This is a genomic window from Streptococcus sp. FSL R7-0248, assembly GCF_037967965.1.
In the GTDB taxonomy this organism is placed as follows: Bacteria; Bacillota; Bacilli; order Lactobacillales; family Streptococcaceae; genus Streptococcus.
This window is the reverse complement of sequence record NZ_CP150201.1, coordinates 2,033,333-2,091,003: the sequence shown is the minus strand read 5'-3', so window position 1 is coordinate 2,091,003 and position 57,671 is coordinate 2,033,333. Positions and strand designations below refer to the sequence as shown.

Genomic DNA, 57,671 nt, shown 5'->3' with positions numbered 1-57,671 from the left:
GATGCTTCTGAGAATGCAGGTTTTTCAACAGGCACTCCATGGTTGAAAGTCGGTAAATCTTATAAAGACATCAACGTTGAAAATGAAATCGATGGACCAATCTTTAAATTCTATAAAGAATTGATTCGCTTGCGCAAAGAAATACCTATCATTTCAGAAGGAAGCTATCAGCCAGCATTTGAGGATAGTCAACAAGTCTACGCCTTTGAACGCTACTTAGACGTTCAAAAACTCTTGGTACTCAATAATTTCTACGGAAGTGAAGTTGAAGTGGCGATTCCAGCAGAATACCAAGCAGGGCACGTGCTCTTGTCAAACTATGACGATACAGAGCTCGCTGAAAAGATAATTTTGAAACCTTATCAAACCCTAGCAATCTTAGTAAAATAAGCCAAACTTTCCTCAGTAAATGCTTTTGCTGGGGAATTTTGTTATAATGAAAGCACTTTTAATGTTGATGGAGGAAGTGTAATGACACGCTTACAAGATGATTTTTATGAATACGTCAATGGGAAATGGGCTGAGACAGCAGTCATTCCAGATGATAAACCTTCGACTGGTGGCTTTATGGACTTGGATCGAGATATCGAAAACTTGATGTTGGATATTACCGGAAAATGGCAACGGGGAGAAGAATTACCCGAAGATAGCATTCTGCAAAACTTTGTCAAATACCACAAGATGGTAGCTGATTTTGATGCACGAGAAGCAGCTGGTGTGGCACCAGTCATACCCTTGATCAATGAAATCAAGGCTCTGTCTTCTTTTGAAGACTATACCAGCAAGTTGGGCACCTATGAACTAGCTGGCAAACCAAATCTCTTGCCATTTAGCGTGTCGCCAGACTTTAAGAATGCCCAAATGAATGTCTTGTGGGGAGAAGCACCGGCTCTCATCTTGCCAGATACGACCTATTATGAAGAAGGCAACGAAAAAGGCCCAGAATTACTGGCTATCTGGCGTCAAATGATGGAAAAGCTCTTGGCAAAATTTGATTTCTCAGAGGAAGAAATCAAAGATATCCTGGATAAAGTGATTGCAGGGGACGCAGAATTGGCCAAATATGTCTTGTCAAACGAAGAAAAATCAGAGTACAACAAACTCTACCATCCCTATGAGTGGGCGGATTTCAAGGCCTTGGTCCCAGAATTGCCACTCGATGCCTTCTTTACAGAAGTGATCGGACAAACACCAGATAAAATCATCGTGCCAGAAGAGCGTTACTGGAAGGAATTCGCACCAACATTCTATTCAGCATCCAACTGGGAGACCCTTCATGCTGCATTGAAACTCGGAGCAGCTCTTTCTTGGACTCTATTCTTGACCGAAGAAATCCGTGTTTTGGCTGGTGAATATAGTCGTACGATTGCAGGTATTCCAGAACCTCGTCCAAAAGAAAAAGCAGCCTTATCAATAGCAGAAGTACCATATAGCCAAGCGCTTGGACTCTGGTATGCCGGTGAAAAATTCTCACCAGAAGCAAAAGCAGACGTGGAGCATAAAGTAGCGACCATGATTGAGGTCTACAAGGATCGTCTGGAAAAAGCAGATTGGCTCGCCCCTGAGACTCGTGAAAAAGCCATTGTCAAACTCAATGTCATCACACCTCATATCGGTTACCCTGAAAAGTTACCAGAAACTTATGCCAAGAAGGTTATCGACGAGAGCAAAACCTTGGTTGAAAATGCTCAGACTCTCTACGAAATTTCAATTGCTCATAGCTGGAGTAAGTGGAACCAACCAGTTGATCGGAGCGAGTGGCACATGCCAGCAAATATGGTCAATGCCTACTATGATCCGCAACAAAACCAAATCGTCTTCCCAGCAGCGATTTTGCAAGCACCTTTCTATGACCTTCATCAATCGTCATCAGCCAACTACGGCGGAATCGGTGCGGTCATTGCCCATGAAATCTCCCACGCCTTTGACACCAATGGTGCTTCCTTTGACGAGCACGGTAGCTTGAAAGACTGGTGGAAGCCAGAAGATTACGAAGCCTTTACCGCTCGGACTCAAAAGGTCATCGATCAGTTTGAAGGGCAAGACTCTTACGGTGCCAAGATTAACGGGAAATTGACCGTTTCTGAAAACGTGGCAGACCTAGGAGGCATCGCTGCAGCCCTTGAAGCCGCCAAGAAAGAAGCAGACTTCTCAGCAGAAGAATTCTTCACCAACTTTGCTCGCATCTGGCGCATGAAAGCTCGGACAGAATATATGCAACTTCTTGCAAGTGTTGATGTCCACGCACCAGGAAAACTCCGTACCAATGTCCAATTGCCAAACTTTGACGAATTCTTTGAAACCTTTGATGTCAAAGAAGGAGACGGCATGTGGCGTGCCCCAGAAGATCGCGTGATTATTTGGTAATAATGATGAAATCTGTCCAAAAATGGACGGATTTCTTTATTTTTATCGTTGTAAGGGTTTACATAGCGACTAGAAAACGCTATAATATACTTGTGTTAAAGCTTGTGAAGTTTTTAACAAGTATTCAAAGGAGTTTCATATGACTAAACAAACTAAAGATGTTCAAACAGTAATAGATGAATTGGCAACAAAAGGGGTTGAAGCCCTTGATGCTATGGCTAACTTTACGCAGGAGCAAGTGGACCATATTGTTCACCAAGCTGCGATTGCTGCTCTAGATAAACACATGTATTTGGCTAAATTGGCCGTTGATGAAACAGGGCGCGGTATTTACGAAGATAAAGCCATCAAGAACATGTATGCTTCTGAATACATTTGGAATAGTATTAAATATGACAAAACTGTAGGCGTTATTGCTGAAGATAAAGAACAAGGTTTGGTTTCTATCGCTGAGCCGGTTGGTGTTATCTGTGGGGTTACACCAACAACTAACCCAACTTCAACAACCATTTTCAAAGCCCTCATTGCTCTTAAGACACGTAACTCTATCATCTTTGCCTTCCACCCATCAGCTCAGAAATCATCTGCAGAGGCTGCTCGTATTGTTCGTGATGCAGCTATTGAAGCAGGTGCACCTAAGGACTGCATCCAGTGGATTGAAGAGCCATCTATCGAAGCAACTGGTCTTTTGATGAACCATCCTAAGATTGCCACAGTACTTGCGACTGGTGGACCTGGAATGGTTAAGGCTGCTTATTCAACTGGTAAACCAGCGCTTGGTGTAGGAGCCGGAAACGTCCCATCTTATATCGCTGCTGATGCTAAAGTTAAACGTGCGGTCAACGATATCATCGTTTCAAAAACTTTTGATAATGGTATGATTTGTGCATCTGAACAAGCAGCTATCGTTGATGCAGCTATTTATGACGAAGTTAAGGCTGAATTTGAAGCACATCAATGTGTCATCATTTCTAAAAAAGCTGACATTGCTAAATTGGAAAAAGTCGTTCTTAATGAAGCGCGTACAGCTGTAAATGGTGCCATTGTAGGTCACTCAGCTATTGAAATTGCTGAAAAAGCTGGCCTTAAAGTTCCTGCAGGTACAAAAATGCTTTTGGCAGAAATTCCAGATGCAACAATGGAACACCCACTTGCCTTGGAAAAATTGTCTCCAGTACTTGCTCTTATCAAATCTGATGGTGTTGAAGATGGATTCAAAAAAGCAGAAGGCATGCTCAATTTGGGTGGTCTTGGACACACTGCTGTTATCCACACTGAAAATGAAGAGCTCCAACTCCAATATGGTATCCGCATGAAAGCCTGCCGTGTCTTGGTTAATAGCCCATCAGCTGAAGGTGGTATCGGTAATATCTACAATAACATGATTCCATCATTGACTCTTGGTTGTGGTTCACACGGTCATAACTCAGTGTCACACAATGTTAGCTCATTTGATCTCTTGAATGTCAAAACATTGTCAAAGCGTCGCAATAACATGCAATGGTTTCGCGTCCCACCAAAAATCTTCTTCGAAAAAGATTCAATAACTTACTTGCGTCACATTGAAGCTGAGCGCGTGATGTTGGTTTGTGACCCTGGTATGGTTCAGTTTGGTTATGCAGACTTGGTTAAACGCCAATTGGAACTTAACCGCCACAGACCGGCAGTAGATGTTTTCTCAGATGTTGAGCCAAACCCATCTACTAATACCGTTTATAAAGGTCTGGAACGCTTTGTAGATTTCCAACCAGATGTAATCATCGCTCTTGGTGGTGGTTCTGCAATGGACGCTGCTAAGGCTATGTGGATGTTCTTTGAACACCCAGATGTAAGCTTCTTCGGTGCTAAACAAAAATTCTTGGATATCCGTAAACGTACTTACAAGATTCCTTACGCTCAGAAGACACAATTCATCTGTATCCCAACAACTTCAGGGACAGGTTCAGAAGTAACGTCATTTGCGGTTATCACTGATAGTGAAACTCATATCAAGTACCCATTGGCAGATTATGCTTTGACTCCGGACATTGCTATCGTTGACCCTGCTTTGGTTATGAGTGTACCTGCCAGCGTTACAGCAGATACAGGTATGGACGTTTTGACTCACGCCATTGAATCTTATGTATCAGTCATGGCTAGTGACTATACACGTGGGCTTTCACTCCAAGCAATTAAACTTGTTTTTGAAAATCTTGAACATTCTTACCGCTTTGGTGATGAAGAATCACGTGAAAAAATGCATAATGCGTCAACAATGGCTGGTATGGCCTTCGCCAATGCCTTCCTTGGTATCAACCACTCACTAGCTCATAAGGTTGGTCCTATGTTTGACATTCCACACGGACGTACTAATGCGATTTTGATGCCTCACGTTATCCGTTACAACGGTCGTGATCCTCAAAAACACGCTATGTTCCCTAAATATGACTACTTCCGTGCAGACAAAGATTACGCAGATATCGCTCGTTTTATGGGATGGGGTACTGACAAGCAATCAGATGCTGAATTAGTTGAAGTTTTGGCACAAAAAGTATACGAATTGGGTATTGCCGTTGGTATTGCCATGAACTGGAAGGGGCAAGGTGTTACTAAGAAACTTCTTCAAGACACTGCCTATACTTTGGCCGAACATGCTTATGAAGACCAATGTACAACAGCTAATCCGAAAGAACCACTTATTTCAGAATTGAAAGAAATCATCGAAATTGCCTTTGATTATAAAGGATAAGCGATAGACTAAAGTAGCTCTATAAGGGCTACTTTTTTTGCTAGAAACCTTCTATATTAGAGTGTTTATCCAAATTAAAAATAAAGGACTTTCCCGAATAAGATAGAAAAACGCTTTAAGAATTGTTATAATAACCTTACAGCGAGATAAGGAGATTCCTATGACAAAAGAAGAAGGGCTTAGTTTGGGTGAAACAGCACATCCTCTCAAGTCTCGTGAATTGAGGCCACCAGTGGCTTCTGCAGCAGGAAATAGAGCGACTAATAAGTTTAAAGAGTTTAATGCTGATAGGATGGTGAGTGTTCAATTCAATCCTAGTCAACAAGTAAAAGAATCAAAGGAGCCAGTAACCTCAAAGAATATTGTGGGGATGGTATCAGGTGTGATTGCAGCGATACTCACCATACTTTTGATTGTTTGTCTCGTGATGGGATACCGTTATCGAGCCGCAAGCATTGAGGGCGATTGGACAAGCCCAACCTTTAGTGAGAAAATGTTAGCCACTCTGAAAGATACTGCTAATACTAAGAATAAAGTTAGTAATGCTTTACCACAAGGTCAAGATCTTATCACCGATATCAATACAGCAATGAGTATTACTGACAATAAGGCTCACTTAAAAGTGAGCTTTGTTTACAATCGTAAAGGTCTTTATCAGGCTTACCAGAGTAGAGTTACTGAATTGAAAGGTCAGTACGGCGAGGAGTTCTCGGAGGTTTTTGATAGTTATTCATTGTCAGAAAAAGACTACTATAAACAGTTTGATGAGACAGTGAAGAAAGAACTTCCAAAGAGTTATACCTACGATGCCAAAACCGGTCGTGTCACAACAACTGCTTTTACGGGTGATATTAACCGTTGGGAGCAAACAATCACTGTGGATAAGGCTGGAGATTCAGATGCTTTTAAAAAAGGTGATGTATTAGATTATACGACTAACAATGGAGGCTTTACTATTAAGGCACACAGTGAATTTGGTGACATTAGCTTTACAAAAAATAAATAAAAAAGGAAATTAAAGGGGAATATAAATGACAAGAGCAGAATGGTTGGACTATTTTGAAACGGTAAACGGACGCAAGCCGAGTGTTCAGGAAATGGCGGATGCTTTGAAAGCTGGGGAGTTTGTTAATGAAGCACCGGCTAAAACTGAAGATGCAGCTACTACTGAACCTATTAAGGTTGAGGCAGAAATCGTCGAGACAAGTACTAGTCCTCTACCAACTGAAACGGCACCAGTAGTAACAGCAACTGCACCTTCTACGGTTCCTTTTCCAGAAGGACAAGCAGCTATGGCAAATTTGGCTCCTAAAAAACCAATGGATCCCAAAAAGAAAAAACGCATCCTAGTCTCAGTTTTGTCAGCAGTAGTCCTTGTCTTCTTATGTATCGGTGGCTTTATGACTTACCGTTATGTGACAGGTAATATTGATGGCAAATGGTACAGTAGTTCTCTAGGTAGAGAGTATAGCTCAAGCATGTCTGAAAGTTTGACAGACTTGGATAGTAAGGAGCTTGAAAAGTACTTTACAGATACAGCTGTAACCATGAAAGTAAAGGGTAGCAATGCGAAGGTGACTGCTAGCTATACTTTTGACAAGAAAACCTATATCAAGGACTATCGTGAGAGGGTTCAGAAGTCCTTCTCAGCCTTTGGAGATTTATTTAAAGCCTTCTATGGAGATTCCTTTGAAAACTATTATAGTGAGGAAACCATAGAAAAAGAACTTGATGAAGCTCTTGAAAAAGCTGCGAAAGATAATGGTCAAAAGTATGATTCGAAGACAGGCGAAACAACAACAACCCTTTTCAAAGGGAAGGTTAGTCGCTTGGGACATAAGATGACTGTTACTTCTGTCAACAAAGATGTTGATATTGATGGTCTCAATGTGAAAAAAGGTCAAGAGCTAAAAGTGACTAAAAAAGATAAGAAAGTAACGCTTAGTGGTGATGGAAAATCAAAAGATATTACTTTCTCAACTAAGAATGACACCAAAGATAAATTTTAAGATGACATCCGGAATAGTTATTCCGGATTTTTTCATGTCTTTGAGAGGAGAGAATAAGGTGATATCCGGATGATTTTCTCACAAGTCACAATACGTGTAGAAATATTCTGACAATTATGCTACAATAGAGCCACAGACTATCTAAAAAGAGGATTTACCATGACACTTGTATACCAATCAACACGTGACGAAAATAATAAAGTAACAGCTAGTCAAGCTATTCTTCAAGGTTTGGCAACAGATGGTGGCTTGTTCACACCGTTGTCAACGCCTGAGGTTGCTTTGGACTTTGATCAATTGAAAGACGCTTCTTATCAAGAAGTTGCTAAATTGGTCTTGTCAGCTTTCTTGGATGATTTTACGGAAGAGGAATTAGATTACTGTATCACAAATGCTTATGACGACAAGTTTGATACAGCTGCTATTGCACCAGTAGTTAAACTTAAGAACCACTACAACCTTGAACTTTTCCATGGTTCTACTATCGCTTTTAAAGATATGGCCCTTTCAATCTTGCCTTACTTGCTAACAACATCAGCTAAAAAGCAAGGTGTTGATAATAAGATTGTTATTTTGACAGCGACATCAGGTGATACTGGTAAGGCTGCTATGGCTGGTTTTGCAGATGTTCCTGGAACTGAAATTATTGTCTTTTATCCAAAAGACGGTGTTTCAAAAATCCAAGAATTGCAAATGACCACTCAAACAGGAGCTAACACTCACGTTATTGCTATTGATGGTAACTTTGATGATGCTCAAACCGATGTGAAACGTATGTTTAATGATGTTAACTTGCGTGAGAAATTGTTGGCTCATCATACGCAATTCTCATCAGCTAACTCAATGAACGTCGGTCGTTTGGTACCACAAGTGGTTTACTATGTATATGCCTATACGCAGTTGGTTAAGGCAGGTCATATCCAAAACGGAGATAAGGTTAACTTCACAGTACCAACAGGAAACTTTGGTAATATCTTGGCGGCTTATTATGCACGTCAGATTGGTGTTCCGGTTGGCAAATTAATCTGTGCCTCTAATGAAAATAACGTCCTCACAGACTTCTTCGCAACGGGTACTTATGACAAGAAACGTGACTTCAAGGTAACGACAAGTCCTTCTATGGATATCTTGGTATCTTCTAACTTGGAACGCTTGATTTTCCACCTTCTTGGTAATGATGCTGCTAAGACTAAAGAGCTCATGGATGCACTTGTGACTAAGGGCGAGTATACTTTGGCTGGTGCAGATAAAGATATTCTTGATTTGTTTGCAGCAGGTTTTGCAACTGAAGATGAAACAGCTGCTGAAATCAAATGTGTCTATGATGAAAACAAGTATATCGAAGATCCTCATACAGCGGTTGCCTCAGCTGTTTACGAAGCATATGTTCAAAAGACAAATGACCATACCCCTACAGTTATCGCTTCAACAGCTAGTCCATATAAATTCCCACGTGTGGCTATTTCAGCTGTCACTGGTAAAGACAGTGGGGATGATTTCAAAGCAGTAGAAGATTTGCACCAACTTTCAGGTGTAGCTATCCCAGCTGCTGTAGATGGACTTGAACATGCGGAAGTTCGCCATAAAACAGTTGTTGCGGCAGCTGATATGCAAAAAGCAGTTGAAAGCTATCTTGGTGTATAAGAATAAAGAAATAGGAGCTGAGAAATCAGCCCTATTTTTATCAATATAGAAGAGAATATTATGACAGAAACAAAGAAAATTCTAAACATAGCCTTGCCTGCTATGGCCGAAAACCTTCTACAAATGTTGATGGGGGTTGTCGATTCTTACCTAGTGGCTCAGGTTGGTATTGTCGCCATATCAGGGGTTTCCGTAGCCAATAATATAATCACGATTTACCAAGCTATATTCATTGCTCTAGGAGCCTCAAGTGCCAGTGTCATTGCTAGAAGTCTAGGGAAGGGAGATGTTAAAGCGACTAACCGAGACACCTGGGATGCTATTATTATTACCCTTGCTCTTAGTCTCATTCTTGGTTTGCTTTCCATTTTTGGTGGTGGGGCCATTCTTAATCTTTTAGGTACTGAGCAATCTGTGACTCAGGCTGGTAGTCTCTACCTTGCTCTTGTCGGTGGAGGAGTGGTCTTCCTAGCCTTAATGACTACTTTTGGTAACATACTACGGGCTAAGGGACGGCCTCGTATTTCCATGGTCGTCAGTCTTTTGACTAATGTCCTTAATGCTATTTTATCTTCTTTAGCTATCTTTGTGGGACATTGGGGGATTATTGGGGTCGCAACGGCTACGGTTTTTTCTCGTCTGGTTGGGACAGTGATACTGTGGCAAGCGATGAAATTGGATGTGAAGCAGCTTGAAGTTACCAAACCTTTCAACAGGGAGTTGTTGGGGATTGCTCTGCCAGCAGCAGGTGAACGACTGATGATGCGTGCTGGAGATGTGGTCATTGTGGCTATTATTGTTACCTTTGGTACAGCCGTTGTCGGTGGTAACGCCATCGGTGAAAACCTTACTCAGTTTAACTATATGCCTGGTATGGGAGTCGCAACGGCTACGGTTATCTTGGTTGCCAATAGTTTGGGTCGAGGGGATAAGGCTCAGATGAAGCGTATTGTACGAGAGTCTTATTGGATTTCAACCTTTTTGATGGTTCTGGTTTCAGGGAGCATCTTGCTTTTTGGACAAGGCTTATCAGGTCTCTTTACAGATAATAAAGCAGCTATTGCGGCTAGCCAGGTAGTTATTCTTTATTCTTTCCTTGGGAATCCTGTGACCTCGGGGACTCTAGTCTACACAGCAGTTTGGCAAGGTCTTGGTAAGGCTAAGATGCCTTTCTATGCAACAACTATTGGGATGTGGATTATCCGAATTTTCTCAGGATATTTCCTTGGGGTGAGTCTGGGAATGGGTCTTGCTGGTGTCTGGATTGCAACCGTTGTTGATAATGTATGGCGTGCGGTCTTCCTCTATGTGATGTACCGTCGTTATCTCATAAAGAGAAAGTTTTAATGATAAATATTGAGGAGATACTCTTATTCAAAGGGTATCTTCTTCTTATTTTTTACAAGTAAGCTCGAATATGGTAAAATAAGCTGATAAAAACTTTTTGAGGTAGTAATTATGACTGTAAAAATCAATACAAAAGATGGTCAAATCGAATTGTCAGATGATGTCATCGCAACAGTAGTTGGCGGTTCAGCAACAGAAATTTTTGGCGTTGTCGGTATGGCAAGTAAGAGTGCTATCCGAGATAATTTTCAAGCACTTCTTGGAAAGGAAAACTACGCAAAAGGAGTTGTCGTGAAATCTACTGATGCAGGTATCACTGTGGATGTTTACACTGTTATGAGTTACGGTGTTAAGATTAGTGAGGTTTCAAAAAATATTCAAGAACGTGTGAAATTTAATCTTGAGAATCAACTCGGTATCAAGGCTGAAACAGTAAATGTTTACGTTCAAAATATTAAAGTCGTAGGAGAAAACTAGTGTCTAAAATTACAACAAGCTTGCTTCAGGAGATGGTCCAAGCAGCAGCAACACGTCTAGGTAAGCAAGCAGAATATGTGAATTCACTCAATGTCTTCCCAGTACCAGATGGAGATACTGGAACAAACATGGGAATGACTATGGATAACGGAGCTAAAGCTGTCGCAGATCAATCAGCTTCAACAGTTGGTGAAGTTGGTCAGATTTTATCTAAAGGTCTTTTGATGGGTGCCCGTGGTAACTCGGGTGTTATCACGTCACAATTGTTCCGTGGATTTGGTCAAAGTATCAAGGATAAAACGGAACTTGATGGTCAAGATTTAGCTCATGCCTTCCAAGCAGGTGTTGAAGTTGCTTATAAAGCAGTTATGAAACCTGTCGAAGGAACAATCCTTACAGTATCACGTGGTGCAGCTTCAGCAGCGATTAAGAAAGCTGAATCTACAAATGATGCTGTTGAGGTTATGCGTGCAGCTCTCGATGGAGCTAAGGCTGCCTTGGCCAAGACACCAGAGATGCTTCCAGTTTTGAAAGAAGTTGGTGTGGTAGACTCAGGTGGTCAAGGTTTGGTCTTCATTTATGAAGGTTTCTTGTCAGCCCTCACAGGTGAGTATATCGCTTCAGAGGACTTCCAAGCGACACCTGCTACGATGACAGAGATGATCAATGCAGAACACCATAAGTCAGTTGCTGGTCATGTTGCAACAGAAGACATTACCTTCGGTTACTGTACGGAAATCATGATTGGTCTCAAACAAGGTCCGACTTATGTGAAAGACTTTGACTATGAAGAGTTCCAAAATTACTTGAGTAACCTTGGGGATTCTCTTCTTGTGGTTAACGACGATGAAATTGTAAAAGTTCACGTCCATACAGAGGATCCAGGTCTTGTCATGCAAGAAGGTCTTAAATATGGGGCTCTTGTCAAAGTTAAGGTTGACAACATGCGTAACCAACACGATGCACAAGTTCAAAAAGAAGAAGCTATCCAAGCTACACCTTCTGCTCCTAAAGACTTTGCCCTTATTGCAGTTGTTGCCGGAGATGGACTTGCAGATATCTTCAAATCACAAGGTGTTGACTATGTGATTTCAGGTGGTCAAACAATGAACCCATCAACAGAAGATATTGTTAAGGCTATTGAACAGGTCAATGCTAAGAATGTAATCATCTTGCCAAACAATAAAAACATCTTTATGGCAGCGCAATCAGCTGCTGAAGTAGTAGATGTCAATGCGGCTGTTGTTGAAACACGTACAGTTCCACAAGGATTTACAAGTTTGCTTGCTTTCGATCCTAGCCAAAGTATCGAAGCTAATGTTGAAGCTATGACAGCTAGTCTTTCAGATGTAACAAGTGGTAGCGTGACATTGGCGGTACGTGATACAACTATTGATGGTCTTGAGATTCATGAAAATGACATCCTTGGTATGGTGGATGGTAAGATCCTTGTGTCTACACCAGATATGGACCAAGCCCTTCTTGATACCTTTGACAAAATGATTGACGAAGACAGTGAAATTGTTATGATTTACGTCGGCGAAGAAGGTAATCAAGAACAAGCTCAAGCACTTGCGGAAAAATTGGAAGAGGCTCACGAAGATATCGAAGTTGAAATCTTCCAAGGAGACCAACCAGTTTATCCATACCTCTTCAGTGTTGAATAATTTTGAATAATCATTTAGGAAGTCTTAGGGCTTCCTTTTTGTTTTGTCAGTTTTGATATAGCAGGGATATCTTTTCGGAATTACAAAAATATTCTGAAAATTCCTTGACATTACTTTCCAAAGTGGTAACATATGTTGTAAGAAATTTTATAGATTGAAGGTAACATCATGAGAAGTGATATGATCAAAGTTGGTGTTGATAAGGCACCAGCACGCGGACTTTTGTATGCGACTGGGCAAGTTAAATCTGCCAATGACATGCAAAAGCCCTTCATTGCTATTTGTAACTCTTATATTGATATTGTTCCAGGGCATGTTCACTTGCGTGAATTAGCAGATATTGCCAAGGAAGCTATCCGTGAGGCTGGCGGTATTCCTTTTGAGTTTAATACCATTGGTGTGGATGATGGGATTGCCATGGGGCATATTGGGATGCGTTACAGTCTTCCATCTCGTGAATTGATTGCCGATTCTGCAGAAACAGTTATTAATGCCCACTGGTTTGACGGGGTTTTCTACATTCCTAACTGTGATAAGATTACACCAGGGATGATTTTGGCGGCCATGCGTACTAATGTGCCAGCAGTATTTTGTTCTGGTGGCCCTATGAAGGGTGGCGTTGACATGACTGGTCACCAAGCGACGCTATCAAGTTTGTTTGAAGCTGTAGGTACCTATCAGGCTGGAGATATGAGCAAGGAAGAGCTCGATTATTTGGAGAAAAATGCTTGTCCAACTTGTGGTTCATGCTCAGGAATGTTTACCGCTAACTCAATGAACTGTTTGATGGAAGTTTTGGGCCTTGCCCTTCCAGGTAACGGTACTATCCTAGCCGTTTCAGATGAACGCCGTGAATTGGTTCGTCAAGCAGCCACAAAATTGATGGATAACATCAAAAATAATGTTCGCCCACGTGATATTGTGACCAAAGAAGCCATCGATGATGCGTTTGCTCTAGATATGGCCATGGGTGGTTCAACCAATACTGTTCTTCATACGCTTGCTATTGCGCGTGAGGCCGGTATTGACTATGATCTTAAAGACATTAACGAGATTGCCAAGAAGACACCTTATCTCTCTAAAATTGCACCTTCAAGTGTTTACACTATGCATGATGTCCATGAAGCTGGTGGTGTTCCAGCCATTATTAATCAGTTGATTAAAAAAGGAGCCATTAAGGGTGATCGTATTACAGTTACTGGTAAGACTTTGAAAGAAAACGTAGCTGGTGCTGAAATCAAAAATGAAGAAATTATCCATCCAATTGAGCATCCTATCTCACCAGTTGGTGGTTTGTCTATCCTTTACGGAAATATTGCTCAGGATGGAGCGGTTATCAAGGTCGGTGGTGTAGATCCGTCTGTTAAAACTTTCCGTGGTAAAGCTATTTGTTGTGATTCACAAGATCAGGCCCTTGAGTTAATTGATAATGGAACAGTTAAGAAGGGCCATGTCGTTGTCATTCGTTACGAAGGTCCTCAGGGTGGACCTGGTATGCCAGAAATGTTGGCACCAACTTCTAAGATTGTCGGACGCGGTCTTGGTAAGGATGTGGCTCTGATTACGGATGGTCGTTTCTCAGGAGCTACTCGTGGTATTGCTATTGGTCATGTTTCTCCAGAAGCAGCAGAAGGTGGTAATATCGCCCTAATCGAAGATGGGGATGAAATCGTGATTGACCTACCAAATCGTACCCTTGATCTGCTTGTCGATGATGCAACCCTTGAAGAACGCCGCAAACATTTGAAAACTTTCAAATCAAAAATTTCAAGTGGTTGGTTGCGTCGCTATACAGCCTTTGCTAAATCAGCCAATGTTGGCGGAACTTTGATGAGTGACGAAGAATTCGAAGAACGTAAAGCAGAACGTCAAGCACAAGAAAAAAACTAAGAACATTCTTTCCGAAGAGTTTGTGATATTTTTCTCCGAAACCCTTGCAAATTTGGTTAAAAATGTTATCATAGTATACAAGGTTTTGAATTTTTAGACAATTCGAAAAAAACAACTACTAAAGGAGGTCCATGTGAAGAAAATTGAACTTGAAGAAGCACGCTCTGGTGCTGATTTAATTCTAGATACACTTCTTGAACTTGGGATTTCAACTATCTTTGGATATCCTGGCGGAGCGGTTCTTCCTTTGTATGATGCTATTTACAAAAATGACAAGATTAATCATATCTTATCTCGTCATGAGCAAGGAAGTCTGCACGAAGCTGAAGGTTATGCCAAATCAACTGGTAAACTCGGTGTTGCTCTTGTAACGAGTGGTCCTGGTGCCACTAATGCTATTACCGGGATTGCAGATGCTATGAGTGATAGCGTACCTCTCCTAGTCTTTACTGGTCAGGTCGCAACACCAGGTATTGGTAAGGATGCCTTCCAAGAGGCTGACATTGTCGGAATTACCATGCCGATTACCAAATACAATTATCAGATTCGCGATACAGCTGATATTCCTCGTATTATTAGGGAAGCGGTTCATATTGCAACAACTGGCCGACCTGGTCCAGTTGTTGTCGACCTCCCTAAAGATGTCGTGGCTAAGGAAACAGCCTTCATCAACGATCCTGAAATTAATCTTCCAAGTTACCAACCGACGCTAAGACCAAACGAAATGCAAATCAAGAAAATCTTGAAGCAGTTGGGTAAAGCTAAGAAGCCGGTTATTGTAGCTGGAGGTGGGGTGTCTTATTCTGAATCTGCTAAGGAGCTAGTTACTTTTGCAGAACGCTACCAAATCCCAGTTGTTACAAGTCTTTTAGGTCAAGGGACAATTGCTACTAGTCACCCCCTCTTCTTGGGTATGGGTGGTATGCACGGTTCATATGCAGCTAACATTGCTATGACCGATGCTGACTTTATGATTGCCATTGGTTGTCGTTTTGATGACCGTTTGACAGGTAATCCTAAAACATTTGCCAAGAATGCCAAGGTTGTCCATATTGATGTAGATCCAGCTGAGATTGGTAAAATTATTGCAGTGGACCTTCCAGTTGTTGGTGATGCCAAGCAAGCTCTTGAAATGCTCTTAGCAGAACCAGTGGTTAAGAATAACACTGAAAAATGGATTGAAAAAGTTACAAAAGATAAAGAGCGTGTACGTTCTTACGATAAGAAGGAACGTATGGTACAGCCTCAGGCAGTTATCGAGCGTATCGGTGAATTGACTAAGGGTGACGCGGTTGTTGTTACTGACGTTGGTCAACATCAAATGTGGACAGCTCAGTATTATCCATACCAAAATGAGCGTCAATTGGTGACCTCAGGTGGTCTTGGAACAATGGGGTTCGGTGTTCCAGCAGCAATTGGTGCTAAAATTGCTAATCCTGATAAAGAAGTTATCCTCTTTGTTGGTGATGGTGGTTTCCAAATGACGAATCAAGAATTGGCTATCTTAAATGTTTACAAGGTGCCAATCAAGGTTGTTATGTTGAATAACCACTCACTTGGTATGGTACGTCAATGGCAAGAGTCCTTCTACGAAGGGCGTACATCAGAGTCTGTCTTTGATACCCTTCCAGATTTCCAATTGATGGCTCAAGCTTACGGCATTAAGTCTTATAAGTTTGATAATCCAGAGACAATTGATCAGGATTTGGAAGTTATCAAGGAAGACGTGCCAATGTTCATCGAGGTGGATATCTCTCGTAAAGAGCATGTCTTGCCAATCGTTCCGGCTGGTAAGAGTAATCACGAAATGTTGGGGGTGAAGTTCAATGCGTAGAATGTTAACAGCTAAACTTCAGAACCGTTCAGGTGTCCTTAACCGCTTCACAGGTGTTCTTTCACGACGTCAAGTTAACATTGAAAGTATCTCTGTAGGGGCTTCTGAGGATCCTAACGTTTCACGTATTACGATTATTATTGATGTGAATTCTCAAAATGAAGTGGAACAAATCATCAAACAGCTTAATCGTCAGATTGATGTGATTCGCATCCGTGATATCACGGATCAGCCACACTTGGAACGTGAAGTTATCCTAGTTAAGGTATCAGCACCAACCTCTAAACGTGCTGAAATCTTGGCGATTATTCAACCTTTCCGTGCTTCGGTGGTTGATGTGGCACCAAGCTCTATCACTATCCAGATGACTGGTGATGCTGAAAAGAGCGAGGCGCTTCTACGAGTTATTCGTCCTTACGGAATCAAAAATATCGCTCGTACGGGTGCTACTGGATTTACCCGTGATTAAAAAATCCAACTTAAATTTGTTAACCCAGCCTTAAAAAGGCAATAAATTATTTTTTTAGAAAAGAGACATATTACTATGGCAGTTCAAATGGAATATGAAAAAGACGTAAAAGTAGCAGCACTTGACGGTAAAAAAATCGCCGTTATCGGTTACGGTTCACAAGGTCATGCGCATGCACAAAACTTGCGTGATACAGGTCACGATGTGATCATCGGTGTTCGTCCAGGTAAATCATTTGATAAAGCTAAGGAAGATGGTTTTGATACTTACACAGTAGCAGAAGCAACTAAATTGGCTGATGTTATCATGATCTTGGCTCCAGACGAAATCCAACAAGAACTTTACGAAGCAGAAATTGCTCCAAACCTTGAAGCTGGTAATGCTGTTGGTTTCGCACACGGATTTAACATCCACTTCGAATTCATCAAAGTTCCTAAAGATGTTGATGTCTTCATGTGTGCTCCTAAAGGACCTGGTCACTTGGTACGTCGTACATTTGAAGAAGGTTTTGGTGTTCCTGCACTTTACGCAGTATACCAAGATGCTACAGGTAACGCTAAAGACATCGCTATGGACTGGTGTAAAGGTGTTGGTGCAGCACGTGTTGGTCTTCTTGAAACAACATACAAAGAAGAAACTGAAGAAGATTTGTTTGGTGAACAAGCAGTTCTTTGTGGTGGTTTGACTGCCCTTATCGAAGCTGGTTTTGAAGTCTTGACTGAAGCTGGATATGCTCCAGAATTGGCTTACTTTGAAGTGCTTCACGAAATGAAATTGATCGTTGACTTGATCTACGAAGGTGGATTCAAGAAAATGCGTCAATCAATTTCAAACACTGCTGAATTCGGTGACTACGTATCAGGTCCACGTGTTATCACTGAACAAGTGAAAGAAAATATGAAAGCAGTTCTTGCTGACATCCAAAATGGTAAATTCGCTAACGACTTCGTTAACGACTACAAGGCTGGACGTCCAAAACTTACTGCTTACCGTGAAGAAGCTGCTAACCTTGAAATCGAAAAAGTTGGTGCTGAATTGCGTAAAGCAATGCCATTCGTTGGTCAAAACGACGATGACGCATTCAAAATCTATAACTAATGTGATAGTCTCGAAAACCAGCCTAGTGCTGGTTTTTTTGTGTTCTGAAGAGAGTAGTTGGGAATCAATCCTACTGCTCTTTTTTGGTAGATAAATTGTAAAATATAGTGCAACAAAAAAACTCACTCCATTAAGGAGTGAGAATAGCCATAAATTAGTACGTCAAGACAAAGTTTTTCTTCTTACCACGACGGATAACAGTAATTTCATTATCAATTTTATCTGTATCTGAGAGAGTGTAATCCAAGTCTTGTACACGTTCACCGTTGATGTAGATAGCGCCGTTTTGGACATCTTCACGTGCTTGACGTTTAGATGGTGAAATTTTTGCATTGACAAGAAGTTCAACGATGTTCAGATTTTCATCTGCTGAAATTTCATATGTTGGGACACCGTTGAGGGCAACTTTAAGGTCGCGTGCTGAGAGAGCTTTAAGGTTACCAGCGAAGAGTTGTTCAGTGATGTGAACAGCTTGTTCGTAGGCTTCTTTACCGTGAACCAAAGTAACAACTTCACGAGCCAAAACCTTTTGTGCCAAACGTTGGTGACGAGCTTGGTCAAATTCTTTACCGATCTCTTCGATTTCTTCAAGTGACAAGAAAGTGAAAATCTTCAAGAAGCGAACGGCGTCATCATCCATGACGTTGAGCCAGAATTGGTACATTTCGTAAGGGGTTGTTTTAGTAGCATCAAGCCAGACAGCGTTACCTTCTGATTTACCGAATTTTTTACCAGTTGAATCTGTGATAAGTGGTACAGTGATGACGTGTCCAGATTTATCTGCTTTACGACGCAAGAGCTCAGTACCTGCTGTCATGTTACCCCATTGGTCAGAACCACCAATTTGGAGTGTTACGCCGTACTTATCGTTGAGTTCATAGAAATCGTAACCTTGCATGATTTGGTAGGCAAACTCAGTGTAAGAGATACCTGTTTCGATACGTTTCTTAACAGATTCCTTACTCATCATGTAGTTAACTGTGAAGTATTTACCTACGTCACGCAAGAAATCAATGAAGCTGACTGAACCAAACCAGTCATAGTTGTTGACCATAACGGCTTTGTTGTCGCCATTTTCAAAATCAAGGAAACGAGAGAGTTGTCCTTGGATTTTTTCAACCCAACCTTCAACAGTTTCTTTGGTTTGCAGGCTACGTTCAGCATCTTTAAATGATGGGTCACCAATCAAACCTGTTGCACCACCAACGAGGGCGTAAGGTTTGTGTCCAGCCAATTGAAGTCGGCGACTTGTAAGGATAGCGACAAGGTGTCCAAGGTGGAGACTGTCTGCTGTTGGGTCATAACCAGTGTAGTATGAGACTGGTCCCTCTTCAAAGGCTTTTACAAGGGCTTCTTCATCAGTGGTTTGAAAAATCAAGCCACGTGCTTTTAGTTCTTCAAAAATTGTCATGATATTCTCCAGTAAAGTATATTCTGGACCATTATACCAAAAGAAAGCAACCCTATGCAAGCTTTGTCAAAGTTTGTTATAATAGGCTTTGAGGTATTTCTATGAATTTTGAAAAAATAATAAATTATTTTAGGCGACTAGGGCAGACTATTCGTACAAAGTTCGCTGGTTCTAGGTCTAAAAGAGGAGATAAATCTTTTAAAGAAAGGAAAGCTACGACTGGATCTAAGTGGAATCGTAAGCAAGCACGGAAGTCGCCTGAGGATGGGATGACACTCTTAGACATGGGTGATGTTTTCTTAAAAACCTTAAAGCTCTTGTCTGATTTCTTTTATGTGGTTATTATCGTTCTTACCTTATTCGGTGCAGGAATTGGTTTGGGTTATCTGGGGAGTCAAATTGAGTCTGTTCCATCGATTAAGGACAAAACCTTGTTGAATCAGATTAGTGAGGTTAGTTTGGTATCTTCGATGAGCTATTCCGATTCCAAGAAGATTGCGGATATTGATACTGACTTGCTGAGAACACCTATTGAGAGTGATGCGATTTCTAACAATGTCAAAAATGCCATCATTGCGACTGAGGATGAAAATTTTAAAAAGCATAAGGGTGTTGTACCAAAGGCAGTTTTTAGGGCTTTGGTGTCATCAGTTTTGGGGGTTGGCTCTTCAAGTGGTGGTTCGACGCTAACGCAGCAGTTAATCAAGCAACAGGTAACAGGCGATGCGCCAACCTTTAAACGTAAGGCGGCAGAGATTATCTATGCCTTACAATTGGAGCGTCGCGCTTCTAAAAATGAAATTTTAACCGATTATCTGAATGTTTCTCCTTTTGGACGTAACAACAAGGGGAAAAATATTGCTGGTATTGAGGAGGCTGCTCAAGGTATCTTTGGGGTATCTGCAGCGGATTTGACAGTTCCTCAGGCGGCCTATCTGGCAGGTTTGCCACAGAGCCCGATTGTCTACTCACCTTATACAGCTGACGGTCAATTAAAAAATGCAGAGGATCTTTCTTATGGCTTAGCACGTCAGCAAGATGTACTCTACAATCTTTATCGCGGTGGCTATCTAGATAAGTCGCAGTATGAAAGCTATAAGGATTATGATATCACTAAAGATTTCAAGGCTGGTGAGAAGTCTGATGCCGTAAGTCATGACTATTTGTACTATTCTGTCATGTCTGAGGCTCAGGATGTCATGTATGATTATCTAGTTAAACGTGACAAGGTATCGAGTCAAGATTTGAAAAATGATAAGACCAAGGAAAGCTATCGTGAGAGGGCCCTACAAGAGCTACAAACCGGTGGCTACAGCGTTAAGACAACTATTGATAATGCAGTTTATAATGCGATGCAAGATGCTGCGAGTCAATATGGTGGCCTCCTCGACCAAGGTGGAAATAGTGGAGTTGAAGTCGGAAATGTGCTCATGGATAATGCGACTGGAGCAATTCTAGGATTTGTTGGTGGTCGTAGTTACGAAAATAATCAAAATAACCATGCTTTTGATACGGCACGCTCCCCAGGCTCATCTATTAAGCCTATTATTGCTTATGGAATTGCTATTGATCAAGGTTTGATGGGTAGCTCAAGTATCCTTTCTAACTACCCAACTAATTTTACGGGTGGAACGCCTATTCTCCATGATGGTGATAAGGGTACAGCTATGATGAACCTACAAGAGGCACTCAATACCTCGTGGAATATTCCAGCCTTTTGGACATATCAAATGCTTCAACGTCATGATGTTGACGTTGAGGGTTACATGACCAAGATGGGCTATAAGATTGCTAACTACAATATCGAGAGTTTACCTCTTGGCGGGGGAATTGAAACCACGGTTGCCCAGCAAGTAAATGCCTATCAGATGCTTTCAAATGGTGGCGTCTATGAGAAGGGTCATATGATTGATAGTATTACTGACCGGACTGGCGAAGTTATCTATCAGCATAAATCTGAAGGGGTTCAAGTCTTTTCAAGAGCTACGGCTAGCATCATGGATAACCTGCTCAAGGAAGTTGTGGTTAAGGGAGCGACAACTCAATTTCATTCTGAATTGAAAAATGTCAATGGTGCAGCAGCCTCAGCTGACTGGATGGGTAAAACAGGAACGACAGATAACTTTGCGGATGCTTGGTTGATCGTCTCAACGCCTGGTATTACTCTTGGTGGTTGGGCTGGTTATGACAATAATACACCAACCAATTCTAAAACGGGTTACACCTACAATGCGCAATATATGGTTCGTTTAACTTCCGCCATCTACAATGCCAATCCAGGTATTTTTAAAACGGGAGATAAGTTTAATATCGATTCAAGTGCTATTAAGGCAAGTGTGCTCAAATCAACAGGCCTTAAACCAGCAACAGTGTCTGTTAATGGTCGTAATGTTTCTGTAAGTGGTGAAATGGTTGATACTTATTGGGCTAAAAATGGGCCTGGAGATACAACCTACAAATTTGCTATTGGTGGAACTGACAGTGACTATCAAAAAGCCTGGTCTAGCATTCTTGGAGGGCATTAGGAATTCCCAAGAAAACTTGCAAAAAAGCAAAAAATTAGGTATAATATAGACAACTATTTGTCGTCTTACTTGGTTGAAATATTGTCCAATCAAGAGATACAGCAGTTAAATCAACGTTTTTTCGGTCAGATTTAGCTGCTATTTTTGTGCTTATTTTTAGGATTTTCAAGTGTTGTAACTCATATTTAAAGGTTCTAAAAATTCACAAACTAAGTGTTTTGCTTATCCTTGATCAGATAAGTGGATGTTAGTGTTTAATCACTTGTTAATGGGACAAGCGACTGAACAAGGCAGAAGACAAATATTTAAAGTGCACGACTTGCAAAGCAGGTCTCGAATGTAGAAAAGGAGTAGAAGACTTGGCAGGACATGACGTTCAATACGGGAAACATCGTACCCGTCGTAGTTTTTCAAGAATCAAAGAAGTTCTTGATTTACCAAACTTGATTGAAATCCAAACGGATTCATTCAAAGAATTCTTGGATACTGGTCTTAAAGAGGTTTTTGAGGATGTACTTCCTATCTCAAACTTCACAGACACTATGGAATTGGAATTCGTTGGTTACGAATTGAAAGAGCCTAAGTATACACTTGAAGAAGCTCGTATCCACGATGCATCATACTCAGCACCTATCTTTGTGACTTTCCGTCTTATTAACAAAGAAACTGGTGAAATCAAAACTCAGGAAGTCTTCTTCGGAGATTTCCCTATTATGACTGAGATGGGTACTTTCATCATCAATGGTGGTGAACGTATTATCGTTTCTCAGTTGGTGCGCTCACCTGGTGTTTACTTTAACGATAAGGTTGATAAAAACGGTAAAGTGGGTTATGGATCAACAGTTATCCCTAACCGTGGGGCATGGCTTGAGCTTGAAACAGATTCAAAAGACATTGCCTACACTCGTATCGACCGTACACGTAAGATTCCATTCACAACGCTTGTGCGTGCGCTTGGATTCTCAGGTGATGACGAAATTGTTGATATCTTTGGTGATAGCGAGTTGGTTCGTAATACCATTGAAAAAGATATCCACAAAAACCCAGCAGATTCACGTACTGATGAAGCGCTTAAAGAAATTTATGAACGTCTTCGTCCAGGTGAACCAAAAACTGCCGACAGCTCACGTAGCTTGCTTGTAGCTCGTTTCTTTGATCCACGTCGTTATGACTTGGCTGCTGTTGGTCGTTACAAAGTCAATAAAAAACTTAACATCAAGACACGTCTTTTGGGACAAACAATTGCTGAAAACTTGGTAGATCCTGAAACAGGTGAAATCCTTGTTGAAGCTGGTACTGAAATGACACGTGATGTGATTGATTCAATCGCAGAATACTTGGATGGTGATTTGAACAAATTTGTATACACACCAAACGATTATGCGGTGGTTACAGAACCTGTTGTTCTTCAAAAATTCAAGGTTGTTGCACCAAATAATCCAGATCGTGTGGTTACAATTGTTGGTAATGCCAACCCGGATGACAAAGTTCGTGCTTTGACAACAGCGGATATCTTGGCTGAAATGAGCTACTTCCTCAACCTTGCTGAAGGTATCGGTAAGGTAGACGATATCGACCACCTTGGTAACCGTCGTATCCGTGCGGTTGGTGAATTGCTTGCTAACCAATTCCGTATTGGTTTGGCTCGTATGGAACGTAACGTACGTGAGCGTATGTCAGTTCAAGATAACGAAGTCTTGACACCACAACAAATCATCAATATTCGCCCTGTAACTGCTGCTGTTAAAGAATTCTTCGGTTCTTCACAGTTGTCACAGTTCATGGACCAACACAACCCATTGTCAGAGTTGTCACACAAACGTCGTTTGTCAGCCTTGGGACCTGGTGGTTTGACACGTGACCGTGCCGGATATGAAGTTCGTGACGTGCACTACACGCACTACGGTCGTATGTGTCCAATTGAAACACCTGAAGGACCTAACATCGGTTTGATCAATAACTTGTCTTCATACGGACACCTTAACAAGTACGGTTTCATTCAAACACCATATCGTAAGGTTGACCGTGCAACTGGTAAAGTAACCAACGAAGTGGTTTGGTTGACTGCTGATGAAGAAGATGAGTACACAGTTGCTCAGGCTAACTCTAAATTGAACGAAGATGGAACATTTGCAGAAGAAATCGTTATGGGTCGTCACCAAGGTAATAACCAAGAGTACCCATCACACCTTGTAGATTTCGTGGATGTTTCTCCTAAACAGGTAGTTGCCGTTGCGACAGCATGTATTCCTTTCTTAGAAAACGATGACTCTAACCGTGCCCTTATGGGTGCCAACATGCAACGTCAGGCTGTGCCTTTGATTGATCCTAAAGCACCTTATGTTGGTACTGGTATGGAATATCAAGCTGCCCACGATTCAGGAGCTGCAGTTATCGCCCAACACGACGGTAAAGTTGTCTACTCTGATGCTGATAAAGTTGAAGTTCGTCGTGAAGATGGTTCTCTTGATGTTTATACTATTCAAAAATTCCGTCGTTCAAACTCAGGTACTGCCTATAACCAACGTACTTTGGTTAAGGTTGGCGATATTGTTGAAAAAGGTGACTTTATCGCTGATGGTCCATCTATGGAAGGTGGAGAAATGGCCCTCGGTCAAAACCCTATCGTCGCATACATGACATGGGAAGGTTACAACTTCGAGGATGCCGTTATCATGAGTGAGCGTCTTGTGAAAGATGACGTTTATACATCTGTTCACTTGGAAGAATTCGAATCAGAAACACGCGATACAAAGCTTGGGCCTGAAGAAATCACACGTGAATTGCCAAACGTTGGTGAAGAAGCCCTCAAAGACCTTGACGAAATGGGTATTATCCGTATCGGTGCTGAGGTTAAAGAAGGTGACATTCTTGTTGGTAAGGTAACACCCAAGGGTGAAAAAGACCTTTCTGCTGAAGAACGTCTTCTCCACGCTATCTTTGGTGATAAATCTCGTGAAGTACGTGATACGTCACTCCGTGTACCTCACGGTGGTGATGGTGTCGTTCGTGATGTTAAAATCTTCACACGTGCAAACGGTGATGAATTGCAATCAGGTGTTAACATGCTTGTTCGTGTTTACATCGCTCAAAAACGTAAGATCAAGGTCGGAGATAAGATGGCCGGTCGTCACGGTAACAAAGGGGTTGTTTCTCGTATTGTTCCGGTTGAAGACATGCCTTACCTTCCAGACGGTACACCAGTTGATATCATGTTGAACCCACTTGGGGTGCCATCACGTATGAACATCGGTCAGGTTATGGAACTTCACCTTGGTATGGCTGCACGTAACTTGGGTATCCACATCGCAACACCAGTCTTTGATGGAGCAAGCTCAGAAGATCTCTGGGATACTGTTCGTGAAGCAGGTATGGATAGTGATGCTAAGACAATCCTTTACGATGGACGTACAGGTGAACCATTTGATAACCGTGTGTCAGTTGGTGTCATGTACATGATCAAACTTCACCACATGGTTGATGATAAACTTCACGCTCGTTCAGTAGGTCCTTACTCACTTGTTACCCAACAACCTCTTGGTGGTAAAGCACAATTTGGTGGACAACGTTTCGGTGAGATGGAGGTTTGGGCCCTTGAAGCTTATGGTGCATCAAATATCCTTCAAGAAATCTTGACTTACAAGTCAGATGACGTTAACGGACGTTTGAAAGCCTATGAAGCTATCACTAAAGGTAAACCAATTCCAAAACCAGGTGTACCAGAATCATTCCGAGTACTTGTTAAAGAATTGCAATCACTTGGTCTTGATATGCGTGTCCTTGATGAGGATGACTACGAAGTTGAATTACGTGATCTTGATGAAGGTGAAGACGATGATGTCATGCACGTTGATGATCTTGAAAAAGCACGTGTACAACAAGCTAAAGAAGCTGCTGAATTAGAAAAAGCTAAAGAAGAAGCTTCAGATAAAACAGAATAAAATAAGCTTTAGAGAGGGAGCTCACTCTCTCTGCTAAGGTAGCTGATAAAGGTGAGAATAGCGCTGCTATTGTCAATAGAACAAAAGAAAGGTAATACTAGTGGTTGACGTAAATCGATTTAAAAGTATGCAAATCACACTAGCTTCACCAACTAAGGTCCGTTCATGGTCTTATGGTGAAGTTAAGAAACCTGAAACAATCAACTACCGTACGCTCAAACCAGAACGCGAAGGTCTCTTCGACGAAGTGATCTTTGGTCCTACCAAAGACTGGGAATGTGCGTGTGGGAAATACAAACGTATCCGTTATAAAGGTATCGTTTGTGACCGCTGTGGTGTTGAAGTAACACGTGCTAAGGTTCGTCGTGAACGTATGGGTCACATCGAGTTGAAAGCACCAGTATCACACATCTGGTACTTCAAGGGAATCCCTTCTCGTATGGGATTGACTTTGGACATGAGTCCTCGTGCGCTTGAAGAAGTTATTTACTTCGCAGCTTACGTGGTTATTGATCCAAAGGAAACACCACTTGAACCAAAATCTCTCTTGACAGAACGTGAATATCGTGAAAAATTGCAAGAGTATGGACATGGTTCATTTGTCGCTAAAATGGGTGCCGAAGCTATCCAAGATCTCTTGAAACAAGTAGATTTGGAAGCTGAAATTGCTGAACTCAAAGAAGAGTTGAAAACAGCAACTGGTCAAAAACGTGTTAAAGCTGTTCGTCGTTTGGACGTTCTTGATGCCTTCTACAAGTCTGGTAACAAACCAGAATGGATGGTGCTTAACATCTTGCCAGTATTGCCACCAGACCTTCGTCCAATGGTTCAATTGGATGGTGGACGTTTTGCGGCATCTGACTTGAACGATCTTTATCGTCGTGTTATCAACCGTAACAATCGTTTGGCTCGTTTGCTTGAATTGAATGCCCCAGGTATCATCGTGCAAAACGAAAAACGGATGCTCCAAGAAGCGGTTGACGCTTTGATCGACAACGGTCGTCGTGGTCGTCCAATCACTGGACCAGGTAGTCGTCCACTTAAATCTTTGAGCCACATGCTTAAAGGTAAACAAGGTCGTTTCCGCCAAAACTTGCTTGGTAAACGTGTTGACTTCTCTGGACGTTCCGTTATCGCCGTTGGTCCAACACTTAAAATGTACCAATGTGGTGTGCCACGTTTGATGGCCATCGAACTTTTCAAACCATTTGTGATGCGTGAAATCGTTGCGCGTGAATACGCAGGTAACGTGAAAGCCGCTAAACGTATGGTTGAACGTGGTGATGAACGTATTTGGGATATTCTTGAAGATGTTATCAAGGAACACCCAGTACTTCTTAACCGCGCACCTACCCTCCACCGTTTGGGTATCCAGGCCTTCGAACCTGTCTTGATTGATGGTAAGGCCCTTCGTCTTCACCCATTGGTATGTGAGGCCTACAATGCCGACTTTGACGGTGACCAAATGGCCATCCACGTTCCATTGTCTGAAGAAGCTCAAGCTGAAGCACGTTTGCTCCTTCTTGCGGCTGAACACATCCTTAACCCTAAAGACGGTAAACCGGTCGTAACGCCATCTCAGGATATGGTTCTTGGTAACTACTACTTGACTATGGAAGAAGACGGCCGTGAGGGTGAAGGTATGGTCTTCAAGGATATTGATGAGGCAGTTATGGCTTATCGTAATGGTTATGTTCACTTGCATAGCCGTGTCGGTATCGCAGTAGACAGCATGCCTGATAAACCTTGGAAAGAAAACCAACTTCACAAGATTTTGGTTACAACTGTTGGTAAGATTCTCTTTAACTCAATCATTCCAGCAGAAATTCCATATCTTCAAGAAACAACAAATGAGAACTTGACAGATAGTACACCAGATAAGTACTTCCTTGAACCAGGTCAAGATATCCAAACAGTTATTGATAGTTTGGAAATTAATGCGCCATTCAAGAAGAAAAATCTTGGTAACATCATCGCTGAAACCTTCAAACGTCTTCGTACGACTGAAACATCAGCCTTCCTTGACCGTTTGAAAGACCTTGGTTACTACCACTCAACACTTGCTGGTTTGACAGTGGGTATCGCCGATATCCCAGTTATCGATAACAAACAAGAAATTATTGATGCTGCTCACCACCGTGTTGAAGAAATTAACAAGGCCTTCCGTCGTGGTTTGATGACAGATGATGACCGTTATGTTGCTGTTACAACAACATGGCGTGAAGCGAAAGAAGCACTTGAAAAACGTCTGATTGAGACACAAGATCCTAAGAACCCAATCGTTATGATGATGGACTCAGGAGCTCGTGGTAACATCTCTAACTTCTCTCAACTTGCCGGTATGCGTGGTTTGATGGCTGCTCCTAACGGACGTATCATGGAATTGCCTATCCTTTCAAACTTCCGTGAAGGTTTGAGCGTTTTGGAAATGTTCTTCTCTACTCACGGTGCGCGTAAAGGTATGACCGATACGGCCCTTAAGACAGCCGACTCAGGTTACCTTACTCGTCGTTTGGTTGACGTTGCCCAAGATGTTATCATCCGTGAAGATGACTGTGGAACAGACCGTGGTCTTCTCATCCGTGCGATTACTGACGGTAAAGAAGTTACGGAAACACTTGAAGAACGTCTTCAAGGTCGTTACACTAAGAAATCAGTTAAGAATCCTACAACAGGTGAAGTAATCGTAGGTCCAGATACTTTGATTACTGAAGACATGGCTGCTGCTATTGTCAATGCTGGTGTTGAAGAAGTAACTATCCGTTCAGTCTTTACATGTAACACACGTCACGGTGTCTGCCGTCACTGTTACGGTATCAACTTGGCAACAGGTGATGCGGTTGAAGTTGGTGAAGCAGTTGGTACTATCGCCGCTCAATCTATCGGGGAACCTGGTACACAGCTTACTATGCGTACCTTCCACACCGGTGGGGTAGCCTCAAACACCGATATCACACAGGGTCTTCCACGTATTCAGGAAATCTTTGAAGCACGTAACCCTAAAGGGGAAGCGGTTATCACTGAAGTTAAAGGTACTGTTATTGAAATCGAAGAAGATGCCGCAACACGTACTAAGAAAGTCTTCGTTCAAGGTAAGACTGGAATGGGTGAATACGTTGTTCCATTTACAGCTCGTATGAAAGTTGAAGTGGGTGACGAAGTACACCGTGGTGCAGCCTTGACAGAAGGGTCAATCCAACCTAAACGTCTCCTTGAAGTGCGTGATACCTTGTCAGTTGAAACTTATCTTCTTGCAGAAGTACAAAAAGTTTACCGTAGCCAAGGGGTAGAAATCGGTGACAAACACGTCGAAGTAATGGTTCGTCAAATGCTTCGTAAAGTACGTGTTATGGATCCAGGTGATACAGATCTCCTTCCAGGTACACTTATGGACATTTCTGACTTCACAGATGCTAACAAGGATATTGTTATCTCTGGTGGTGTTCCTGCAACATCTCGTCCAGTCCTTCTTGGTATTACGAAAGCCTCACTTGAAACAAATTCATTCTTGTCAGCGGCTTCCTTCCAAGAAACAACACGTGTGCTTACAGATGCAGCTATCCGTGGTAAGAAAGACCATCTCCTTGGTCTTAAAGAAAATGTTATCATTGGTAAGACTATTCCTGCTGGTACAGGTATGGCTCGTTACCGTAACATTGAACCACTTTCAGTTAACGAAGTTGAAGTTATTGAAAACATTGCTGTTGATGAAGCAATTGTGGAATCATCTGAAGACTAAAACGAAATCAAAAGAACTCACAATGAATTGTGAGTTCTTTTCGTATTTATATGACTAGAATTTCTTCAATTTTTGATAAATATAAAACCATTTTTTTTATCTTTTCCAGAAAATTTTGTATAATAGGAACACCAAAGATGAAGTGAGAAAGAAAAATGTACCAAGTAGTTGAAATGAAAGGGGATTTGGAACCGTGGTGGTTCTTAGAAGGCTGGCAAGAAGATATCATCAGTACTAAGGAATTTGAAAATTTTTATGATGCCCTCAAGTACTATAAAAAACTTTGGTTTGCCATGGAAGAAACCTTGCCAAGTTATATCAGCCGTAGTAGTGTCATGACTGCTTTTTGGGACCAAGAGGATAAACACTGGTGTGAGGAGTGTGACGAATATCTGCAGGTCTATCAATCGATTGCTCTTTTGGATGATTGGCAGGAAATTCCTGAGGAAAAATACCGTCCGGGATATGAAAAGCGAAATGACCTTCCAAATCATGCCCACTGTAAAATTAAACGTTAAACAATGCAGAAGCTCGAATTTTTTCGGGCTTCTTTTCATTTTCTTAAACTTTTTACGAATAGGTCTATGAGGAGGTCCTTATGGTAACAGAATTTGCTAAGGAAATGATCAAAAATGCTGATAGTTGTGGGGCTCAAGACATCTATGTCATTCCACGTCAGGATAATTACGAGCTCTATATGCGAGTTGGCCAGGAGAGGAGATTAATTGATGTATATCGGCCTGATTTCATGGCTAGTCTTATTGGTCACTTTAAATTTGTGGCGGGAATGATGGTGGGTGAGAAGCGTAGGAGTCAACTAGGTTCCTGTGACTATGATTGTGGTGATGGTCAAAGGGTTTCTCTGCGTTTATCAACCGTTGGGGATTATCGCGGCTTAGAAAGTTTAGTTATTCGTGTTCTACATTCCGAACGTCGAGAATTGGTGTATTGGAATCAAGGAATCCAGCCGATTATGGATGCTTTGGATTATCGTGGCTTGTATCTCTTTGCAGGTCCCGTAGGTTCTGGAAAGACTACGCTTATGCATGAATTGGTTCAGGAGCGTTTTAAGGGACAGCAGGTGATTTCGATTGAAGATCCTGTGGAAATTAAACAGGATAATGTCTTGCAACTCCAGGTAAATCAGGCAATTGACATGACCTATGATAATTTGATTAAGCTATCACTACGTCACCGCCCGGATGTTTTGATTATTGGAGAAATTCGAGATAAGGAGACTGCTCGAGCGGTTATTAGAGCTAGTCTGACAGGAGTGACTGTTCTTTCAACTATTCACGCAAAGAGTGTGGCAGGTGTTTATGAGCGTCTTCTGGACCTTGGTGTAGATAAGTCTGAGTTGGATAATGCTCTTCAAGGGATTGCCTATATGCGTTTGATTAAGGGAGGAGGTGTGATTGATTTTGCCAGTGAAAATTTCCAAAGCCATTCGTCAACCAGCTGGAACCAACAGTTGGAAGGCTTGGTTCAACAAGGATATCTCACTGAAGGGGATATCCAAGGGGAAAAAATTAAAGATTAATCAGCAAGTCAAGGTTATCCAGCTTTTCAAACAACTTCTAAAGGCAGGGTTTACTTTAACTGAAATCGTAGCCTTTTTGGAGCGAAGTCACTTGTTGAAAGAATCGTCATTATCTCTTATGAAAGCAAGCTTAATGCGAGGCGACAGGCTAGACCAGATGTTTGCGTCAGTGGGTTTTTCGGACAATATTGTTACTCAGATTGCCCTTGCTGATAAGCACGGTAATCTTCTAGGGAGTTTAACCAAGATTGAAACCTACATGCTTCGCATGACCAAGGTTCGTAAGAAACTCATGGAGGTAGCGACCTACCCTATCCTACTCCTGGGTTTCCTGATTCTGATTATGTTAGGACTTAAAAATTATCTTTTGCCTCAACTGTTAGAGGGTGATGGTAAGGATAATTGGGCTGTACAGTTGGTTCAAATCTTTCCCCAGCTCTTCTTTGTGGGTTTGTGTGGACTTCTTGTATTAAGCTTAATTCTTTATCTATGGGTCAAACACCAGCCAGCCCTTGTCTTTTATCGACGAATGGCAAAAATCCCTTTCATAGGCCAAACTGTCAGGCTATATACGACCGCCTATTATGCTAGGGAATGGGGAAATCTCTTAGGACAAGGCATTGACCTGTTAGACTTGGTTTCTCTTATGCAAGAGCAAAAGTCCAAGCTCTTTCGTGAGCTGGGGGCTGATTTAGAAGAGGCCTTGATGCTAGGACAGAGTTTTCCTGACCGTATTGCTACTCACCCTTTTTTCACTAAGGAACTATCCTTGATTATTGCTTATGGAGAGGCTAATGCTAGGTTGGGCTATGAGTTAGAAGTCTATGCTGAAGAGGTTTGGCAGGCTTTCTTTAACCGTCTTAATAAGGCAACAACCTTTGTGCAACCCCTCATTTTTGTTATTGTTGCTGTCGTGATTGTAATGATCTATGCAGCCATGCTATTACCAATGTATCAAAATATGGAAGGAATGATATCATGAAAATGATGTTTAAAAAATTGAATGCCGTTAAACTACGAGCTTTTACGTTAATTGAAATGCTAGTCGTGCTTCTCATTATCAGTATTCTCCTCTTGCTTTTTGTTCCTAACTTGAGTAAGCAGAAGGATTCTGTTAAAGAGACTGGAAATGCGGCTGTGGTCAAGGTCGTGGATTCTCAAGCAGAACTTTATGAAATGAAGAATAACAAGACAGCTAGCTTAGCAGCTCTTGTTTCAGAAGGTCAAATCACGCAAAAACAGGCAGATTCATACAATGATTACTATGCGAAACATGGTGGCGAAAGCCGCTCAGTGGCCAATTAGAGCCTTCACCTTGTTGGAGAGTCTGGTGACACTAGCAGTGGTTGCCTTTCTCACTCTGAGTTTGTCAGGCTCAGTGACAGGTATTTTTCAACAGGTTGAAACTAACCTTTTTTATCTGCGCTTTGAGTACCTATACCGAGATAGTCAGCGCTTGGCAGCGGCAGAAGGGGCCAATGTTGAATTGCAGTTGACCAAGGATAAAATCAGTAACGGAAAATCCAGTCTGGTGATTCCTAAAAGTATTCATCTTGATAAGGGGCAGACGCTAATGTTTGATGCCAAAGGAGGCAACTCGAGCCTCACCAAGATTCGTTTTTCAAGTGATAAGGAGGTGGTGACCTATCAGCTTAACATGGGCAGTGGTAAATATAAAAAGACGGTCTCTTAGAGGCTATATTCTTATCGAAAGCCTGGTAGCAATGGCTGTCTTAGTGCTTGTCAGTGGTCTTATATTAGATCAAATCAATACCAATCGTAGGTTAATGGCTAGGAATCTCCACCAACAGGAGGTTTTGAGTGTGGCAACCATGGCAGTTCAGACCAAACAGGATCAGTTGACCTTAAATGGTATCACAGTGACAGTAAAACGTAGCAAGCAAGGTATCGCGGTTTATGAATCAGGAAAGGAGATTATTCATGTCTCTAAATAGTAAGGTCCGCGCCTTTACCCTCTTGGAATGTCTAGTAGCCTTGTTGGTGATTGCTGGTTCAATTCAAGTTTATCAAGGTCTGACCACAGTATTGGTGAGCAATGTTAAGCAGGTCAAGCAACAAGAAAACCAAGACTGGCTTCTATTTGTTCAACAAATGGAGGCAGAGTTAGAAGGTTGTCAGTTTGTAAAGGTAGAAGGGAACAAACTCTATGTTAAGCAGGATAATCAAGACCTGGCTTTTGGACTTTCAAGTGCTACTGATTTTCGAAAAACAAATGCTGACGGTCGAGGCTACCAACCAATGCTTTTCAATGTAAAATCTAGTACGATTAGTCAAAATAACCAGATAGTCACTATCCAAGTGACTCTTAAAAATGGGCTACAAAGGAGTTTTGTTTATGCTTTTGAAAAAACAGGTTAGGGGAGGCGTTCTCCTCTACGCTCTTTTTATGGCTGGCATTTTCACACTTCTTCTTCATGTTTATCTGGAGCGGGTGGTTGCTAGCTCTAGACAAAACCAAGCGCAAATGACTTCCAGTCAAAGTCATCTCATGGCAGAAATGACCATGGACTTGGCGGACAAGGAAGCTGGTGCTTTTAGTTTTTCTCAGGGAACTACGACTTATGAGGTTAAGGACAAACAAGTGATTGTTAGAGTTGCCAGTAAAGGCCAAATCAAGACCTATCGTTATATGAAGAAACAGGAGCAGAAATAGAAATTCTCTTCCCTTTTTGATATGATAGAAGGACGGAGGAAATCATGAATTTTGAAGCAATTGAGACAGCTTTTGAGCTATTGTTAGAAAATGTCCAAACCATTGAAAATGATCTTGGAACCCATGCTTACGATGCACTTATTGAGCAAAATTCCTATTATTTGGGGGCTGAGGTAGCTAATGAAGTCATCATCAAAAACAACGAGAAATTACGTGCTCTTGATCTAAGTAAAGAGGAGTGGCGTCGTGCTTTTCAGTTCTTGTTTATCAAACTAGGGCAATTGGAAGCTTTACAAGCCAATCACCAATTTACACCAGATGCTATTGGATTTATCATTCTTTACCTACTCGAAGGTTTGACCAAGGACGACCAATTAGATATTTTGGAGATTGGTTCAGGGACAGGAAACTTGGCTGAAACTCTTCTAAATAATAGTCAGAAAACCCTTAATTATATGGGAATGGAGGTTGACGATCTCCTTATCGATTTGTCAGCTAGTATTGCTGATGTGGTGAATTCAAGTGCAGTTTACATCCAAGAAGATGCTGTTCGACCACACATTCTCAAAGAGAGTGATGTTATTATCAGTGACCTACCTGTTGGGTATTACCCAAATGATGAGATTGCGAGTCGTTTCAAGGTTGCAGCAACTGGTGAACACACCTATGCCCATCACCTTCTCATGGAGCAATCACTCAAGTACCTGAAGAAAGATGGTATTGCTATTCTTTTGGCACCAACTAATCTTTTGACAAGCCCACAAAGTGACTTGCTTAAGAAATGGCTATCAGGATATGCTGATATTATTGCCGTTATCACTCTTCCAGAAGCAGCTTTTGGCAATAAACATAGCATGAAGTCTATCTTCGTGCTTAAAAAACAAACTGAAAATGCTCCAGAGACCTTCGTTTATCCACTTAGCGATTTGCAAAACCCAGAGATCCTCAAGGATTTTACAGATAATTTCCAAAAATGGAAATCAGATAATTCCATTTTCTAGCAAAACATGTTAGAATAGGACTATATTATTGAAAGCGTTTTACAAAGAGGTGGCTTATGACAAAAACAATAGCAATTAATGCAGGAAGCTCAAGCTTGAAATGGCAACTATATGAGATGCCAGATGAAGTTGTTCTTGCTAAGGGGTTGATTGAACGTATCGGCTTGAAGGATTCTGTTTCAACAGTAAAATTTGATGACCGTTCAGAATCGCAAACCCTAGATATTGCTGACCATGTTCAGGCAGTAAAAATCTTGCTTGATGATTTGATTCGTTTTGATATTATCAAGAGTTATGATGAAATTACAGGTGTTGGTCACCGTGTGGTTGCTGGTGGAGAATATTTCAAAGAATCAAGCTTGGTGGATGAAGATGCCTTGGCTAAGATTGAAGAATTGTCAGCCTTAGCACCTTTGCACAATCCAGGTGCAGCTTCAGGGATTCGGGCCTTTAAGGAGCTCCTCCCAGATATTACCAGTGTTGCTGTTTTTGATACAGCCTTCCATACATCTATGCCGGAAGTGGCCTACCGTTATCCAGTGCCTAATCGTTACTATACAGACTACCAAGTCCGTAAGTATGGAGCACACGGAACTAGCCACCAATATGTTTCTCAAGAAGCAGCTAAGTTGTTAGGTAAGCCAATTGAAGAAACTAAGATTATCACAGCCCATGTGGGAAATGGTGTTTCAATTACTGCCGTTGCTGGTGGTAAATCAGTAGACACGTCAATGGGGTTGACACCACTTGGTGGCGTTATGATGGGAACACGTACTGGGGATCTTGACCCTGCGATTATTCCATTTGTTATCGACCGTGAGCCTGAAATGGCAGATGCAGAGCGTATCCGTCACGTCTTTAATAAGGAATCAGGTCTCCTTGGTATTTCTGAAAAATCAAGTGATATGCGTGATATCATTGCTGGTAAGAATGCTGGCGATGAAAAATGTGCCTTGGCCTATAATCTTTATGTGGATCGTTTGCGTAAATACATTGCTCAATACTTCGGTGTGTTGAACGGAGCGGATGCTATCGTCTTTACAGCAGGTATTGGTGAAAACTCTGCAGAAGTTCGTGCTTCAGTCTTGGATGGTCTCACTTGGTTTGGTATTGAAGTGGATCCTGAAAAGAATGTCTTTGGACATGTAGGCGACATTACAACAGCAGAGTCAGCTGTTAAAGTATTTGTTATCCCAACAGATGAAGAGTTGGTGATTGCGCGTGATGTTGAGCGCCTTAAAACTAAATAAGTTATCAAAAATTTGATAAGACCAGAAAAGTTGGCTGAGTGATTGGCCAGCTTTTTTGAATGCTCTGACAGAATCATTCGCCTATGTTTATAAATGTGTAATTCAATAAGTAAAGAAAACTTTATAAAAAATGTAAAAGAGACTTTACAAAAAATGTAAAGTGAACTATACTATATATGTAAAGTAAACTTAACAAAGAAAAGTAAGGAGTTTAACTATTTGAGAATAAACGATAAAGTTGAGGTACCACATGGAAACAAAAATTCAGGAACTTCGTAAGGCTAATAAGATTAGTCAGGCAGACTTAGCAGATGAGATGGGGGTCACGAGACAGACCATCATTTCACTCGAAAAAGGTCGCTATAATGCGTCGTTGGAACTAGCTTTTAAAATTGCTAGGTATTTTGGAAAGACTATTGAAGAAGTCTTTATTTTTGAGGAAGATTAAGGAGAAAAGATATGTTTAAACAGGTAATGAAGAAAATTGGTGTTATTGTTTTAGCGCTCACTCTACTAATCTTAGATTTAACACTATTAGGTGCTTTCCCGCTACTTACTCAGGATGGTAAGTTTTCACTTGTGGAGCAAATAGGTTACGGTATTTGGGCATTAGGGAGTTTGGCTATTTTTATCGTGATTGCTTATAGATTTAAACTCTTATCGCTTAAAGAGATTAATTGGAGACGTCTCGTTGCGATTGCTTCTCTTAATCTCGTCATCTTTTTCCTAGGTGATCTTCTAGGGTATTTTGTTGGTCAGTTAACACACAATGCGACTATGGAAAATCAAGATGCTTTAAATAAGATATTTATTCACGTACCAACCTATCTTAAGTTTGCAGTAGTAGGTTTTATCGTTCCTATTATGGAAGAAATCATTTTTAGGGGACTCTTAGCCAAGGTGCTCTTTGGAAAATACTTTAAGACGGGTCTTGTTATTTCCAGTCTTCTCTTTATGGCTGGTCACTCAGCATTTACGCTTCAGACAATTGTCATCTATGGTGTTATGTCAGCTGGTCTTGCGATAACATATTATAAGACTAAGCGTATCGAGTACAGTATGGGTGTTCATATCTTAAACAATAGCATAAGTGTACTACTCAGTCTTTTCGTTTAAGGTGAATAAGTGTTTAAAGTTGTCAGTGAAAAAAGTTATATTGCTCTTATAAAGGATAATAAAGGGAGTGTTAAGATATGTTAATAAAAATGTTAGTAGGAAAGAGAAAAACAGAGGATGAGTTTAAGAAATACATTACACGAGTAGCCTGTTCTCTTTTGTCTTTGGGTGTTTTGGGATTGTTTATTATTCGCTCTAACAGTCTTAGTGATTATGCTCTAGGCTTAGTTTTAGGACTTACCATTGGGGTTTATGTCTTGTCAATCTATTATTTTGCGACGCTTACTCATCCTAAACGTCTTCACCAGATGTATATTGCTGCCTATGATGAGCGAAATAAACAGATTTTAATGGCGACAGCAGTTGCAACTCTGATTTTAGAGTTTTTGCTTATCTTTGCTTTGATTGCTCTATATGCCTTTGTCAATATTCAGTTGCCATATGTTACAGTCTTATCAGTCTTGCTCTATGGCTTAGTATTGGGATTTGCTCTTATTCGTCTCATCCTATCTAAAATAGGATAAGAGCCTATATTATCTTGAAAAATTCACCTCTCGTTCTCTTTTTGTCTTGTCAAGTAAGTTTTGTTGTATTATAATAAAGATACAAATAAATGATGAAAAGAGGTGGATTCTCATGAACAAAGGGTCAATTCTCAAACGCTTTCTTTATTTTTTACTAGCTTTCCTAATACTAATTATTGATCAAGTTCCAACCATCTATTTAGGTGTCAAAGATATAAGGCTGGTCTGTCTCTTAATTTTTGTCTTGCTTCTTATGAGCGCAGGAGCTCTTTTCTTAGGAAAACGTCTTGGGCTTTTCGAAGGCTTTAAGGCCCTTTCTTCCCTGAAGGCCTGGGGTATGATTGGCTTGACCTACCTAGGTATTTATATCGTTACTAGGATTGGTTCTATGGTCATGATGATGGAAGGTGTTAGTAATAGCACCAATCAGGCAGCCATAGAAAATGCCCATATGAATCCCTTCCTCCTCATAACGTTTACGGTAATTATGGCACCGATTGTGGAAGAGCTGGTTTTTCGCGGGCTCCTCATGGGACGCGTCTTTAATCCATATTCTATTGTTGGCTTGATTGTTAGTAGTTTACTTTTTGGCCTTGTTCATATGCCGAATAGTATCGGTGTTTGGATTGTATATGCAGGTATGGGTCTTGCCCTTGGAATAGCATATCGTAAGTTTCAAAAGTTAGAGTACTGTATCATGGCCCATATCATTAACAATAGCATTGCGGTTTCAATGTTGTTACTCTTACAATTTTTAGCGCCATATATCAAATAAAGCTCGGAATCTTCCGAGCTTTTTTCTTATAGTTTTTTGGCTTTAGCAATGGTTGTATCAATACTTGAAACTACACTATGGGTGAGGCCTGTACGCTCAAGGTCCATGAGACCGGCGATAGTAGTCCCACCAGGGCTACAGACCTTGTCAATAAGATCATGTGGACTGTCGCTACCAAGACTGAGATTTTCAGCAGTAGCTAGAACCGTCTGTGTGGCAATGGTCAGAGCGACCTGCTTACTTAGACCATTTTTGACACCAGCCTTGGCTAGAGCCTCGATAAAGAGGGCGATGTAGGCAGGGCTAGAACCTGCTAGGGCAGTAAAGGTATCAAAGTCTTTCTCAGCCAATTCAACAGTGGTTCCAAAACTGTCTGTGATTTCCTTGGCAACTGCCAAAAGGTCCTCGGATACCTTATCATTAGTGCAAAGACCAGTAGTGCTTTTGAGGATCTGAGCATTAAGGTTCGGCATGATACGAATAAGAGGAAGGTCTGGACTGGTGAGGGAAGCAAGGCGTTCCAAGGTCACTCCAGCAGCCATACTTATGATAGGTTGATGAAAATTGAAATCGGCTAGTACCTTATCAAACATTTGAGGTTTGATACCAAGGATGACCAGGTCAGCATTATCCAACAATTCCTGATGGGAAGCAGCCGCTTCAACCTCTAGTTCCTCTGCAATCTGGCGTGAACGAGCCAAGGAAGACCCTGAAATAATGATACGATGTGAGCTTGTATTTAGGCCGTTGATAATGGCTGTCGCCATTTTTCCGACACCGATAAAACCTATAATCATGGGTTACTCCTTGTCTTAGTAGTTTTTAATTAAATCTACTGTTGAGCGATCCAATTTCTTAACAATAGCTTGTAAGAAGGCCTGTGCTTCTAGGAAGTCATCCATGGCATAAAGGGTTTGGTGCGAGTGAATGTAGCGGGCACAAACACCGATAGTTGTTGATGGAACACCAGCATTCTGCAAGTGAGCGGCACCAGCATCTGTTCCGCCCGCAGCACAGTAGTATTGGTATTTGATACCAGCTTCTTCAGCTGTAGTCAAAAGGAAATCTTTCATATTGGGCAACATGATGTGACCTGGATCGAAGAAACGAATAAGTGTACCATCACCTACCTTACCTTGATTACCATAGATATCACCTGCAGGAGAACAGTCCACTGCAAAGAAAACTTCAGGATCAAATTTAGTGGTAGAGACATGGGCACCACGTAAACCAACTTCTTCTTGAACATTGGCACCAGCAATTAGAGTATTGTTGAGTTCTTGATCCTTAACGTTTTCCAAGAGTTCACGAATCATGAGAACACCATAACGGTTATCCCAAGCTTTAGAAATGACATTCTTTTGATTGGCTGTGAGACTTGTTTCTGATTCAGGAATGATGACATCACCTGGGAAAACACCGTAGGCATTTGCTTCTTCTTGGTTAGCAAAACCAGCATCAAAGACGATATCAGAAACACTAGGAAGACTTGAAGCTCCGCCACTAGCACGTAAGAAATGAGGTGGCACTGAACCTGAGATGACAGGATAGATACGACCGTCACGAGTGTGTAGGGTGAAGCGTTGTGAGCTGACAACCAGTGGGTTCCAACCACCAAGTTCGACGACACGGAAAGTCCCGTCTGCTTTGATTTCCTTAATCATAAAGCCAACTTCATCCATGTGGGCAGCCACAAGCACCTTAGGGGCATTTTCTGCTTGGCTATGCTTGATACCGAAAATACCACCGAGACCATCTGTTTGGACCTCATCTACAAGTGGGGTGATGTTTTGGCGAAGGTAGTCGCGTACTGGCGCTTCAAATCCTGAAGTGGCACTGAGTTCAGTTACTTCTTTAATCTTGTCAAATAGGGTAGTCATAAAATCCTCCTTGAGTAGTACTTGCTACTATTTTAGCACGATTCTTAAGAGATAGGTAGCCTCTCCCCATTCATCTAAAATTATGGTAAAATGTTTCATATGAAACGTAAAACATTGGCCTTGTTTGCTGGAGGCGTAGGAGCTTTAGGTCTCTTGGCAATGGCAGAGAAATATAGACAGTCACGTGCAGAAATGAAGAAGTCTGCATTAATCCAAGATATTAGACAAGAATTATCACACCTGGGGACTATCGCAGTCCTTTATACAAATCCCACTGATAAGGAAAATTCAGGGCTTACAGGAGGTATCGTCTTAGAGGATGGACGTGCCTATAGCTTTGTTTATGCAGAGGATATCTTGACCTATGAGGAGGAGCAGGCATGATTATTCCTAAGAATCTTGAAGAACTGGCAAGCTATGTCGATAGTGATCAAAAGGTGGTTTTCTTTTTCACTGCCGACTGGTGTCCAGACTGCCAGTTCATCTATCCCGTTATGCCTGAAATCGAAGCCCTCCATCCAGATATGACCTTTGTGCGTGTTAATCGTGATGATTATATGGCTTTGGCGCAAACTTGGAATATTTTTGGTATCCCAAGTTTTGTTGTGACTCAGAAAGGTCAGGAATTGGGACGCTTAGTCAATAAAGCTCGTAAAACCAAAGAAGAAATCAATGCCTTTTTGTCGGAGATTTAAAAGATGAAAATCAATCACTTTCCTAATATCTCTTTTGATATTTCAGAAACCAAAGAAAAGTATCTGACAGAAAAAAATGAGAGGATCATCGAAGAATTATGCCAAGTTTTAGTAGAGCATTCCAAAATTGAAAGTGATATCTTCCTAAAACACCAAGAAATAAACACCTACAAAAAGGAAAATAATCTTCCTACACATCAAACTATTCCTGGAGAAATGGAGTTATTTGATGAATTTAAAGTGAAGTTGACTCCTTTGGCTCAAAAACACTTGACTGATAACTGTTATAAAAGAGGTTTTTCAGCTTCTTTTGGTTCTCCGGGCACCTATGATTTTGTGTTAGAGCCCTGTCGAGTTAAGTTTATTATGAAGAGTAAGGCTAAGATGTGCCTTGAATTTTCCTATGGGAATGACTTTTGGTACCACAAACAATTTATCGTAAAATTAACAGAGAGTGACTGGAAAATTGACAAGATTAGTTATCGCTATGGTAGTAACGACGATTCTTGGCATATCAGTCGATTTTAAAATCTAGAAAAAGAATTATTGAAGGAGAATCCATGATTTTTGCATACAATAAAGAACAAGTTGGCGACGTTTTGTTGGTTATCTTAGAAGATACTAAAGACATCAAACGTAGCGTAGAACGTAAAGGTAAAGTGGCGCGTGTCACAGCTGATGAAACAGGCAAGACTCTTGCTTGGAATATTTTTGAAGCGTCAAGCCTCATTGATATCGAAGGTAACGGTCAAGTTTTCTTGTCAGACCAAGATGTAGCTGTCTTGAACGAGGAATTGGCTAAAGAGGGCTTTGAAGAGCGTTTGGAAAACACACAAGGACCAGTCTTTGTGGTTGGACAAATTGATGAAATGGTTGCACATCCAGACAGTGACCATCTTAACATCTGCCAAGTGAACATTGGTGATAAGAAGGTCCAAATCGTTGCAGGAGCACCAAACGCAGCGCTTGGGCTTAAAATTATCGTAGCCCTCCCTGGTGCTATGATGCCTAGCGGTGCTCTTATCTTCCCAGGAAAACTTCGTGGTGAAGAAAGTTATGGTATGATGTGTGCCCCACGTGAGTTGGCACTTCCAAATGCCCCACAAAAACGAGGTATTATTGAACTTGATGATTCAGCAGTAGTCGGTGAGGCTTTTGATCCAGCCAAACACTGGAAAGGGTAAATAAGATAAGAAACGGTAAATAAGCCGTTTTTTTGTTTGTCATAAAGAAAGTTTATAGCTAATCATAAAAAAGAAAGATTATGCAAGTTACAATATTTTTTTTAAAATGTAATCAACATTTACTTTAGGAGGTACTTATGCTTACGACTGTTCTTTCTGGTGGGCTCATTGGTCTGATATTTGGATTCATTTTGCAACGAACTCGTTTCTGCTTGACTGGTGGTTTCCGAGACATGTATATTGCATGTAATAATACATTATTTTACGCATTTCTTATTGCAATCACAGTAGAAAGTATAGGAGTACTTTCCCTGATTAAATTAGGTATTATTGGAAACCCTTATGAAGAATTTTCCGTGTTAGGAGCAATTGTGGGCTCCTATCTATTTGGTATTGGAATTGTTCTTGCTGGGGGATGTGCCACAGGAACGTGGTATCGTGCCGGTGAAGGTCTCCTAGGTAGTTGGGTTGCACTATTCTTTTATATGACAAGTGCAGCAGCTATGAAATCAGGATTTCTTGTTCCTTTGAATCAATTAATAGCCAAGCGGTGGGTAATTAATGATGATTTAGCTGGTCAATTAGGAATTCCGGTTTGGTATTTTCTTGTTTTCTTAGTAGCTATAACAAGTTTTGTTGTCATTCGAGAGTTACGTAAGCCCAGACGTCAGATTGCTACGCTTCCATCAAAATATAAGGGAGTGAGACACTATCTTTTTGAGAAAACTTACCATAAATATTTTGCAGGACTTCTAATAGGTCTTGTTGCTTTTATTGCTTGGCCTGCTAGTCAGTTGACGGGTCGTGTTGGAGGGTTAGGGATTACAACTCCCTCGGCACATCTAATTAGTTATATTATTACAGGAGATAGTAAACAGCTTGGTTGGGGTGTTTTTCTTGTATTGGGGATTTTTCTTGGTTCCTTTCTTGCTGCAAAGGGTTCTCGAGAGTTTCGTTGGCGCTTGCCAGACTTGTCAACCATCGGTAAGAGCACACTAGGGGGTATTTTTATGGGAATCGGTGCTTCATGGGCTGGTGGCTGTACGATTGGTAATGGTTTAACAGCTACAGCAATTTTTTCTAGTAAGGGATGGATTGCTTTACCAGTGACTATTTTAGGTGTTTGGACGGCTTCCTATATTATCTTTGTAAAACCCAACAAAAATTAAGAGGAGAATATCATATGGCTTTGATAAAACTTGAAACGGGTGGATTGGTATGTCCATTCCCATTGATTGATGCGAAGAAAAAAATGGCTGAATTAGCTACAGGTGATGAGTTGTTGATAGCTTTCGATTGTACGCAAGCAACGGAAAGTATACCAAACTGGGCTGCAGATAATGATTATCCTGTGACGCGCTTTGAACAAGTCGGCCCTGCTTCATGGGAAATTGTGGTTCAAAAACGTTGAGTTAGTTAAACGAGTAGAGAAAATTTAAAACTCAACTTTTGTAATGAAAATATCTGAGAGAGCAGTATTACTAGAAAAGTAATAACCTTCTATTTACTAGGATTATTAGGACAATTTGGGTATGTAGACTGGAGTGTTAGTAAGGAGTCTCTCAAAGGAATCTGTAAAGCTATTTAAAATAATCTATTTTTTACTTCCTCTTACGAATAGATAGGTGGAGGTAAAAAAATGTATAACAAAGTAATTTTAATTGGACGTTTGACAGCCACTCCTGAAATGGTTAAGACTGCTAGCGATAGGTCTTTTACACGTGTCACAGTTGCGGTTAATCGTCGCTATAAGACGCAAAATGGTGAGCGTGAGGCTGACTTTATTACAGTGGTTGTCTGGGGGCGTTTGGCTGAGACCTTAGCCTCTTATGCTAGCAAGGGGAGTTTAATTTCTCTTGATGGTGAGCTTCGTACCCGTAAGTACGATAAGGATGGCCAAACCCATTACGTTACTGAGGTGCTTTGTTCCTCTTTCCAACTTCTGGAGAGTCGTGCTCAGCGTGCTGTTAGGGAAAATAATCCTGACAATGACTTGGCTGACCTCGTCTTGGAAGAAGAACTTCCCTTCTAGTTTATCCTTTGTCTAGCTATCTAGGTCTCCTATCTTTGAAGCCACCTCTCCAAAAAATCATTATCTTGTTCCATACCTTGTTTTAAAGAATTGTTGGAGATAAAATATTAAACACTTGTTAGACTAATAAACAGTAAAATTAGATAAGACTTAGGATGATAGGTGTTTAATAGTGTAGATAGACTAGAAAAAATAGTTTATGAAGCTCTAAAAGGTTGATATATCAACCTTTTAAATGTTAAGCAAAATATTCAAAAGAATGCATACAATTAACAGTTGTTTCTAATGTATATCATTGTTTTATTACCGATTTTTAAATTAAATGATAGAGGTTTCATGATAAACTATAGGTGGGTAAGGAAAAAGCTATAAAAGTTACTTTTATAGTAGGCATTATTTGTTTGGAAGGAAAGTGTGAAATATCACAACTATAACGCTATCCTTGCAATTGTTTGAGACAGTTGCATTTTTGTTTATCGTTGTGAGGCCTTAGGCCTATATAATGATTTCACAGACAATTGACTATGACACTCCGACTGACATATGAATTAGGATGTTAAGCGGTCGTTGACTTTTCGTCTAGCCTTGGGGGAACACATTGGTGTGATTCCTAAGACTCACCAGACTAATGTGTTTGAAGCTAGGATGATTCGTCTTAGCTTTTTTTGTGTCCTTTAAAATGGAGGTCTTCGGTATTTCTTTTCTTATGCTATAATAGAAGGACTAAGTGAGATATTGTCTCGCAAATCTTGGAACGGGAGTGACACTAATGCTTGACTTTACCCAAGAAGAGAAAGACTTTTTTATGTCTGAAGCTCTTAAGGAGGCCGAAAAATCTCTAGATAAAGCAGAGATTCCAATTGGCTGTGTCATCGTTAAAGATGGCGAAGTCATAGGTCGTGGGCACAATGCACGTGAGGAGCTCAATCAAGCTATCATGCATGCGGAGGTCATGGCTATTCAGGAGGCTAATAGGACTGTGGGCAATTGGCGTTTGTTAGATTGTACCCTCTTTGTAACCATCGAACCCTGTGTCATGTGTAGTGGGGCAATTGGCTTGGCTCGTATTCCTAAAGTTATCTATGGAGCAAGCAATCAAAAGTTTGGTGGTGCGGGTAGCCTTTACGATATCCTAAGAGATGAGCGTCTCAACCATCGCGTAGAAGTAGAGACTGGTGTCATGGAGGAAGAGTGTGCTAAGATTATGCAAGACTTTTTCCGTCAGAGTCGTGAACGTAAAAAAGAAGCCAAACGATTGGCTAAATTGGAAACAAGGCAAGATATGTAAACAAAAGTGCAAGTCCAAAGGGACTTGCACTTTTTAATGGAAGAAGAGTATTTTTGTTTTCCTGAAGGCAGTTTAGGTCACTCTTTCTATGATTTTTTTTCTTTTTCTCTTGTTAAAAGAAAAATAGGCATAAAGAGGATTAGAGTACCAAAAGCGGACTTCAAATTAGTATCAATAATTGGTGTTCCTAATCGTACATGAAAGATAAGGTTGATTAGGAGTATCAAAAGTAGGCTACCGATAATTCCAGCTAAAGCTATTTTTACGAGTAAATAGTTATTCGTTTTAGGTGATTGATTAGCAGTAGTATCATTTGTTTGATTTTTTGTATGTTTCATGAATTATCATCCTCAAAATCTTTGAGATGTCAGCTGAGTTCTGTTAGTTAGTGGGTGAGGTTATAGAAAGACTTACCTGCAGCATAGCTAAGGTCATAAGTCAGTTTTGCAGCAGCAATGCCAACAGAAATAGCGGCCCAAGGAACCACTCCACCTGATACAGCTTCAAGTTCTTGAGTAGTCATGTTTTTACGATTGTTAATGGTCTTAGTCATTGTTCATATGTCCTTTCTTTTATCGCGCAGAGTCCATGTAGCCATTGTAGGCTCCAAGGCACATCATAGTTCCAATAGGTCCTGAAGCTAGGCAGAGCCCTCCAATGGCAAGGTTAGTCTTCCATCCGCCTCCTGTTACTGAGGCTAGGTCAGCTGCCTTCATTTCTTTATTAATCATTGTCATTCTCCTTTTTTTATTTTTGGTGAGTTTTTAAATCTCATACCCTCTCACCACGAGTTAAGAGATGTGTTAAACATGACTTCTCCTTTCAATAAAGTCAGCCATGTCACTAGCTTTTGGTGCTTTCCTCAAGTTATGGATTTATTATAAGGTGTCGAGAAATAAAAAAGTAGTGACATAAATGTCACCATGGTAAGTCTTATGCTTTATCGAAGTTTAGACTGATCGAAGGAAATAATAGGGACGGATAGGGGATAGGTCTAGCTAGTCTTATCTTAAGTTCTCTACTTGCAATCACTTCGATTTATGGTATAATATTTTTCGGAGCAACATCTGTGCGTGAAGCGGGTCAGGGGAGGAATCCAGCAGCCCTAAGCGATTTCAGGTGTGTGCTCTTTTTTTGTGTCGAGGAGGATTTATGGCCAAATTTAGTGTTTTTAAAGATCAAGAGAGTCTTTTTGCTTGTCCTATCTGTCAGGCGCCAATGCATTTGGATTTGTCTAGCTTGATTTGTCAGAATAGGCATACCTTTAATATCGCCAAGCAGGGCTTTGTTAATTTTTTGAGACAGACTAAGGGAGATAAGCACTATGATATGGCTTCTTTTGAAAAGAGGAGTCAGATTCTTGCGGCAGGCTATTACGATCCTATCCTAGAGGTGATTTCAGAGCGCTTGCGTGACCTTCCTGGACACTCGCACGTTCTAGATGTTGCTTGTGGTGAGGGCTATTATAGCCGTCAGTTGGCTCAAGAGTTTGACAAGGATTTCATGGCCTTTGATTTGTCTAAGGATTCTATCCTTCTTGCGGCTCGTCAAAATCCTCAGAAAAATGTAGCTTGGTTTGTTGGAGATTTGGCTCAGTTGCCTTTACGTGAACACAGTATTGATGTGATTTTAGATATTTTTTCACCAGCTAATTATCAAGAATTTGGACGACTTTTGTCTGATCATGGCTTGATTTTTAAAGTTATTCCTCATGAGGATCATCTTAAAGAGTTTCGCCAATTGTTACCGGAGGTGCAGGCTTATTCGAACCAGGATGTTCTGGAACATTTTCAAGAGTCCTGTGACCTTTTAGAGCGTGTGACGATTGCTAAGACTTGGTTTATGCCATCAGAGCATGTTCAAACATTTGCCGAGATGACACCTCTTTTTTTCCATGCCAATAAGGATACTTTGGACTTGACTTCAGTGACGCAATTAACCGTTGCGGGAGAGCTCTTGATTGGCCGTATTAGAGATGATAAGCAATCCTAACAGTCGTTGGGATTTTTTTGATGGGAAAATATCTCAGTTAGCTTGTTTGGTCTTCCTAAAAGGTGTATGATGGGAGCAATAAGTAAGAAAGTTTCAGCAATGGGTAAAAAGTGATGAAAAATAGAGCCTATAAGAACTACATTTTTGATTTTTATGGTACCTTGGTTGATATCCTAACTGATGAGAAGTATCCTGTGTTATGGGATACATTAGGCCAGCTATATCAGGCTTATGGAGCGGCTTATGAAGGTGATGCTCTTAAAAAGGCTTATGCTAAGCGTGTGGCTCAGACTCGTAAGGAGTTAATAGAGATTAAAGGAGTTGCTTATCCAGAAGTTGATTTAGCTCAGATTTTCAACCAGCTTTATGTAGATGCTCGGCCTCAGTCTAGTAACTCTAGTCAGCCGGACGATTGGGGAAATTTGATAGCCATGGTATTTCGCGTCTTATCTCGTAAGCAGTTGTTAGCTTATCCGCATACCAAGGAGGTTTTGACCTTTCTAAAAGAGCAGGGCTGTCGTCTTTATCTCTTGTCTAATGCTCAAGCAGCCTTTACTAATGCTGAGATTGATTTAATGGAGTTAAGACCTTACTTTGATGCCATTTACCTGTCTTCGGATGTGGGTATCTGTAAGCCTCAACCTGAATTTTTAAAGCAAGTTTTGGATGATCATGGGTTAAAGCCATCTGAGACTGTCATGGTGGGAAATGACCTGACGACTGATATTGCTGTGGCTGAGGCAGTTGGGATCGATGGTATCTTGCTGAATACCTTCCCTTATTCTCGTCGAGAGTTGGAGAAATCCCCAATCAAACCAGATCGAGTGATTACTGACATAGAGGCTCTAAAGACAAATTTTACATAAAAATACACTCTATTTGGCAAAAGCAAAGACAATTATCAGAATTTTTGGTATAATAATTCCTAACTTTATGTGAATGGAGAATCTCATGACTGCACAAAAAATGTCTGCACAAGAAATTATCGCTTTTATCGGTAATGCTGAAAAGAAAACGAATGTTAAAGTAACTTTTGAAGGGGAATTGGCAACCGCTGTTCCAGCTTCTGTCACTAAGCTTGGTAATGTTCTTTTCGGAGACTGGAAAGATATCGAACCACTTCTTGCGAATTTGACTGAAAACAAGGACTATGTTGTGGAACAAGATGGCCGTAACTCAGCTGTTCCATTGCTTGATAAACGTCACCTTAATGCGCGTATCGAACCAGGCGCTATTATCCGCGACCAAGTAACTATCGAAGATAATGCTGTTGTTATGATGGGTGCTGTTATCAACATCGGTGCTGAAATTGGTGCTGGTACTATGATTGATATGGGCGCAATCCTTGGTGGTCGTGCTACTGTTGGTAAAAACAGCCACATCGGTGCGGGTGCGGTCCTTGCTGGTGTGATTGAACCAGCTTCAGCAGACCCAGTTCGTATCGGTGACAACGTTCTTGTTGGTGCTAATGCTGTTGTTATTGAAGGTGTTCAAGTTGGTAACGGTTCAGTCGTTGCTGCTGGAGCTATCGTTACTCAAGATGTTCCTGAAAATGTGGTTGTAGCTGGTGTTCCAGCTCGTATCATCAAGGAAATCGATGAAAAAACACAACAAAAAACAGCACTCGAAGACGCTTTGCGTAACTTGTAACATATTGATAGTAGAGGCCTGTAAGGCCTCTATTTCTAGATTCTCTATAAAATAAATATAAATAAAAAGGACAAAAACATGACACTTGATTTAATCAAAATCAGACGAGACCTTCACCAAATTCCCGAAATTGGTTTGGAAGAATTTAAAACTCAGGCCTATCTCTTAGAACGTATTGCTGAAATGACTGAAGGGAAGGACTTTGTGGAGCAACGTTCTTGGCGTACAGGAATTCTTGTCTATCTTCACGGGCATGCTCCTGAAAAAACCATTGGTTGGCGTACAGATATTGATGGCCTCCCAATCGTAGAGGAAACAGATCTTGACTTTAAGTCTACTCATGAAGGTCGTATGCATGCTTGTGGACACGATATGCACATGACCACAGCACTTGGTCTTTTGGACCAGATGCTTCAAGTACAGCCTAAAAATAACATGCTCTTCCTCTTCCAACCAGCTGAAGAAAATGAAGCTGGTGGTATGCTTATGTATGAAGATGGTGCCTTTGGAGATTGGTTGCCAGATGAGTTCTATGGCCTCCACGTCCGTCCAGATTTCAAGGTAGGTGATATTGCGACTAACACAAGTACCCTTTTTGCTGGGACTTGTGAAGTCCTCGTTACTTTCAAGGGGAAAGGTGGACATGCGGCCTTTCCACATGAGGCCAATGATGCTCTTGTAGCAGCTTCTTACTTTATTACTCAAGTGCAAACGATTGTCAGTCGTAATGTTGACCCTATTCAGGGTGGGGTAGTTACCTTTGGTTCTTTCCATGCAGGAACTACTAATAATGTTATCGCTGAAACTGCAGAGGTTTATGGAACTATTCGTACCCTTACTCAGGAAATGAGTCTCCTTATCCAGAAGCGCGTGCGCCAGATTGCAGAAGGTGTAGCAGCTAGCTTTGGTATGGAAGTGGATATCATGTTGAAACAAGGTGGTTATCTTCCTGTGGAAAATAATCCAGCCTTGGCCAAAGAGTTGATGGCCTTCTTTGATGCTAGCCCAGAAGTTAACCTGATTGATTGTCCACCGGCTATGACTGGAGAGGATTTTGGTTATTTGCTTAGTAAAGTTCCTGGTGTCATGTTCTGGTTGGGAATCGACACGCCATATGCACTTCACCATCCTAAGATGAGTCCAAACGAAGATGCCCTCGCTTTTGCAGTGGCTGAAATTGGAAAATTCCTTAAACACAAGGCAGAAGCCTAATCAGAGTCGATAAAGCTAAAAAATCTACCAAGTCTGACTTTTGGTAGATTTTTTGATATGATAAACCTATGAAAAATGAACTTAGAAAAACAGTCTTGGCTCAATTAACTTCACAAGAACCTGAGACTAAGGCTAAGATAGATAAACATCTTTTGGAGCAATTGATTGCCTTACCTGCTTATAAAGAGGCTCAGGTGATTGCGACTTATTTGTCTTTTCCTCATGAATATGATACCAGTCTTTTAATCAATCAGGCTTTAAAGGATGGTAAACGACTTTTGATTCCTAAAACATATAAACAAGGTCGAATGATTTTTGTGGATTATGATCCAGATAATCTTGTTGCAACCTCTTTTGGCTTGATGGAACCTGCGTCTGATTTGGCTGTGGAAAAATCAGAGATTGATTTGATTCATGTGCCAGGAGTAGTTTTCAATGATGAAGGCTATCGTATTGGTTACGGAGCAGGTTACTATGACCGCTATTTGTCTGATTTTGAAGGGGATACAGTTAGTACGGTTTATCCTTGCCAGAAACATGATTTTCAACCAGACAGCTATGATATTCCTGTTAAGGAGGTTGTCACATGCCAGTAAATGAGTGGAAAAAATACCCAGCAACCTATCTATTGTTGGGGCTTACGACGTTGACTTTTATCTGTCAATATCTTTTAAACGGATTTCAAGCGACTTCGCCTTTGAGCCTTTTTAAGATGGGAGCTATGTACGGTGCGTTTGTTCAGTACAGTCCCTTGAACCTTTGGCGTCTTGTAACACCAATTTTTGTGCATATAGGTGTTGAGCATTTTCTATTTAATATGCTTACTCTTTACTTTATGGGGAAAATGGCTGAGCAGATTTTTGGGACTCTACGTTTTCTAGGGCTTTATTTGTTAGCTGGTGTTATGGGAAATGCCTTTACCTTACTTTTTACGCCTAATGTTATTGCAGCTGGTGCTTCGACATCCTTGTTTGGACTTTTTGCGGCTGTTGTGATTCTTGGTTATTACAGTCACAGCCCCTTGCTTAATCAGTTAGGCCGTAATTATTTGGCTTTGATTGTTATTAACTTAATCTTCAACCTTTTTACACCTAGTGTTGGGATTACAGGCCATCTCGGTGGTTTAGTTGGAGGTGCTCTTGCAGCTATCTTTTTGGCCAACAAGGTTGAAAGTCGCTTATTTAGTAGAGGTTGGCGTTCTACAGCTCTTTTAACCTATATTTTACTATTGCTGATTCTTCTAGGATTCACTTATTTTTAAGTCATATGAAAAATCCATCGAATGTCAGGTTCGATGGATTTTATTTTAGTCTTTTTTAGCTGCTTTGCCTTCAAGTTTGTGGCCCAAGTCAATGAGGTATTGCTTGAGGTCATCTTTAACTTGAGGATGTTTAAGTGCGTAATCGATAGACGTTTTCATGAATCCGAATTTGTCACCTACATCATAACGGTTTCCAGTAAATTCGCGAGCAAAGACGCGTTGTGTCTTGTTAAGTGTATCGATGGCATCAGTCAGTTGGACTTCGTTTCCAGCACCTGGTTTTTGAGTTTCCAAAATACCGAAAATTTCAGGTGTTAGAAGATAACGTCCGATGATAGCAAGATCACTTGGTGCATCTTCTGGATTTGGTTTTTCAACGAAAGTTTCAACGCTATAACGTCCATTTTCGCCTTTGCCTTGAGGGGCGATGACACCATATGAAGAAACTTCTTCGTGAGGTACAGGCATAACTGCAATGGTTGATGCATGTGTTTCCTCATAGTCGTTAATGAGCTGCTTAGTCAAAGGTACTGCTTTGTCATTAGTGATATCCATGAGGTCGTCACCAAGCATGACAACGAATGGCTCATTTCCGACAAATGCTTTGGCTTGAAGAACTGCATCTCCAAGACCACGCGGATGGCTTTGACGGATAAAGTGGAGGTTGATAGCAGTGGTGTCATTAACCAATTTCAACAAGTCTGTCTTACCTTTTTGTTCCAAGTTGTATTCTAACTCGAAGTTTGAATCAAAGTGGTCTTCGATAGAACGTTTTGACTTACCAGTAACCACCAAGATATCTTCAATACCTGATTTGAGGGCTTCTTCAACGATAAATTGGATGGTTGGCTTGTCAACGATTGGCAACATTTCTTTGGCCAAGGCCTTAGTAGCTGGTAAAAAGCGTGTTCCGAGTCCTGCAGCGGGGATGATAGCTTTTCTAACTTTTTGATTCTTCATGAGAACTCCTTAGATTTTTATTTTTTATCCCATTCATTTTCAGAGCGCAATTCATTGGACATCATATTGAGAATAGATTCCTTGATATCAGCACCCTCATAGATAGATTTGTAGATTGCTGTTGTAATTGGCATGTAGACACCGAGTTCTTGGGCGATTTCGTAGGCAACCTTTGTGGTTGAAATACCTTCGATAACCATTCCCATGTTACGTTCAATGTCTTCTAGTTTTTCTCCACGACCGAGCGCATCCCCAGCACGCCAGTTACGTGAATGGATAGAAGTTCCTGTAACAATAAGGTCACCAACCCCAGATAGACCGCTGTAAGTCAAAGGATCGGCACCGAGTTTCACACCAAGACGAGTGATTTCTGCAAGTCCACGAGTAATAACGGCTGCCTTAGCATTGTCCCCATATCCCATACCGTGGAGGGCACCTGCACCTACCGCGATAATGTTTTTAAGAGCACCAGCTGTTTCAACACCAATCACATCTGAATTGGTGTAGAGGCGGAAGTAGTTATTACTAAAAATGCCTTGGACATAGCGTGCCACTTCAAGATCCTTAGATGCTGCTGTAATCAAAGTGATATCGCGAACGATAGTTTCTTCAGCGTGGCTTGGACCAGATACGACAACAATGTCACTGCGAAGTTCCTCAGGAATCTCTTCTTCAAGGATTGTTGAAAGACGTTCGTGTGTTCCAGGTTCCAATCCTTTTGAAGCATGCATGACAACAACCTTGTGGTCCAAAAGTTCGGCAACTTGTTTAGCAACTAAGCGAGTAACCTTGGTTGGAACAACAAAGAGAACAGCGTCGACACTATCTAGGGCTTCAGACAGTTCCTTGTAGGCTTTAATGTTTTCATCCAAAACCACATCCTTGAAGTAGCGGGTGTTGGTGTGTTTCTCGTTAATTTCATCAATTTGTTCAGGGATGTTTCCCCAAATACGGACCTCGTGTCCGTTGTCGTTGAGTACCTGAGCAAGGGCAGTTCCCCATGAACCAGGGCCCAAGACAGCGATTTTTTGTTTTTTCATCATTAGGTCTCCCTTTAGGTCCTTTCTAACAAAGTAGAAAAAGACTGTATTCTTTCTCATTATAACATAATAAAAGCATGTTTGTCTTGTACTCTCTGTTAGTAAGGCTGATGGCCATTTATTTTTTCAGCCAATTTTGGGCAATGTAGCCTCCAATGAGGGCAGCCATGAGCGTTCCTCCAATCAGGATTAAGACATGACTGCCTGTAAAGGGAACCATAACTTGATTGACATAATCTTGAGTTTTCCCTTTGGCCAGGAGCTGTGCGATATAAGTTTTGGGCGCAAGCCACATGGTGATAATGGGTGCTAAGTTCCCTAGGGAAAAAATCATATAGGAGAGTAGATTAAGTTTATTATTCTCATAGTTCCCTTTCTTAGCTAGAAAATCAGCGACAAGGCCGGCTAAAAAGCTAGGAAGAAAGGCTAGAACAAAGTGCCCAGAGGCAAAGAAGAAGAGGGACATAAAGATACCCAGACAGGTAATAGCTCCAAATTGTTTTGTCTTTCTGATAAGCCCCAAGTAGACCCAGCCTGCAAAGATAGCCGCTAAAGCAGGCGTATGATACATATTTTTGACTTTGAAAAAGATTAAATCAATGGCAACTGCAAGGGCTAGGCAAATAAAATAGAGTAGAATAGCTAGACTGGTTTGTTTGATGAATGTCTTTTGACGCATGAGGTCTCCTAATCAATGTGAGGTGTTTTAGTTTTATTGAGCCAAGAGTATGCCAAACCAATGAAAATACCTCCACCAATCCAGTTGCCGAAGAAAACGACTATCCACTGACGTAGAATATTTGCCAAAGTGAAATTATCCACAGCGTCACGCACACCGTTGAAACCGAGCAACATGAAAGAGGCAAAGTTAGCAATCAAGTGTTCATTAATTAAAAATACAAACATGAAGATAGCTGATAGCGCAATGAAAATCTTAGCAGATTCTTCTTTGAGGAGCATGTAGCCCAAGATGGCAATATTAACGAACATATTCGCTGTAATACCTTCTGTAAAGTTCATCCAATCTGTTTTTCCAAGCTTGGTTGAGACAGCAGTAACTAAGAAGCTCTTGTCAGTCAAATGTTGGAAAGAGAAGGATTGGTTGAAGAACCAGGCCAAGATAAGGGCACCGACAAAATTAAAGAAGGTACAGTAGAGGAGGATGGTACACACCTTGCTCCATTTGATTTTACCATAATAGGCACCACTGGTCAGGAACATCATGTTTGAAGTAGCCAACTCTCCATTGAATATGAGAACGAAGACCAGTCCGATGGCAAAGATAAAGGCAAAAACAAAACGAGAAAGGGCTGGAATACCTGTAGCGATAACATCCGCACCAATAATTCCTACAGCAGTCGACATGGTAAGATAAGCTCCTGCAAGCATAGAACGCAAGGCATAGCGCCCTAGACTTTCGTTAAAGAGCGCCTCTTTTTTAGCACAAGCAGCGAATACTTTTTCTTGAAATTGAGACATAGGTTTACCTCTAAAATATGTGGCATGGAGCATGGCAGATGCGCAAGCTCGAGTGAAACTTAATCTAGGATGACCATGAAAAAAAGTCAGGACAGTTGTCCCAACTTTTCCAAGTCTTAATATGAGGATGCTCCAGATGTGGCATCTGCGGCTGGGGCTGCGTCGCCACCATGACCACCCGCATCTGATGCACCAGATGTGGCGTCGCTACCGCCATGACTAGCTGCAGCTGGTGCAAAAGGACCGCTTCCTCCGACAAGGCGTTGACCAGTTGTTTCGAGATACCAGTCAAGCCATGGTTTAAAGTTAAAGACGATTTCATTGATTCCTGCATAAGAACCATCATCATAGTACATAGCCTGATAGTTATGCGTATTAATAACTCCTTCAGGTGACCCTGGAACAATCGTACGAACATATTCTTGGTTACCATTACGCAGTGTACCAATAACCCATTCCACATTTTTCATACGAGCTGGTGGAAGTGAGCCGTGAACAGTTGACATACGGCTACCAGATTGAGGTGGTACACGTTTGGCGAACATAGTATCAGGATCTTGATGGGCGTTATTGTAGTAGAGGAACTGGTTGTTGTCATCGGCATAGGTCAATTCAAATGGCATAGCCTTGAGGAACATGTCAATTTGATTAACCGTCAAAATACCGTGGTCCAATTTCACGTAGGTATCACCAGATACCGCACCAGTGATTTCAGCTACTTTTTCTACCCACTCTGGATCGTCAGGATCAACTTCGGTAACAGTTGTAGCGATTGGGTTGTTACAATCCAAGTCTTCAGGTTCAATTGGTTTTGGTTTTTTCAATTTAGAAACCACTCCTACATATTGGATGAAATTGTCTAAGCATTGTTCAAGGAAATTAATAGTACCTTCGTTAGTAATGTTCCCCTCAAGGTCAAAAGCTTCTTTAGCCTTTCCAAGCAAGAATTCATTACCTGGAAGTGTATAAGCATTAACACCAGGCGCTTCAAGGATTTTACGCAAATGCACTTGGGCACGTGAAGTTCCTTGGTCGTAGTAAGAAGCACCAACAATCATTACAGGCTTGTTTTCAAAAGGGTGCACTTCGAATGATAGCCACTCTAATACTGATTTAAGTGCTGCAGAGATAGTGTGGTTGTGCTCAGGTGTTGCAATGATGACACCGTCAGCGCGTGTAATTTTGTTATTAAGTAAGCGAAGTTGGAAACTTTCATCCCATTTTTCATCTTGGTTAAACATAGGGACTTCATCAATTTCCAAAACTTCAAGTTCAAATTTAATTTTAAAATGTCTTCTGATAAATTCGAGCAGTTTACGGTTATATGATTGATCATAATTTGCTCCAACGAGTCCAACAAATTTCATAGTTTATATTCTCCTGTCTTATAGGCTTTCCCAGTCGAAGTCTTCAGCTTCTTTATGTAATAACTCTGTAGCATGTGAGAGTTTACCAGTAATTTTGACGTAGAGACGGAAGTCATCGAAAATAGCATCTAATTTTTTGATGACATCGAGGTCAACTAAATCGCCGTTGCTATCAAAAGCTTGAAGGGAATGTGAAAGCAAGAATTCGTCTGGAAGCACATTAGCTTTGATTTCTGGAGCATTCAAAATTTGACGAAGTTGTAGCTGTGCACGAGAAGCTCCTAGAGTTCCATAAGATGCTCCTGTAATCATAACAGGCTTATTCAAAAGAGGGAAAACACCGTATGAGACCCAAGCTAAAGCATTCATGAGAACAGCTGGAATTGAGTGGTCATACTCAGGTGTTCCAATAATAACCCCATCAGCCTCATCGATTTTTTTAACGATTTCAAGGACACTTTCTGGCAATTGTTTGTTAGCGGGTTTGTTAAAGACAGGGAGGTCTTTGATTTCAACAAGTTCGATGTCTGCCTTATCTGCAAAATGTTTCTGAATATATTGCAATAATTGTCTATTAGTTGAACGTTTTGAATTCGTACCAACAAGTCCGATGAATTTCATGACAATTCTCCTTAAAAGTATTATATCTATTATTATGTTAGCGTTTTCCTGGTTAAAAGTCAATCTTCGTTTAATGAGAAAGTGATTAGACTATTACCTTTGTCATCTTATTTCGAATAGATTATAATGGGATAGATTTAAAAGTCTGAAGCTAGCATGGCTAGTTTTACAAGAATTAATTTATAGATGTATCGAAAGGAAAAATAATGACAAAAATTCGTGGATTTGAACTTGTATCAACCTATACCAATCAGGACTTGCTTCCAAAACGGGAGACAGCCCATGCAGCTGGCTACGACTTAAAGGTGGCAGAGCGCACAGTGATTGCACCAGGAGAAATCGTCCTCGTCCCAACTGGGGTCAAGGCTTATATGCAAGCGGGTGAGGTGCTATATCTTTATGATCGTTCTTCTAATCCTCGCAAAAAAGGTCTGGTCTTGATCAACTCTGTTGGAGTTATTGATGGCGATTACTATGGAAATCCAGGGAATGAGGGTCACATCTTCGCCCAGATGAAAAATATTACGGATCAGCCCGTGACTCTTGAAGTTGGCGAACGCATCGTTCAAGGTGTCTTTATGCCCTTCTTAATTGTAGATGGAGATGAAGCTGACGGTGTTCGTACAGGTGGTTTCGGATCGACAGGGAAATAGAGAAAGAATATGGCAGACTATTTATTAGTTGTAGATATGCAGTCAGACTATGTTGCTGTAGGAAAAGCATATCATGAAGAACTGACTGTAGCTGTAAATGACAAAATTGCCAGCTATCCCAGTGACCGGGTTATCTATATTCTCAATCGTTTTTTCTGGGAGAGAAAAGATAGAAAGAAGAAATTTGCGACCGGCTTGCTGCTTGCATCTTCTCGTATCTTTGAGAAGCGTCGGGCTTCTTGCTTTACCAATCTGGATTTAAAAGAGTTTCTGGAGGGGAATGCTGCTAAAAGCTTAGAGTTTATAGGGGTAGATGGCAATGGCTGTGTCA

Annotated in this window: 56 protein-coding genes, 1 other RNA gene and 2 pseudogenes (2 of these 59 running past the window's edge); 47 read left to right on the top strand and 12 right to left on the bottom strand. The window is 41.1% G+C overall.

Annotated elements, in window-relative coordinates:
- From NYE32_RS09650 to ilvC, 13 genes and pseudogenes are all read left to right on the top strand, one after another.
- Nucleotides 1-390, top strand: a pseudogene (locus tag NYE32_RS09650) (alpha-amylase family glycosyl hydrolase) (its annotated part extends 939 nt beyond the left edge of the window); the annotation flags it as partial.
- A gap of 81 nt (nt 391-471) precedes the next feature.
- A complete protein-coding gene (locus NYE32_RS09645) occupies nt 472-2,367 on the top strand; it encodes a M13-type metalloendopeptidase (protein WP_156685142.1) in 1,896 nt (631 codons plus the stop codon).
- 118 nt (nt 2,368-2,485) lie between these two features.
- Nucleotides 2,486-5,095: pseudogene (gene adhE, locus NYE32_RS09640) on the top strand (bifunctional acetaldehyde-CoA/alcohol dehydrogenase); the annotation flags it as partial.
- 160 nt (nt 5,096-5,255) lie between these two features.
- Nucleotides 5,256-6,101, top strand: coding sequence for a hypothetical protein (locus NYE32_RS09635; RefSeq protein ID WP_110980819.1), 846 nt, complete (start codon nt 5,256-5,258; stop codon nt 6,099-6,101).
- A gap of 25 nt (nt 6,102-6,126) precedes the next feature.
- Nucleotides 6,127-7,104 (top strand): hypothetical protein, encoded by a 978-nt coding sequence (locus NYE32_RS09630; protein WP_156685143.1) that lies wholly within the window; start codon nt 6,127-6,129, stop codon nt 7,102-7,104.
- 159 nt (nt 7,105-7,263) lie between these two features.
- Complete coding sequence (thrC, locus tag NYE32_RS09625) at nt 7,264-8,748, top strand: threonine synthase (RefSeq protein WP_156685144.1); 1,485 nt, start codon at nt 7,264-7,266, stop codon at nt 8,746-8,748.
- 60 nt (nt 8,749-8,808) lie between these two features.
- Nucleotides 8,809-10,095, top strand: a complete 1,287-nt coding sequence (locus NYE32_RS09620; RefSeq protein ID WP_110980821.1) for an MATE family efflux transporter — start codon at nt 8,809-8,811, stop codon at nt 10,093-10,095.
- Nucleotides 10,096-10,206: 111 nt separating this feature from the next.
- Nucleotides 10,207-10,572: an Asp23/Gls24 family envelope stress response protein gene (locus NYE32_RS09615; RefSeq protein WP_002885694.1), complete on the top strand. Its 366-nt coding sequence runs from the start codon at nt 10,207-10,209 to the stop codon at nt 10,570-10,572.
- Nucleotides 10,572-12,239: a DAK2 domain-containing protein gene (locus NYE32_RS09610; RefSeq protein WP_070437464.1), complete on the top strand. Its 1,668-nt coding sequence runs from the start codon at nt 10,572-10,574 to the stop codon at nt 12,237-12,239. The genes NYE32_RS09615 and NYE32_RS09610 overlap by 1 nt, the downstream gene beginning before the upstream one ends.
- Nucleotides 12,240-12,407: 168 nt before the next feature.
- A complete protein-coding gene (ilvD, locus tag NYE32_RS09605) occupies nt 12,408-14,129 on the top strand; it encodes a dihydroxy-acid dehydratase (protein WP_070437467.1) in 1,722 nt (573 codons plus the stop codon).
- A 133-nt stretch (nt 14,130-14,262) separates the two neighbouring features.
- The gene (locus NYE32_RS09600; protein WP_070437470.1) at nt 14,263-15,963 is read left to right on the top strand and encodes an acetolactate synthase large subunit; all 1,701 of its coding nucleotides are present in this window, start codon (nt 14,263-14,265) and stop codon (nt 15,961-15,963) included.
- Nucleotides 15,956-16,432, top strand: a complete 477-nt coding sequence (gene ilvN, locus NYE32_RS09595) for an acetolactate synthase small subunit (protein ID WP_002887025.1) — start codon at nt 15,956-15,958, stop codon at nt 16,430-16,432. The genes NYE32_RS09600 and ilvN overlap by 8 nt, the downstream gene beginning before the upstream one ends.
- Before the next feature lie 75 nt (nt 16,433-16,507).
- Nucleotides 16,508-17,530, top strand: coding sequence for a ketol-acid reductoisomerase (gene ilvC / locus NYE32_RS09590; RefSeq protein WP_002885764.1), 1,023 nt, complete (start codon nt 16,508-16,510; stop codon nt 17,528-17,530).
- A gap of 154 nt (nt 17,531-17,684) precedes the next feature.
- Here ilvC and tyrS read toward each other — a convergent pair whose 3' ends face one another.
- Nucleotides 17,685-18,941, bottom strand: coding sequence for a tyrosine--tRNA ligase (tyrS, locus tag NYE32_RS09585; RefSeq protein ID WP_003092098.1), 1,257 nt, complete (start codon nt 18,939-18,941; stop codon nt 17,685-17,687).
- Nucleotides 18,942-19,210: 269 nt separating this feature from the next.
- Here tyrS and pbp1b point away from each other — a divergent pair, with 269 nt between their 5' ends.
- From pbp1b to NYE32_RS09500, 17 genes are all read left to right on the top strand, one after another.
- The gene (gene pbp1b, locus NYE32_RS09580) at nt 19,211-21,466 is read left to right on the top strand and encodes a penicillin-binding protein PBP1B (protein ID WP_257056701.1); all 2,256 of its coding nucleotides are present in this window, start codon (nt 19,211-19,213) and stop codon (nt 21,464-21,466) included.
- Between the two features lie 359 nt (nt 21,467-21,825).
- Entirely contained in the window at nt 21,826-25,407 is a 3,582-nt protein-coding gene (gene rpoB / locus NYE32_RS09575) for a DNA-directed RNA polymerase subunit beta (protein WP_156685146.1), read from the top strand.
- A 100-nt stretch (nt 25,408-25,507) separates the two neighbouring features.
- The gene (rpoC, locus tag NYE32_RS09570; protein WP_070437474.1) at nt 25,508-29,146 is read left to right on the top strand and encodes a DNA-directed RNA polymerase subunit beta'; all 3,639 of its coding nucleotides are present in this window, start codon (nt 25,508-25,510) and stop codon (nt 29,144-29,146) included.
- Nucleotides 29,147-29,301: 155 nt separating this feature from the next.
- Nucleotides 29,302-29,664 (top strand): DUF1033 family protein, encoded by a 363-nt coding sequence (locus tag NYE32_RS09565; RefSeq protein ID WP_002887019.1) that lies wholly within the window; start codon nt 29,302-29,304, stop codon nt 29,662-29,664.
- Nucleotides 29,665-29,744: 80 nt separating this feature from the next.
- The gene (comGA, locus tag NYE32_RS09560) at nt 29,745-30,686 is read left to right on the top strand and encodes a competence type IV pilus ATPase ComGA (protein WP_002885658.1); all 942 of its coding nucleotides are present in this window, start codon (nt 29,745-29,747) and stop codon (nt 30,684-30,686) included.
- A complete protein-coding gene (gene comGB / locus NYE32_RS09555; RefSeq protein WP_142236643.1) occupies nt 30,568-31,668 on the top strand; it encodes a competence type IV pilus assembly protein ComGB in 1,101 nt (366 codons plus the stop codon). Before comGA ends, comGB begins: the two co-directional genes overlap by 119 nt.
- Nucleotides 31,665-31,991, top strand: a complete 327-nt coding sequence (comGC, locus tag NYE32_RS09550) for a competence type IV pilus major pilin ComGC (RefSeq protein ID WP_070576715.1) — start codon at nt 31,665-31,667, stop codon at nt 31,989-31,991. The genes comGB and comGC overlap by 4 nt, the downstream gene beginning before the upstream one ends.
- Entirely contained in the window at nt 31,951-32,379 is a 429-nt protein-coding gene (gene comGD, locus NYE32_RS09545; protein ID WP_253183867.1) for a competence type IV pilus minor pilin ComGD, read from the top strand. The genes comGC and comGD overlap by 41 nt, the downstream gene beginning before the upstream one ends.
- The gene (comGE, locus tag NYE32_RS09540) at nt 32,351-32,641 is read left to right on the top strand and encodes a competence type IV pilus minor pilin ComGE (RefSeq protein ID WP_073689936.1); all 291 of its coding nucleotides are present in this window, start codon (nt 32,351-32,353) and stop codon (nt 32,639-32,641) included. The genes comGD and comGE overlap by 29 nt, the downstream gene beginning before the upstream one ends.
- The gene (comGF, locus tag NYE32_RS09535) at nt 32,628-33,065 is read left to right on the top strand and encodes a competence type IV pilus minor pilin ComGF (protein WP_037600123.1); all 438 of its coding nucleotides are present in this window, start codon (nt 32,628-32,630) and stop codon (nt 33,063-33,065) included. The genes comGE and comGF overlap by 14 nt, the downstream gene beginning before the upstream one ends.
- Nucleotides 33,043-33,360, top strand: coding sequence for a competence type IV pilus minor pilin ComGG (comGG, locus tag NYE32_RS09530; RefSeq protein ID WP_060973072.1), 318 nt, complete (start codon nt 33,043-33,045; stop codon nt 33,358-33,360). Before comGF ends, comGG begins: the two co-directional genes overlap by 23 nt.
- A gap of 44 nt (nt 33,361-33,404) precedes the next feature.
- Complete coding sequence (locus tag NYE32_RS09525) at nt 33,405-34,361, top strand: class I SAM-dependent methyltransferase (protein ID WP_073689935.1); 957 nt, start codon at nt 33,405-33,407, stop codon at nt 34,359-34,361.
- A 56-nt stretch (nt 34,362-34,417) separates the two neighbouring features.
- The gene (locus NYE32_RS09520) at nt 34,418-35,611 is read left to right on the top strand and encodes an acetate kinase (RefSeq protein ID WP_073689934.1); all 1,194 of its coding nucleotides are present in this window, start codon (nt 34,418-34,420) and stop codon (nt 35,609-35,611) included.
- Nucleotides 35,612-35,861: 250 nt separating this feature from the next.
- Entirely contained in the window at nt 35,862-36,059 is a 198-nt protein-coding gene (locus NYE32_RS09515; protein WP_013991261.1) for a helix-turn-helix transcriptional regulator, read from the top strand.
- A gap of 11 nt (nt 36,060-36,070) precedes the next feature.
- Nucleotides 36,071-36,727: a type II CAAX endopeptidase family protein gene (locus tag NYE32_RS09510; protein WP_064523497.1), complete on the top strand. Its 657-nt coding sequence runs from the start codon at nt 36,071-36,073 to the stop codon at nt 36,725-36,727.
- Between the two features lie 77 nt (nt 36,728-36,804).
- Nucleotides 36,805-37,251 carry a hypothetical protein gene (locus NYE32_RS09505; protein ID WP_013991259.1) on the top strand — a complete coding sequence of 149 codons (447 nt, stop codon included), beginning with the start codon at nt 36,805-36,807 and terminating at the stop codon, nt 37,249-37,251.
- A 112-nt stretch (nt 37,252-37,363) separates the two neighbouring features.
- The gene (locus NYE32_RS09500; RefSeq protein WP_013991258.1) at nt 37,364-38,026 is read left to right on the top strand and encodes a type II CAAX endopeptidase family protein; all 663 of its coding nucleotides are present in this window, start codon (nt 37,364-37,366) and stop codon (nt 38,024-38,026) included.
- A gap of 26 nt (nt 38,027-38,052) precedes the next feature.
- Here the strand turns inward: NYE32_RS09500 and proC are convergent, their stop codons facing one another.
- Nucleotides 38,053-38,823 carry a pyrroline-5-carboxylate reductase gene (proC, locus tag NYE32_RS09495; protein ID WP_139724400.1) on the bottom strand — a complete coding sequence of 257 codons (771 nt, stop codon included), beginning with the start codon at nt 38,821-38,823 and terminating at the stop codon, nt 38,053-38,055.
- Nucleotides 38,824-38,838: 15 nt separating this feature from the next.
- Nucleotides 38,839-39,906: a glutamyl aminopeptidase gene (gene pepA, locus NYE32_RS09490; protein ID WP_139724402.1), complete on the bottom strand. Its 1,068-nt coding sequence runs from the start codon at nt 39,904-39,906 to the stop codon at nt 38,839-38,841.
- A gap of 99 nt (nt 39,907-40,005) precedes the next feature.
- Between pepA and NYE32_RS09485 the strand changes: the two genes are divergently transcribed.
- From NYE32_RS09485 to tadA, 8 genes are all read left to right on the top strand, one after another.
- Nucleotides 40,006-40,290, top strand: coding sequence for a DUF4651 domain-containing protein (locus tag NYE32_RS09485; protein WP_139724404.1), 285 nt, complete (start codon nt 40,006-40,008; stop codon nt 40,288-40,290).
- The gene (locus tag NYE32_RS09480) at nt 40,287-40,601 is read left to right on the top strand and encodes a thioredoxin family protein (RefSeq protein ID WP_139724406.1); all 315 of its coding nucleotides are present in this window, start codon (nt 40,287-40,289) and stop codon (nt 40,599-40,601) included. Before NYE32_RS09485 ends, NYE32_RS09480 begins: the two co-directional genes overlap by 4 nt.
- A 3-nt stretch (nt 40,602-40,604) precedes the next feature.
- The gene (locus NYE32_RS09475; RefSeq protein WP_139724408.1) at nt 40,605-41,129 is read left to right on the top strand and encodes a hypothetical protein; all 525 of its coding nucleotides are present in this window, start codon (nt 40,605-40,607) and stop codon (nt 41,127-41,129) included.
- A gap of 32 nt (nt 41,130-41,161) precedes the next feature.
- Entirely contained in the window at nt 41,162-41,785 is a 624-nt protein-coding gene (gene ytpR, locus NYE32_RS09470) for a YtpR family tRNA-binding protein (protein ID WP_156685147.1), read from the top strand.
- Nucleotides 41,786-41,922: 137 nt separating this feature from the next.
- Nucleotides 41,923-42,954, top strand: coding sequence for a YeeE/YedE family protein (locus tag NYE32_RS09465; RefSeq protein WP_139724410.1), 1,032 nt, complete (start codon nt 41,923-41,925; stop codon nt 42,952-42,954).
- Nucleotides 42,955-42,968: 14 nt separating this feature from the next.
- Nucleotides 42,969-43,196 (top strand): sulfurtransferase TusA family protein, encoded by a 228-nt coding sequence (locus tag NYE32_RS09460; RefSeq protein WP_003095911.1) that lies wholly within the window; start codon nt 42,969-42,971, stop codon nt 43,194-43,196.
- A 228-nt stretch (nt 43,197-43,424) separates the two neighbouring features.
- Nucleotides 43,425-43,817: a single-stranded DNA-binding protein gene (locus tag NYE32_RS09455; RefSeq protein ID WP_002885697.1), complete on the top strand. Its 393-nt coding sequence runs from the start codon at nt 43,425-43,427 to the stop codon at nt 43,815-43,817.
- Nucleotides 43,818-44,586: 769 nt separating this feature from the next.
- Nucleotides 44,587-45,105 (top strand): tRNA adenosine(34) deaminase TadA, encoded by a 519-nt coding sequence (gene tadA, locus NYE32_RS09450; RefSeq protein ID WP_014635105.1) that lies wholly within the window; start codon nt 44,587-44,589, stop codon nt 45,103-45,105.
- A gap of 86 nt (nt 45,106-45,191) precedes the next feature.
- On the opposite strand, the gene NYE32_RS09445 is transcribed toward tadA, so the two are convergent.
- Genes NYE32_RS09445 through NYE32_RS09435 form a run of 3 tightly spaced genes read right to left on the bottom strand, consistent with a single transcriptional unit; the run spans nt 45,192 to nt 45,836 of the window.
- Nucleotides 45,192-45,443 (bottom strand): hypothetical protein, encoded by a 252-nt coding sequence (locus NYE32_RS09445; RefSeq protein WP_014635104.1) that lies wholly within the window; start codon nt 45,441-45,443, stop codon nt 45,192-45,194.
- 47 nt (nt 45,444-45,490) lie between these two features.
- The gene (locus NYE32_RS09440) at nt 45,491-45,658 is read right to left on the bottom strand and encodes a class IIb bacteriocin, lactobin A/cerein 7B family (RefSeq protein ID WP_002885883.1); all 168 of its coding nucleotides are present in this window, start codon (nt 45,656-45,658) and stop codon (nt 45,491-45,493) included.
- A gap of 19 nt (nt 45,659-45,677) precedes the next feature.
- On the bottom strand, nt 45,678-45,836 hold the full coding sequence (locus NYE32_RS09435; RefSeq protein ID WP_014635103.1) for a class IIb bacteriocin, lactobin A/cerein 7B family: 159 nt from the start codon (nt 45,834-45,836) through the stop codon (nt 45,678-45,680).
- A 321-nt stretch (nt 45,837-46,157) separates the two neighbouring features.
- On the opposite strand from NYE32_RS09435, the gene ffs reads away from it, so the two are divergent.
- The 7 genes from ffs to NYE32_RS09400 all read left to right on the top strand — a co-directional run bounded on the left by ffs (nt 46,158) and on the right by NYE32_RS09400 (nt 51,220).
- An RNA gene (gene ffs, locus NYE32_RS09430) (signal recognition particle sRNA small type) lies at nt 46,158-46,243 on the top strand.
- Nucleotides 46,244-46,257: 14 nt separating this feature from the next.
- Nucleotides 46,258-47,097, top strand: coding sequence for a methyltransferase domain-containing protein (locus tag NYE32_RS09425; protein WP_073686088.1), 840 nt, complete (start codon nt 46,258-46,260; stop codon nt 47,095-47,097).
- A 113-nt stretch (nt 47,098-47,210) separates the two neighbouring features.
- The gene (locus tag NYE32_RS09420; protein WP_014635101.1) at nt 47,211-47,963 is read left to right on the top strand and encodes an HAD family hydrolase; all 753 of its coding nucleotides are present in this window, start codon (nt 47,211-47,213) and stop codon (nt 47,961-47,963) included.
- Nucleotides 47,964-48,048: 85 nt separating this feature from the next.
- Entirely contained in the window at nt 48,049-48,747 is a 699-nt protein-coding gene (gene dapD, locus NYE32_RS09415) for a 2,3,4,5-tetrahydropyridine-2,6-dicarboxylate N-acetyltransferase (RefSeq protein ID WP_002886999.1), read from the top strand.
- A gap of 78 nt (nt 48,748-48,825) precedes the next feature.
- Nucleotides 48,826-49,959, top strand: coding sequence for an N-acetyldiaminopimelate deacetylase (locus tag NYE32_RS09410; RefSeq protein WP_037601504.1), 1,134 nt, complete (start codon nt 48,826-48,828; stop codon nt 49,957-49,959).
- Nucleotides 49,960-50,027: 68 nt separating this feature from the next.
- Nucleotides 50,028-50,555: a 5-formyltetrahydrofolate cyclo-ligase gene (locus NYE32_RS09405; protein ID WP_060971573.1), complete on the top strand. Its 528-nt coding sequence runs from the start codon at nt 50,028-50,030 to the stop codon at nt 50,553-50,555.
- Complete coding sequence (locus NYE32_RS09400; RefSeq protein WP_002891988.1) at nt 50,546-51,220, top strand: rhomboid family intramembrane serine protease; 675 nt, start codon at nt 50,546-50,548, stop codon at nt 51,218-51,220. The genes NYE32_RS09405 and NYE32_RS09400 overlap by 10 nt, the downstream gene beginning before the upstream one ends.
- A 45-nt stretch (nt 51,221-51,265) precedes the next feature.
- On the opposite strand, the gene galU is transcribed toward NYE32_RS09400, so the two are convergent.
- The 6 genes from galU to NYE32_RS09370 all read right to left on the bottom strand — a co-directional run bounded on the left by galU (nt 51,266) and on the right by NYE32_RS09370 (nt 56,687).
- Complete coding sequence (gene galU, locus NYE32_RS09395) at nt 51,266-52,180, bottom strand: UTP--glucose-1-phosphate uridylyltransferase GalU (RefSeq protein ID WP_037601510.1); 915 nt, start codon at nt 52,178-52,180, stop codon at nt 51,266-51,268.
- Nucleotides 52,181-52,197: 17 nt separating this feature from the next.
- A complete protein-coding gene (locus tag NYE32_RS09390) occupies nt 52,198-53,220 on the bottom strand; it encodes an NAD(P)H-dependent glycerol-3-phosphate dehydrogenase (protein WP_037598511.1) in 1,023 nt (340 codons plus the stop codon).
- Nucleotides 53,221-53,338: 118 nt separating this feature from the next.
- Nucleotides 53,339-53,899: an MptD family putative ECF transporter S component gene (locus tag NYE32_RS09385; RefSeq protein ID WP_107372395.1), complete on the bottom strand. Its 561-nt coding sequence runs from the start codon at nt 53,897-53,899 to the stop codon at nt 53,339-53,341.
- A gap of 8 nt (nt 53,900-53,907) precedes the next feature.
- Entirely contained in the window at nt 53,908-54,699 is a 792-nt protein-coding gene (locus tag NYE32_RS09380; RefSeq protein WP_037600086.1) for a formate/nitrite transporter family protein, read from the bottom strand.
- Between the two features lie 116 nt (nt 54,700-54,815).
- Nucleotides 54,816-56,066 (bottom strand): NAD(P)H-dependent oxidoreductase, encoded by a 1,251-nt coding sequence (locus tag NYE32_RS09375; protein WP_002885631.1) that lies wholly within the window; start codon nt 56,064-56,066, stop codon nt 54,816-54,818.
- 18 nt (nt 56,067-56,084) lie between these two features.
- Nucleotides 56,085-56,687 carry an NADPH-dependent FMN reductase gene (locus NYE32_RS09370; RefSeq protein WP_002886986.1) on the bottom strand — a complete coding sequence of 201 codons (603 nt, stop codon included), beginning with the start codon at nt 56,685-56,687 and terminating at the stop codon, nt 56,085-56,087.
- A 206-nt stretch (nt 56,688-56,893) separates the two neighbouring features.
- Between NYE32_RS09370 and NYE32_RS09365 the strand changes: the two genes are divergently transcribed.
- Nucleotides 56,894-57,340, top strand: a complete 447-nt coding sequence (locus NYE32_RS09365) for a dUTP diphosphatase (RefSeq protein ID WP_002886985.1) — start codon at nt 56,894-56,896, stop codon at nt 57,338-57,340.
- A gap of 9 nt (nt 57,341-57,349) precedes the next feature.
- A protein-coding gene (locus NYE32_RS09360; protein ID WP_060973054.1) for an isochorismatase family protein crosses the window boundary here: on the top strand, nt 57,350-57,671 show its 5' portion. The gene runs 146 nt beyond the window's last position; 322 of the gene's 468 nt are visible here — the first part of the coding sequence; the start codon lies at nt 57,350-57,352; its stop codon lies off the right edge, out of view.

Bases quoted from the DNA above. Each gene is read 5' to 3' on its own strand.
- NYE32_RS09440 (WP_002885883.1), bottom strand. From the start codon at position 45,658: ATGACTAAGACCATTAACAATCGTAAAAACATGACTACTCAAGAACTT.
- dapD (WP_002886999.1), top strand. From the start codon at position 48,049: ATGACTGCACAAAAAATGTCTGCACAAGAAATTATCGCTTTTATCGGT.
- NYE32_RS09520 (WP_073689934.1), top strand. From the start codon at position 34,418: ATGACAAAAACAATAGCAATTAATGCAGGAAGCTCAAGCTTGAAATGG.
- NYE32_RS09435 (WP_014635103.1), bottom strand. From the start codon at position 45,836: ATGATTAATAAAGAAATGAAGGCAGCTGACCTAGCCTCAGTAACAGGA.
- NYE32_RS09405 (WP_060971573.1), top strand. From the start codon at position 50,028: ATGAAAAATGAACTTAGAAAAACAGTCTTGGCTCAATTAACTTCACAA.
- NYE32_RS09390 (WP_037598511.1), bottom strand. From the start codon at position 53,220: ATGAAAAAACAAAAAATCGCTGTCTTGGGCCCTGGTTCATGGGGAACT.
- tyrS (WP_003092098.1), bottom strand. From the start codon at position 18,941: ATGACAATTTTTGAAGAACTAAAAGCACGTGGCTTGATTTTTCAAACC.
- NYE32_RS09385 (WP_107372395.1), bottom strand. From the start codon at position 53,899: ATGCGTCAAAAGACATTCATCAAACAAACCAGTCTAGCTATTCTACTC.
- comGC (WP_070576715.1), top strand. From the start codon at position 31,665: ATGAAAATGATGTTTAAAAAATTGAATGCCGTTAAACTACGAGCTTTT.
- NYE32_RS09370 (WP_002886986.1), bottom strand. From the start codon at position 56,687: ATGAAATTCATCGGACTTGTTGGTACGAATTCAAAACGTTCAACTAAT.
- NYE32_RS09500 (WP_013991258.1), top strand. From the start codon at position 37,364: ATGAACAAAGGGTCAATTCTCAAACGCTTTCTTTATTTTTTACTAGCT.
- NYE32_RS09455 (WP_002885697.1), top strand. From the start codon at position 43,425: ATGTATAACAAAGTAATTTTAATTGGACGTTTGACAGCCACTCCTGAA.
- NYE32_RS09635 (WP_110980819.1), top strand. From the start codon at position 5,256: ATGACAAAAGAAGAAGGGCTTAGTTTGGGTGAAACAGCACATCCTCTC.
- NYE32_RS09565 (WP_002887019.1), top strand. From the start codon at position 29,302: ATGTACCAAGTAGTTGAAATGAAAGGGGATTTGGAACCGTGGTGGTTC.
- NYE32_RS09525 (WP_073689935.1), top strand. From the start codon at position 33,405: ATGAATTTTGAAGCAATTGAGACAGCTTTTGAGCTATTGTTAGAAAAT.
- NYE32_RS09505 (WP_013991259.1), top strand. From the start codon at position 36,805: ATGTTAATAAAAATGTTAGTAGGAAAGAGAAAAACAGAGGATGAGTTT.
- proC (WP_139724400.1), bottom strand. From the start codon at position 38,823: ATGATTATAGGTTTTATCGGTGTCGGAAAAATGGCGACAGCCATTATC.
- NYE32_RS09420 (WP_014635101.1), top strand. From the start codon at position 47,211: ATGAAAAATAGAGCCTATAAGAACTACATTTTTGATTTTTATGGTACC.
- pepA (WP_139724402.1), bottom strand. From the start codon at position 39,906: ATGACTACCCTATTTGACAAGATTAAAGAAGTAACTGAACTCAGTGCC.
- NYE32_RS09480 (WP_139724406.1), top strand. From the start codon at position 40,287: ATGATTATTCCTAAGAATCTTGAAGAACTGGCAAGCTATGTCGATAGT.
- ilvD (WP_070437467.1), top strand. From the start codon at position 12,408: ATGAGAAGTGATATGATCAAAGTTGGTGTTGATAAGGCACCAGCACGC.
- pbp1b (WP_257056701.1), top strand. From the start codon at position 19,211: ATGACACTCTTAGACATGGGTGATGTTTTCTTAAAAACCTTAAAGCTC.
- NYE32_RS09400 (WP_002891988.1), top strand. From the start codon at position 50,546: ATGCCAGTAAATGAGTGGAAAAAATACCCAGCAACCTATCTATTGTTG.
- NYE32_RS09510 (WP_064523497.1), top strand. From the start codon at position 36,071: ATGTTTAAACAGGTAATGAAGAAAATTGGTGTTATTGTTTTAGCGCTC.
- comGA (WP_002885658.1), top strand. From the start codon at position 29,745: ATGGTAACAGAATTTGCTAAGGAAATGATCAAAAATGCTGATAGTTGT.
- comGG (WP_060973072.1), top strand. From the start codon at position 33,043: ATGCTTTTGAAAAAACAGGTTAGGGGAGGCGTTCTCCTCTACGCTCTT.
- comGF (WP_037600123.1), top strand. From the start codon at position 32,628: ATGTCTCTAAATAGTAAGGTCCGCGCCTTTACCCTCTTGGAATGTCTA.
- NYE32_RS09445 (WP_014635104.1), bottom strand. From the start codon at position 45,443: ATGAAACATACAAAAAATCAAACAAATGATACTACTGCTAATCAATCA.
- NYE32_RS09615 (WP_002885694.1), top strand. From the start codon at position 10,207: ATGACTGTAAAAATCAATACAAAAGATGGTCAAATCGAATTGTCAGAT.
- ilvC (WP_002885764.1), top strand. From the start codon at position 16,508: ATGGCAGTTCAAATGGAATATGAAAAAGACGTAAAAGTAGCAGCACTT.
- tadA (WP_014635105.1), top strand. From the start codon at position 44,587: ATGCTTGACTTTACCCAAGAAGAGAAAGACTTTTTTATGTCTGAAGCT.
- NYE32_RS09460 (WP_003095911.1), top strand. From the start codon at position 42,969: ATGGCTTTGATAAAACTTGAAACGGGTGGATTGGTATGTCCATTCCCA.
- NYE32_RS09485 (WP_139724404.1), top strand. From the start codon at position 40,006: ATGAAACGTAAAACATTGGCCTTGTTTGCTGGAGGCGTAGGAGCTTTA.
- NYE32_RS09465 (WP_139724410.1), top strand. From the start codon at position 41,923: ATGCTTACGACTGTTCTTTCTGGTGGGCTCATTGGTCTGATATTTGGA.
- ilvN (WP_002887025.1), top strand. From the start codon at position 15,956: ATGCGTAGAATGTTAACAGCTAAACTTCAGAACCGTTCAGGTGTCCTT.
- NYE32_RS09630 (WP_156685143.1), top strand. From the start codon at position 6,127: ATGACAAGAGCAGAATGGTTGGACTATTTTGAAACGGTAAACGGACGC.
- NYE32_RS09375 (WP_002885631.1), bottom strand. From the start codon at position 56,066: ATGAAATTTGTTGGACTCGTTGGAGCAAATTATGATCAATCATATAAC.
- NYE32_RS09475 (WP_139724408.1), top strand. From the start codon at position 40,605: ATGAAAATCAATCACTTTCCTAATATCTCTTTTGATATTTCAGAAACC.
- ytpR (WP_156685147.1), top strand. From the start codon at position 41,162: ATGATTTTTGCATACAATAAAGAACAAGTTGGCGACGTTTTGTTGGTT.
- NYE32_RS09645 (WP_156685142.1), top strand. From the start codon at position 472: ATGACACGCTTACAAGATGATTTTTATGAATACGTCAATGGGAAATGG.
- thrC (WP_156685144.1), top strand. From the start codon at position 7,264: ATGACACTTGTATACCAATCAACACGTGACGAAAATAATAAAGTAACA.
- NYE32_RS09515 (WP_013991261.1), top strand. From the start codon at position 35,862: ATGGAAACAAAAATTCAGGAACTTCGTAAGGCTAATAAGATTAGTCAG.
- NYE32_RS09620 (WP_110980821.1), top strand. From the start codon at position 8,809: ATGACAGAAACAAAGAAAATTCTAAACATAGCCTTGCCTGCTATGGCC.
- NYE32_RS09380 (WP_037600086.1), bottom strand. From the start codon at position 54,699: ATGTCTCAATTTCAAGAAAAAGTATTCGCTGCTTGTGCTAAAAAAGAG.
- NYE32_RS09410 (WP_037601504.1), top strand. From the start codon at position 48,826: ATGACACTTGATTTAATCAAAATCAGACGAGACCTTCACCAAATTCCC.
- NYE32_RS09425 (WP_073686088.1), top strand. From the start codon at position 46,258: ATGGCCAAATTTAGTGTTTTTAAAGATCAAGAGAGTCTTTTTGCTTGT.
- galU (WP_037601510.1), bottom strand. From the start codon at position 52,180: ATGAAGAATCAAAAAGTTAGAAAAGCTATCATCCCCGCTGCAGGACTC.
- comGD (WP_253183867.1), top strand. From the start codon at position 31,951: ATGCGAAACATGGTGGCGAAAGCCGCTCAGTGGCCAATTAGAGCCTTC.
- NYE32_RS09365 (WP_002886985.1), top strand. From the start codon at position 56,894: ATGACAAAAATTCGTGGATTTGAACTTGTATCAACCTATACCAATCAG.